Source organism: Mycoplana sp. BE70 (assembly GCF_031455855.1).
In the GTDB taxonomy this organism is placed as follows: Bacteria; Pseudomonadota; Alphaproteobacteria; order Rhizobiales; family Rhizobiaceae; genus Mycoplana.
The window spans coordinates 1-57,671 of sequence record NZ_JAVDTM010000007.1 but is presented as its reverse complement, the minus strand read 5'-3'; the positions used below and the strand labels follow the sequence as shown (position 1 = coordinate 57,671).

The following is a 57,671-nucleotide window of genomic DNA, read 5'->3' as shown; positions in this document are numbered from 1 at the left end:
GGCGGCCGATCGCTGCTACTTCTGCCATGACGCGCCATGCATGACGGCCTGTCCGACCACCATCGACATTCCGATGTTCATCCGCCAGATCTCGACCGGCAATCCGGTTGGGTCGGCCAAGACCATCTTCGACCAGAACATCCTCGGCGGCATGTGCGCCCGCGTCTGTCCCACCGAGACGCTGTGCGAGCAGGCCTGCGTCCGCAACACGGCGGAAGAGCGCCCCGTCGAGATCGGCCGGCTGCAGCGTTATGCCACCGACACGGCGATGGAGCGGAATATCCAGTTCTACGAGCGCGCCGCCCGCACGGGCCATCGCGTCGCCGTCATCGGCGCCGGCCCGGCCGGCCTTGCCTGCGCCCACCGGCTTGCCGTGAACGGCCATGACGTCGTCGTCTTCGACGCCCGGGTCAAACCCGGCGGTCTGAACGAATATGGCATCGCCACCTACAAGGCGACGGACGACATCGCCCAGCGCGAGGTGGACTACGTGCTCGCCATTGGCGGCATCGAGGTCCGCAACGGCCAGAGGCTCGGCCGCGACTTCACCCTTGGCGAACTGACCGACAATTTCGATGCCGTCTTCCTCGGCATGGGGCTTGCCGGCGTCAATGCGCTTCAGGTCGAGGGCGAGCAGCTTGCCGGCGTCGATGACGCCGTCGACTTCATTGCCGCCCTGCGCCAGGTCGAGGACAAGGCCGATATCGCGATCGGCCGCCGCGTCGTCGTGATCGGCGGCGGCATGACGGCGATCGACGCCGCCGTTCAGGCCAAACTGCTCGGCGCCGAGGAGGTGACGATCTGCTACCGCCGCGGCAAGGAGCATATGAACGCCTCGGAGTTCGAACAGGATCTTGCCACCTCGAAAGGCGTGATGATCCGTCACTGGCTGCAGCCGAAAAGGGTTGTCGGCAAGGACGGACACGTCATGGGAATCGAGGTCGAATACACCGAGATGCGGGACGGCAGGCTCACCGGCACCGGCGAGACCGGCATCCTGGCCGCCGACCAGATCTTCAAGGCAATCGGCCAGACGTTCGATCCGATTGGAGTCAGCAACCTGCAGCTAGAAGGCGGGCGCATCGCCGTCGATGCGGAAGGCCGCACCTCCGTGGCCCGCGTCTGGGCCGGCGGCGACTGCGTCAAGGCCGGCGAGGACCTGACCGTCACCTCGGTCGCGCAAGGGCGCGATGCCGCCGATTCGATCAACCGGACGCTTGCCGCTGGTGCACGTCCCTCCGTTGCCGTCGCCTGAAGGGAGAACGAACCATGGCTGATCTCCGCAATAATTTCGTCGGCATCAAGTCCCCGAACCCCTTCTGGCTGGCCTCCGCCCCGCCGACCGACAAGGCCTACAACGTCGAGCGCGCTTTCAAGGCGGGCTGGGGCGGTGTCGTCTGGAAGACGCTCGGCGAGGAAGGCCCGCCGGTCGTCAACGTCAACGGCCCGCGCTACGGCGCCATCTGGGGCGCCGATCGTCGGCTCCTCGGCCTCAACAACATCGAGCTCATCACCGACCGTCCCCTGCAGATCAACCTGCAGGAGATGAAGCAGGTGAAGATGAACTGGCCGGACCGGGCGCTAATCGCCTCGATCATGGTGCCGTGCGAGGAAAATGCCTGGAAATCCATTCTTCCGCTGGTGGAAGAAACAGGCGCCGACGGCATCGAACTCAACTTCGGCTGTCCGCACGGCATGTCCGAGCGCGGCATGGGTGCGGCCGTCGGCCAGGTGCCGGAATACATCGAGATGGTCGTGCGTTGGTGCAAGCAGTACACGCGCATGCCTGTCATCACCAAGCTGACTCCGAACATCACCGACATCCGCAAGCCGGCGCGCGCCGCCAAGGCCGGCGGCACCGACGCCGTGTCGCTGATCAACACGATCAACTCGATCACCTCGGTCAACCTCGACACCTTCTCGCCCGAGCCTTCGATCGACGGCAAGGGCAGCCATGGCGGCTATTGCGGCCCGGCGGTGAAGCCGATCGCGCTGAACATGGTGGCCGAGATCGCCCGCGATCCGGAAACCTACGGTCTGCCGATCTCCGGCATTGGCGGGGTGACGACATGGCGCGATGCGGCCGAGTTCCTGGCGCTCGGCGCTGGCAACGTGCAGGTCTGCACCGCTGCCATGACCTACGGCTTCAAGATCGTCGAGGAGATGATCACCGGGCTCTCCGACTGGATGGATTCCAAGGGTCACAAGACCCTGGACGACATCACCGGCCGTGCAGTGCCGAACGTCAGCGACTGGCAGTACCTCAACCTCAACTACGTCGCCAAGGCGCACATCGACCAGGACGCCTGCATCAAGTGCGGCCGCTGTCACATCGCCTGCGAGGACACCTCGCACCAGGCGATCACCTCCATGGTCGACGGTATCAGGCATTTCGAGGTGATGGAGGACGAGTGCGTCGGCTGCAATCTTTGCGTCAACGTCTGCCCGGTCGACAACTGCATCACCATGGTGCCGTTGGCGGCCGGCGTGCTTGACCAGCGCACCGGCAAGCCGGTCGATCCGAACTACGCCAACTGGACGACTCATCCAAACAATCCGATGGCCCGCCAGGCCGCGGAATAGCTCCTCCCTGCCGATGTCCCTGGCTCCACCTTCGAGGTGGGGCCTGGGGCGCCGGTGCCCGAACGTTCGCCTACCGCACTCGGCCCGCAAGCTTCCCGGCCGCCCTTACCATCGTGCAGCGGGCAAGATTTCAGCGAAATTTCAGATCCCCATCCGGATTTCCGCCACCGAAGAGGCCACACTCCCGTATCCGATGGAGGAAGTGGCCATGACGACGCACCGCCACGAACGCACCGCATATCAAGACCGCAGGGATGAACTGATCGACCTGATCGGTTCCGGCATCACCGCCTATCCCGGCAGCGAGATGGGCTATCTGCTCGACATGCTGTCCGACGAAACCGCAGAGGCTTCTGCGCCGATGCTCCCGCGCGCCTGGTCCTGGCGAGAAATGTTTACGTTCGGCGCCGTCCCGCGCTTGACTTGATGGCCGCCCGGGGCTCCGATGGAGGGGGTGTTCCGCGGGGACTCCATCGGTGGACGAGAGTGGCGATCAACGGCTGTTCCGCATCGGTGACTGCGTGCTGGATCTCGATTGCGGCACGCTGGTGCGCTCCGGCACGCCGGTTTCGGTCCGCGCCAAGACCTTTCTTCTGCTCTCCCATCTTGCGCGGCATCGCGGCAAGGTTCTTTCCAAGGATGCGCTGCTCGACGCCATCTGGCCGGACGTTTCGGTCACTGAGGATTCGCTGACGCAATGCATCCGCGACGCTCGGAAGGCGCTGGGCGGCGAGGCGCAGCAACTGCTTCGGACGGTCCCGCGGCGCGGCTATGTCTTGATGTCCCCCGAAACCACCGGCCACCCATCTCCCGCATCGCCTCAAGCAAACTTACATCACGCATCCCTGCATCTCTCGCAGGAACCGACGGTCGCCGTGCTTCCCTTTAAGAACACGGGTGACAATCCGGATGACGCGCTGTTCATCGATGGCATCGTCGAAGAGATCACAAACGGGCTGGCGCGCTTCAAGACCGTTGCGGTGATCGCCCGCAATTCCGCCTTCGCCTACCGCAGCGAGCCGGGCCCGGCGGGCGAAACGATCGGTAAGGCGCTGGGTGTCGATTTCGTGGTGGAGGGATCGGTGCGCAGACTTGGTTCGCGCCTGAGCATCGCGGCGTCCTTGAGCGTGGCGCGTGACGGCCACCGCCTCTGGGGTGAGACGTTTTCCGGCGACGGCAGCGACCTTTTCGCGTTGAACGAAATCATCGCCTACCGCATCATTTCGCGGCTGCTAGCGAACATCGAAGGCGCGGTCCTGCACCGCCCGGCTGCACCGACACCGGAAAACATCGACGCTTTCGAGCATCTGACGCGCGGCATCGCCCTGCTGCGCAGTTACGGCGAAGGCGTGAACGAACGCTCCCGCATCCATTTCCTTCGCGCCGTCGAGCTCGACGAGCGATACGGCCTCGCCCATGCCTATCTCGCGCTGACCGAACTCATCATCAACGGCTACGGCGGGTCGCCGCGCGACGTCATTGTCGCGTGCCGCGACCGGGTGCTGACGGCGCTTGCGCTGGCTCCGGAGGAAGCCCGATGCCATCGCATCATGGCGGTCGTCCTGCTCTGCCTTCGCGAGCACGCGGCGGCCGAGCAGCATCTGCGTCGCTCGCTGGACCTCAACCCTTACGACGCCGACACGCTGGCGCAGATGGGTTATTTGCTGACGATGCGCGGGCGTCCCAACGAGGCGCTGGAGTGGATGGATCGTGCCGTGCGCCTCAATCCTATCCATCCGCAGTGGTATCACTACGATCGGTCGATACTGCTCTACACGATCGGTGAATACCGGAAAGCGGCCGAGGAACTGGTCAGCATTCCCCAATGCGGTGTTCTGCACGAGATACGGCTTGCAGCCTGCTACGCGATGACGGAAATGCACGCAAAAGCCGCCGCGCAGATACGGCAGATTCTCCGAGCAAAGCCCGGCCTATCGATCGAGGAGACTATCAGGACGCGACTGGAGTTCGAGCGGGATGAGGACATCGAGCATATTCTGCGCGGCGTGCGGCTGGCGCTGGACTGCTTTTCTCGTGACGAGGGTTCCTAGACCGGACATTGCGGCAATCCTCAATTTGTAAGAACCGTAAGGGGGAGCACCTGCCTGCAGTGACACCCCCGTCCGTCATGGAGGGTTTGCGGATAATCGACCTCCCGGAACAAATACCCCCTGACGGTAGGGGTCACCCATGCTAAGCCGGCAAAGTTTCGCACAACCGGAAGCATCTTCGTGGATCGGACTACGCAGCACACCAGACGGGCCGCTTCAAACCCGCAGGTATCGCGCCGGGAGCGCTTCTTAGGCCACCTTGCCATGCTGCTCTTCTCCGTGCTCATCGCCGGCTCCTTCTCCTTCGGCAGGCTGGCGACACAGCACATGGATGCGGGTCCGCTGATGCTCTGGCGTTATCTCCTGACCATGCTGGTGATGGCCGTCCTTGCCTTCGGCATATTCCGCGCTCCGTTTGCTCTGCCAAGGGAAACCTGGCGCTTCCTGGTTCTTGGCGGACTGATCGCCTTCTACATGCTGACGATGTTCATCGCGCTGGAGTTTACGGATCCGATCTCGACCGGAGCCGTCTTCACGCTCATGCCGTTGCTGAGCGCCGGCTTCGCACTGCTCTTCCTCGGCCAACGCACCCGCTCGGGCGTCCTGATCGCCCTGGTGATTGCGGCCATTGGCGCGGTCTGGGTCATCTTCCGCGGCGAAATCGACGCGATGCTCTCCTTCGATGTCGGTCGCGGCGAAATCATCTTCTTCATCGGCGTCGCAGCACACGCCGCCTATGTGCCGCTGCTGCGCAAATACGGCCGGGGCGAGAACCCGTTCGCCTTCGGCTTCTGGGTCACGGTCGCTTCCACCCTGTGCCTGCTGCCCTTTGGCGCGCGGGAGCTCGCGGCAACCGATTTCGCCACGCTGCCTCTGGTCGTCTATGGCGCCGTTGCCTATCTCGCCGTCATGACCACGGCGGTGACATTCCTCCTTCTCCAATACGCCTCCATGCGGCTGCCAGCGCCGAAGGTGCTTGGGTACGGCTACCTGACGCCGAGCTTCATCATTGTCCTCGAAGGTCTTCTCGGTCACGGCTGGCCCCATGCGGCCGTGTTCGCCGGCGCCCTCGTCACCGCCTGCGGCCTTGTGGCCATGGCGCGCTTGCCGGACTGACGACACGCCCTGGCTGCGAAGGAACGTCGCACCCCATCGCCATTCAGAAATATTTCACAGCCATGGTGTCAAAGGGGTCCGATCGCTGCCTTAGCTGGCGCGGCGGGACGAAGTTGGGGGCATCATATGACTGACGACAGCTGGTCCATATCGGACCTGCCGCCGAGTTGGACGCGCGTTGCGCGTGATGCATTGTTCGTTGCCGGCGTCATCTTTTGCGCAGCACTGTTCGGCATCCTGACAAGGCCAGTCGGTTTTCTTGCAGCGTTCTGGCCCGCAAACGCCGTCTTGCTCGGCATCATGATCCGCAGTCCACGCCTGGCCTCCTTTTCCGGCTGGACCGGCGCCTTCGCCGGCTACGTCGCGGCCGATCTGGTGACTGGCGGATCATTCGGCCTGACCTTGTGGATGACCTGCGCCAATATGGCCGAAGCGGCCGTCGGCTATCTGTTGTTTCGGCGCATCTCCGTGGATCACCAGCGCCTGCGCTGGCCGCAATCGTTCATGCTCCTCTTCGCCGTCTGCTGCAGCGCCGCCGCCGCAGGCGCCTTCATCGGCGCCGGTGCGGCGAGCCTGGCATTCGGACGCGACTTTGCGATCGGCCTGGAGTACTGGTTCGGTACGGAGCTCGCCAATGCCATCGTCGTGCTGCCGGTTATCCTGACCGCGCCGCGGCCGCGCGACATCCCTTGGCCCAGGCGAATTTTCGCGACAGTCGAAGGGACGCGCGATGTGATGCCAGTCGCAGCCCTTGCCGTCTCCATCCTGCTTGGCAATGTGATCGAAGGTCCCGGCTCGTTCGCCTTTCCGGTCCCGGCGCTGCTGTGGTGTGCCGTCAGCTACTCGCTGTTCACCACCGCCGTTCTCACCCTTATTTTCAGCATGTGGGGCATGGTGATCGTCACCGGGTCTTTCGCGACGCTGCCGGCCCACATCGACCTGCTCACATGGGGCAAGTCGATCCGCCTGGCGCTTGCGCTGATCGCACTGGCACCCCTCACCGTCGCCAGTGTCACCACCACGCGCAACGAACTCCTCAAACGCCTGCAGGATTCGGTCGATCACGACGCGCTGACACGCGCCCTCACCCGCAGCACATTCATCGAGCGAAGCGAACGCCTGCTGGAGACGGATGCCGCCGGACTCGGCTATGCCGCGGTGCTGATGCTCGACGTGGATCGGTTCAAGTCCGTCAACGACCGCCACGGCCATGCTGGCGGTGACGCGGCGCTCGTCGCCTTCGCCGGTTCGGTGACCGAAGCGCTTCGCAAGGAGGACCTGTTCGGCCGGCTGGGAGGCGAGGAGTTCGCCGTCTTCTTCCCGGATACGATGCGCGAAGTGGCCGCCGCGATCGCCGAGAACATCCGCCGGACGGTCGAAGAACGGCTGGTCGATGTCGGCAACGGCAACTGCATTCCGATAACCGTCAGCGGCGGGCTGGCCTTTCAGACCGATACAGCCAGGCCCTCTCTGGATGCCCTTCTGGCTCAGGCCGACACCGCGCTCTATCGGGCAAAAGCCGACGGACGCAACCGCATCGTTGTTTTCACGACAGCATGTCTTGCGAAAGTAGGAACCGGCGAAGGAACAAGCACCTAAACAGTGAGAAGCGGCCGATCAGGAAGCCTGGTCCCGCACCTGCAAGCCGCCGATGAAGAGCTGCTCGAGAAAGCGAGCGGCATCCTCGAAACGGCCATCGCCCGCCTGATCCTGCCCCAATACCGCGCGCACCTGCACGTCGAAGTCGGCGTAGTGCTGGGTCGTCGACCAGATCGAAAAGATCAGGTGATAGGGATCGCATTTCGCGATCTTGCCGGCCTTGGCCCAGGCGAGGATCACTGCCGCCTTCTCGTCGACGAGAGCCTTGAGTGGTCCTTTCAGCTCGTCCTCGATGTTGGGCGCGCCCTGCAGGACCTCATTGGCGAAGAGCCTGCTTTCGCGTGGGAAATCCCGCGCCATCTCAAGCTTGCGGCGGATGTAGCTGCGGATTTCCGTTACCGGATTTCCCTCTGCGTCGAACTCGCGAAGAGGGTCCAGCCAAGTGTCCAGCACGCGCGTGATCAACGCGCGGTGCATCGCCTCCTTGGTGCGGAAATAATAGAGCAGGTTCGGCTTCGACATGCCGGCAACCTCGGCGATCTGGTCGACCGTAGCCCCCCGATAGCCATGCAGCGAAAATACTTCCAGCGCGGCCTCCAGGATTCGCTCTTCCTTTTCCTCCTGAATTCGCGTGCGCCGCTGTGTCTTCGCCGCTCTCGGTAGAACCATCTTGCCTCTCAGCTTTTGCCCGAACAGAAAAGTGCAGTCAAAATCACCAGTTTAGCCCATGCCATTTTTCTGGGCCAAGCCCGCGGCTTTTCGCTTTTTCGACTTGAGTGCCGCAATGGAAGCTGTAATGTTTACCAACCGGTCAAATTATCGGCGAGTTGCGCTTCAAACGCAACGGCTGTTCGGAGGCGCACAAAAACAAATCGCGCCCTATTGTCCGGCGGGAACACATAGGCGGTTGCGCAAGGAGCCGCTCGACAGAAATGGGAGCTAGTGACATGGCCGCACCCGGCGAGAACATGCGCGTCAATGCCGACCGCCTGTGGGATAGTCTCATGGAAATGGCGAAGATCGGCCCCGGCGTCGCCGGCGGCAACAACCGCCAGACCCTGACCGACGCGGATGCCGAAGGCCGCAGCCTTTTCAAACGCTGGTGCGAGGCCGCCGGAATGAGCATGGCCGTCGACAAGATGGGCACGATGTTCGCCACCCGCCCCGGCACCGATCCGGACGCACTGCCCGTCTACATCGGCTCGCACCTCGACACCCAGCCGACCGGCGGCAAGTTTGACGGCGTGCTCGGTGTGCTCTCCGGCCTCGAAGTCGTCCGCTCGATGAACGACCTTGGCATCCGCACGAAGCATCCGATCGTCGTCACCAACTGGACCAACGAGGAAGGCGCGCGGTTTGCCCCCGCCATGGTCGCTTCCGGCGTCTTTGCCGGTGCGCTGACGCTGGACTACGCCTATTCGCGGAAGGATCCGGACGGAAAAACCTTCGGCGACGAGCTCAAGCGCATCGGCTGGGTTGGGGATGAGGAAGTCGGCGCGCGCAAGATGCACGCCTATTTCGAATACCACATCGAACAGGGCCCGATCCTCGAGGCCGAGAACAAACAGATCGGCGTGGTCACGCACTGTCAGGGCTTGTGGTGGCTCGAGTTCACACTGGCCGGTCGTGAGGCGCATACCGGCTCGACGCCGATGAACATGCGCGTCAATGCCGGGCTTGCCATGTCCCGTATCATCGAGATGGTGCAGACTGTGGCGATGAAGAACCAGCCGGGCTGCGTTGGCGGCGTCGGCCAGGTCCTTTTCTCCCCCAACTCCCGCAACGTGCTTCCCGGCAAGGTCGTCTTCACCGTCGACATCCGCTCGCCCGACCAGGCGAAACTCGATGGCATGCGCGCGACGATCGAAGCGGAAGCGGCAAAGATCTGCGAGGCGCTCGGCGTCGGCTGTTCCGTCGAAGCGGTTGGCCATTTCGACCCGGTCACCTTCGACCCGACGCTGGTCTCAGCCGTGCGCAAGGCAGCCGAAGCCCTCGGCTACAGCCACATGAACGTCATTTCCGGCGCCGGCCACGACGCCTGCTGGGCGGCCAAGGTGGCGCCGGCCACGATGATCATGTGCCCCTGTGTCGGCGGCCTCTCGCACAACGAGGCCGAGGACATCTCCAGGGAATGGGCCAGTGCCGGCGCCGACGTGCTGTTCCACGCGGTGATCGAGACGGCGGGAATCGTCGAGTGAAACAAGGGGCGGTGCGAAAGCGCCGCCCTTTTTCGTCATGGCAGCTTGCCGTCCATACACAGTTGCGAAGGTAGAAAGACATGAGCACAGTCATCAAGGGCGGCACCGTCGTCACCGCCGATCTGACCTACAAGGCCGACGTCAAGATCGAGGGCGGCAAGATCGTCGCGATCGGCCCGAATCTTTCCGGCGACGAGGTTTTGGACGCGAGCGGCTGTTATGTCATGCCGGGTGGCATCGACCCGCACACCCATCTGGAAATGCCCTTCATGGGCACGTATTCCTCCGACGACTTCGAGAGCGGCACGCGCGCGGCGCTCGCCGGCGGCACGACGATGGTGGTCGACTTCGCGCTCCCCTCGCCCGGCCAGTCGATGCTCGAAGCGCTGCAGATGTGGGACAACAAGTCCACTCGGGCCAACTGCGACTACTCCTTCCACATGGCGATCACCTGGTGGAGCGAGCAGGTCTTCAACGAGATGGAGACCGTCGTCAAGGACAAGGGTATCAACACCTTCAAGCACTTCATGGCCTACAAGGGGGCCCTGATGGTGGATGACGACGAGATGTTTTCCTCCTTCCAGCGCTGCGCCGCACTCGGCGCCCTGCCGCTCGTCCATGCCGAAAACGGCGACGTGGTGGCGCAGATGCAGGCGAAGCTCCTCGCCGAAGGCAACAACGGCCCCGAGGCGCACGCCTATTCGCGCCCAGCCGAGGTCGAGGGCGAGGCCACCAACCGCGCCATCATGATCGCCGACATGGCCGGCTGCCCTGTCTATATCGTGCATACCTCCTGCGAGCAGTCGCACGAGGCGATCCGCCGTGCCCGCCAGAAGGGCATGCGCGTCTACGGCGAACCGCTCATCCAGCACCTGACCCTCGACGAGAGCGAATACTTCAACAAGGACTGGGACCATGCCGCTCGCCGCGTCATGTCACCGCCCTTCCGCAACAAGCAGCATCAGGATTCGCTGTGGGCGGGCCTGGCCTCGGGCTCGCTGCAGGTGGTCGCAACCGACCACTGCGCCTTCACCACGGCACAGAAACGCACCGGCGTCGGCGACTTCACCAAGATTCCGAACGGCACCGGCGGGCTCGAAGACCGGATGCCGATGCTGTGGACCCACGGCGTCAACACCGGCCGGATCACCATGAACGAATTCGTTGCCGTCACCTCGACGAACATCGCCAAGATCCTCAACATCTATCCCAAGAAGGGCGCGATCCTCGTCGGCGCCGACGCCGACATCGTCGTCTGGGATCCGAAGCGGTCGAAGACGATTGCCGCCAAGGGCCAGCAGTCGGCGATCGACTACAACGTCTTCGAGGGCAAGGAGGTGACGGGCCTGCCGCGCTTCACGCTGACCCGCGGTGTCGTCGCGATTGAGGAAGCAACGGTCAAGACGAAGGAGGGCCACGGGGAATTCGTCCGCCGCGATCCCTTCCCCGCCGTCTCGACAGCGCTGTCGACCTGGAAGGAAGTCACAGCACCTCGCAAGGTGCAGCGCAGCGGCATTCCGGCAAGCGGGGTCTGATGGCGCCTCGGACGGTTGCTTTGATCTTCATGGCCGGCTGTTGCATCTGGGGTCAGGCCCAGGCGCAACAGCGTTTCCCCGATGGCTCCTACGGCGACGCGGACGGCTGTCGTTACGCCCTGACCGGCGAAACGACAGGCTCCGACCTTTTCTTTCTGCTGGATAAGGAAGGCATCACCACCTCCGTTTCCTACTGCGCGTTCAAGGACGAAGCGAAGAAGATCGGCGACGCCTTTACGGCAACAGTGGCCTGCCACGCAGAAGGCGACGACGCGGCGGAAACTGAGTCGATTGCGATTGTTCCAGCTGTCGACGGATCGGTCACCATCACGTTCTCCGAAGGGACGGCCTGGGGACCGCTGGTGCAATGTCGATGACGCGTCCCGAATCGTTAGACCGGCACCAACCCGTCCAGTTCCGGCAGCAGCACGACGCTTTCCTGCTCGTGCGGATCGGTCCGGGCAATGACCGCCGAACAGGGGGCGTCGGAGAGGTTCGCCGGCAGGTGGGGCACGCCGGCGGGAATGTAGAACATCTCGCCGGCCCTGACGACGACGTGCTGTTCCAGCCGCTCTCCGTACCAGGTGTGCGCCTCGCCGGAGAGCACGTAGATCGCCGTCTCGTGGCTCGCATGCAGATGCGCCTTGGCGCGACTGCCCGGCGGAATTGTCAAAAGATGCATGCAGATGCCGGTCGAGCCGACTGTCTCGCTCGCAATCCCCTCGAAATACGAAAGCCCTTGCTTGCCATCATAGCTGCCGCCCGGGCGGATGACGCGGCAGGTCGCTGTTTCACCCCGTTCCATCGCCCTTCCTCCAACAATCGAGTGTGAAGTCCCGTGTCAGATTTAGCCATGAAGACAATGCCGATTGCAATGCGCCCGACAGGCATGCAGTCTGGTTCCGCCAGCGCCACCGAGGGTAATGGAATGAACAAGGCATCCGCATCCTCCGTCGTCTGCGCAACAAATCTCGGCCTGACCTTTGAGACCGCCGATGGCCCGGTGAATGCGCTTTCTGACGTAAATCTCACGGTCGAAAAAGGTGACTTCGTCTCCTTCATCGGCCCGTCCGGCTGCGGCAAGACCACATTTCTGCGCGTCATCGCCGACCTGGAAAAGCCGACGTCGGGCACGATCACTGTCAACGGCATGACGGCGGAAGAAGCGCGCCACAAGCGTGCCTATGGCTACGTCTTCCAGGCCGCGGCCCTCTATCCCTGGCGGACGATCGAAAAGAACATCGCCCTGCCTTTGGAAATCATGGGCTATTCCGCCGCCGAGCAGAAGGAGCGCATCGCCCGCACGCTCGATCTCGTCAATCTCGCCGGTTTCGGCCGGAAATATCCCTGGCAGCTTTCCGGCGGCATGCAGCAGCGCGCCTCGATCGCCCGCGCACTCGCCTTCGACGCCGACCTGCTGTTGATGGACGAACCGTTCGGCGCGCTCGACGAAATCGTCCGCGACCACCTGAACGAAGCCCTGCTGAAGCTTTGGGAACGCACCAACAAGACCATCTGTTTCGTCACCCACTCGATCCCGGAGGCGGTCTATCTCTCGACCAAGATCGTGGTGATGAGCCCGCGCCCCGGCCGCGTCACAGACATTATCGAATCCACGCTGCCGAAGGAGCGTCCCCTCGATATTCGTGAGACGCCGGAGTTCCTCGAGATCGCCCATCGCGTCCGCGAAGGGCTGCGCGCTGGGCACAGCTATGAGGATCACCGGTAAATGAATCCGCAGTTCATCCTCTGGCTGACCGGCTCCATGGCCGTGTTTCTTTCGGCGGCCACCGCCTCGCGCGCCTACGTGTCGAACAACAACCTGCTGATGCTCGTCTTCTCGCTTGGGCTTTACTGCGTCGGCAACCTGATGATGGTGCGACTGATGCGCGAAGGGGGGCTCGGGCTGGCCATCTCGGCGTCCGCGATCGCGCAACTGCTGCTGATCAATGTCATCGCCTTCGTCGTCTTCGGCGAGCGGCTGAGCAACACCCAGCTTGCCGGCGTTGGCCTCGGCGTGCTCGCCATGGGGCTGATGCTGATGCCTGCGGCAGAACGGAGCTGACGATGGAACAGCAAAGCTTCTTCAAGGACCGCCTCGTCCCAATCGGCACCGTTGTCGTCGCGATCATCGCGCTCTGGTACGTCGCCGCCGTCTTCCTCAACGCGCCATTCGAGCGCGACACGGCGGCGCGCAACGGGACGACGATCACGTTCTCGGAGCTTGTGCCGAAGACCATGGCGCAGGAGCGTCCGGTGCTGCCGGCACCGCATCAGGTCGTCGCTGAACTTTGGGACACCACCGTCGACAAGCCGATCACCTCGAAGCGCAGCCTCGTCTACCACGCCTGGATAACGCTGTCGGCGACGCTGCTGGGCTTTGCCATGGGCACGGTGCTCGGCATCCTGCTGGCGATCGGCATCGTCCACAATCGGGCCATGGATCGCTCGCTGATGCCCTGGGTCATTGCCAGCCAGACCATCCCGATCCTTGCCATCGCGCCGATGATCATCGTCGTGCTCAACGCGGTCGGCCTCTCCGGCCTGCTGCCGAAGGCGCTGATCTCCACCTATCTCAGCTTCTTCCCGGTCGTCGTCGGCATGGTGAAGGGGCTGCGCAGCCCCGAGCAGATCCAGCTCGATCTGATGCACACCTATAATGCCTCCTCGTCGCAGACGTTCTGGAAGCTGCGATGGCCGTCCTCCATGCCCTATCTCTTTACCTCGCTGAAGGTGGCGGTCGCGATCTCGCTCGTCGGTGCGATCGTCGGCGAACTGCCGACCGGGGCGGTCGCCGGTCTCGGCGCGCGGTTGCTGGCCGGCTCCTACTACGGGCAGACGGTGCAGATCTGGGCGGCCTTGTTCATGGCGGCAGCCGTTGCCGCCCTCCTCGTCGTCATTGTCGGCATTGCCCATTCGGCCGTTCTCAGACGCATGGGAGCCCGCGCATGAACTACGCCCCGCTCCTCTCCGCCGTCGCCTTCTGGCTCGCCGCCTGGGCCTTCAACGAATGGCTGGTGCGCCAGCATTTCCACAATCTTGCAGCGCAGCGGGCGGCGCGCCTGGCCGTTCCCCTCCTGTTTGGCATCGCGATTCTGGTGCTGTGGGAAGGCATCGTGCGGGGCTTTGGCATCCCGTCGGTGCTGCTGCCGGCGCCAAGCGCCATCTGGTCCCGGCTGATCAGCTCGCTGCCCACCCTCTGGGCCGACTTCCGGCAGACGTTCCTGAAATCGGTCATCACCGGCTATGCGCTCGGCTGCGGCCTCGGTTTCCTGGTCGCAATCCTCATTGACCGCTCGCCCTTCTTGCAGAAGGGCCTGCTGCCGCTCGGCAATTTCGTCTCGGCGCTGCCGGTGATCGGCGTCGCCCCGATCATGGTGATGTGGTTCGGCTTCGACTGGCAGTCAAAGGTGGCCGTCGTCGTCATCATGACGTTCTTCCCCATGCTGGTGAACACCGTCGCCGGTCTTGCCGCGGCCAGCCACATGGAACGCGACCTGATGCGGACCTATGCCGCCAGCTGGTGGCAGACCCTCGTCAAGTTACGGCTTCCCGCCGCCTGGCCTTTCATATTCAATGCACTCAAGATCAATTCCACGCTGGCGCTGATCGGTGCCATCGTCGCCGAGTTTTTCGGAACGCCCATTGTCGGCATGGGTTTCCGGATCTCCACGGAAGTGGGCCGCATGAATGTCGACATGGTCTGGGCCGAGATCGCGATCGCCGCGCTCGCCGGCTCGGTCTTCTACGGAGCGGTTGCGCTCGTCGAGCGCGCCGTTACCTTCTGGCATCCGTCTGTCCGCGGTGGGCAGGCGTAATAATAATGAGGGAACCGCTATGAAAAAAACGATTGCATCGCTGCTTATGGCAAGTGCCTTCTCGCTTGCCGCCTTCCAGGCCGAGGCTGCCGACAAGGTCACCTTGCAGCTGAAATGGGTTACCCAGGCGCAATTTGCCGGCTACTATGTGGCAAAGGACAAGGGCTTCTACGAGGAGGAAGGTCTTGACGTCGAAATCAAGCCGGGCGGCCCCGACATCGCCCCCGCGCAGGTGATCGCCGGTGGCGGCGCTGATGTCATTGTCGACTGGATGCCCTCTGCCCTTGCCACCCGCGAGAAGGGCGTTCCGCTCGTCAATATCGCCCAGCCGTTCAAGCAATCCGGCATGATGCTGACCTGTCTGAAGGAAACCGGGGTCAAAGGACCGGAAGACTTCAAGGGCAAAACGCTCGGCGTCTGGTTCTTCGGCAACGAGTATCCGTTCCTGTCCTGGATGAGCCACCTGAAGATTCCGACCGATGGCGGACCGGAAGGCGTCACCGTCCTCAAGCAGGGCTTCAACGTCGATCCCTTGATCCAGAAGCAGGCCGCCTGCATCTCGACCATGACCTACAACGAATACGGTCAGGTTCTCGACGCCGGCATCAAGCCGGAAGACCTCGTGACCTTCAAGTATGAAGACCAGGGCGTCGCCACACTGGAAGACGGCCTCTACGTGCTGGAAGACAAGCTCAAGGACCCGGCCTTCAAGGAAAAGATGGTCAAGTTCGTGCGTGCCTCCATGAAGGGCTGGAAATATGCCGAACAGAACCCGGACGAAGCCGCCGGCATCGTGCTGGAAAACGACTCGACCGGCGCGCAGACCGAGGCGCACCAGAAGTTCATGATGGGCGAGGTCGCCAAGCTCACCGCCGGCTCGAACGGCGCGCTCGACGAAACCGACTACAAGCGCACCGTCGCCTCGCTGCTGGCGGGCGGTTCCGATCCGGTCATCTCCAAGGAGCCGGAGGGCGCCTGGACGCACGAGATCAGCGACGAAGCCCTCAAGTAGAACTCGGACTTGATTGCAACGAAGGCGCGCGGTGGTTACCTCCTCCGCGCGCCTTCTTCATCGGCCGCAGATGCGCGCCATGCTAGCACGGCCTGTTATGTTGCACGGCGACAACGGTCGATGTAGAATATTGAGGCACCATGCTGTATGGCGCCTTGTAAGGCGGAAGCCATCCCATTACATACATCGCGCAGCTTGGGACCCGGCCACGCAAGGCCGCTGGACGTGCGCCTGAACGCAGCGTCCAGCCAATCTGGGAGAATGGCGCCCGGCCAAATCAAGAAGAAACTCCGGCGTGTCTTGCGAATTCACTTGCATCGAGAAGGTCGGCCCATGGCGCGTGGACTAAAGTACATTCTCTGCCTTTCCGTCGCTGTTTCGACTGCGGCCAGCGCAACGAGTTTGCGCGCGGCCGACGTTGCTGCCCAACCCGCAGGCGACCAGGTCCAAAACCTGCCGGCAATCGTCGTCACCGCTGCGGAAGAGCGCACCATCGTCGATCGGGTGATTGCCACCGGCACGATCCAGCCGGTCGAGGAAGTCTATGTAGCGCCGCTCGTCGACGGTCTCTCCATTCGTTCCCTCGGCGCCGAAGTCGCCGACCGCGTGCAGGAGGGCGATACGCTCGCAACGCTGAACGACGATGCACTGCTGTTGGCAAAGAGCCAGCAGGAGGCAATGCGCGCCAAGGCCGAGGCCGCTCTGGCGCAGATCGAAGCGCAATTGATCGAAGCGAAAGCAAACGCCGAGGAAGCCGACAAGGCACGCGAGCGCGCCGAAAAACTGGTCAAGTCGGGCGCGACCTCCCAGGCAGTTTTCGACCAGGCAACCGCCGCTGCCAAGGCTGCCGTTTCGCGCGTCACGTCTGCAGAGCAGGCCATTTCCGTCTCGAAGGCAGAGATCAAGGTCATGGACGCGCAGATCGCCGACATCGACCTGAAACTCGCCCGCACGGCCGTCAAGGCTCCGGTCGCCGGAATCGTGTCCTCGCGAACCGCCAAGATCGGCGCAATCGCGATGGGCGCCAGCCAGCCGCTGTTCTCAATCATTCGCAACGGCGAAATCGAGTTGAAAGCGGATGTATCCGAGACCTCGATCCTCAAGCTCGCCGTGGGCCAGCCGGCAACCGTGACGCTTGCCGGCGGCGCAACCAAGCTCTCCGGCAGCATCCGCCTGGTCGAACCGACGCTCAGCAACGATACCCGCCTCGGTCGCGTTTACATCAAGCTGGACGAGCCGGAAAAGGCGCGTGTCGGCATGTTTGCCAGCGCCGAGATCATCACGCAGGAAAAGAAGGGCGTCGTTCTCCCGCTTTCCGCCGTGACCACCTCGCGCGAAGGCACGGTTGCGCGTAAGGTTGAGGACGGTATCGTCAAACTGGTGAAGGTTGAAACCGGTATCCAGGACGGCCAGGTAATCGAAATCGCAAGCGGCCTTGCCGCCGGCGATGAAGTCGTTGCCAAGGCTGGCGCTTATGTCCGCGACGGCGACAGGGTCCGACCGGTGAAGGCCGCACCCGTTGCTGCGAACTAAGGCATGTGCCTTGAAAGCGAAAATCGCTTTCGGAACAGACATGCGAAAAATCCAGGCCCTAGAGCGCTGCAAGCAAACCTGAGATACCGCGGCTCGCTTTAGGACTGACAACCCGAATCCATGCAGGCGATCTCTGGGACGAGGACATTTGCAACATGAACTTTTCTGCTTGGTCCATTCGCAATCCGATCGCGCCGTTGCTTGCCTTTTTCCTGCTGATCGTCGTCGGGCTGCAATCGTTCTTTTCATTGCCGATCACCCGCTTTCCGAACATCGACGTTCCGGTCATAGCGATCACGGTGACCCAGAGCGGTGCGGCACCCGCCGAGCTCGAACTCCAGGTGACCAAGGAGATCGAGGACGCGGTCGCCGGCATCTCCGGCGTCGACGACATCCTGTCGACCGTCACCGACGGCAGCTCCGTGACGTCCGTTCTGTTCAAGATCGAGGTGCCGACAAACCAGGCGCTGCAGGACGTCAAGGACGCGATCGACCGCGTGCGCAACGATCTGCCGGCGTCGGTTGACGAACCGATTGTTACCAAGATCGATGTCGAGGGACAGGCAATCCAGACGTTTGCGGTTTCCTCGCCGAACATGACCCTCGAAGAGCTGTCCTGGTTCGTCGACGACACCGTCAAGCGCGCGTTGCAGGGCCAGCCGGGCGTCGGCAAGATCGACCGCTTCGGCGGCGCCGATCGGGAGGTGCTGGTCGACCTGAACTCCGACAGGCTTGAATCCTTCGGCATTTCCGCCGCCGATGTGAACAGGCAGTTGCGCAGCATGAACGCGGATGTCGGTTCCGGTCGCGGCCAGATCGCCGGTGCCGAACAGGCGATCCGCGTGCTCGGCGACGCGCGCTCGGTGGAAAAGCTGGCAGCGACGATGATCGCGCTCCCGAACGGGCGCTTCGTCCGCCTGTCCGAGCTTGGCCGGATCACCGACACCTACGAGGAGCCCCGCTCCTTCTCGCGCTTCAACGGTACGCCGGTCGTGACCTTCGCCGTCTTCCGGTCGAAGGGCGCCAGCGAGGTGACGGTTGCCGAATCCGTCGACAAGGCCCTTGCCAAGGTGCGCGAGAAGAACCCCGACGTCGCGATCAGCCTTGTCGACGACGCCGTCTACTTCACCTACGGCAACTACGAAGCAGCGCTCCACACACTGATGGAAGGCGCGATCCTGGCCGTCATCGTCGTGCTGCTCTTCCTGCGCAACTGGCGCGCGACGCTGATCTCGGCCGTGGCCCTGCCACTCTCCGCCATACCGACCTTCTACATCATGGAACTGCTGGGCTTCTCGCTCAACCTCGTCAGCTTCCTCGCCATGACGCTCGCTACCGGCATTCTCGTCGACGACGCGATCGTCGAAATCGAGAACATCGCCCGTCACATCAAGATGGGCAAAACACCCTATCGCGCCGCGATCGAGGCCGCCGACGAAATCGGCCTCGCGGTGATCGCCACCACGTTCACGATCATCGCGGTGTTCGTGCCGGTGTCCTTCATGCCGGGAATTCCGGGACAGTACTTCATCCAGTTCGGCCTCACCGTTGCCGTCGCCGTGTTCTTTTCTCTCATGGTGGCACGCCTGATCACACCTGTGATGGCGGCCTACCTGATGCGCTCCAGCGACGCCGACGGTCACGACGAGGAGACGGACAGCACCTTCATGCGCGGCTACACCTGGCTCGTGACGGTGACGACCAAGCACTGGTACAGCCGTTACGCCACGCTTCTTGGCGCCATTGCCTTCCTTATCGGCTCGGTGATGCTGCTTTTCACCGTTCCCGGCAGCTTCATGCCGCCGGAGGATGCCTCGCGCGTCGTTATGTCGGTCGAACTCCCCCCCGATGCCATGCTGGAAGACACCGACCGCGCGACGTCGGAAATCGTCGAGCGTCTGAAGGACATCGATGGCGTCAGCGACATCTTCGTGTTGGGGGGCTCCTCGCCGAAGGGCGATCTTGAACTGCGCCGCGCGTCGGTGACGGTCATGCTGGACAAGCGAGATCATTCGCTCCTCAACAAGATCGTCAACGACGTCCTCGGCGGCCTGCCGGTCATCGGCCAGCACCTCCCGAAGCTGCCGCCGGCCGGCCGTATCAAACCGCAATGGGATGTCGAAAAGGACATCTTCGCGGCAATCCGCGATATCCCGGATGTCCGCATCATAAAGCTCAACGACCGCGCCGAGCGCGACCTGACGTTCAACCTGCTTTCCAACAATGAAGCAGATCTGAACAACACGGTCGCCGTGCTCGAGGCCAAGCTGCGGGCCGACCCGCTGCTCTCGAACGTGAGCTCCGAAGGCTCGCTGCCCCGGCCCGAACTGCAGGTCCGGCCGCACGACGACAAGATGGCGCGCCTCGGCATCACCACCGCACAGATCGCCGAAGTGATCCGCGTCGCCACGATCGGCGACATCGATTCACAGCTCAGCAAGATGTCGCTCGACGGGCGCCTTATACCCATCCGGGTGCAAGTCGACCGCGAATTCCGCGGCAATCTCGGTGCAATCCGCAACCTGAAGATCAAGACGGCAAGCGGGCAGGTCGTGCCATTGTCGTCGGTGGCCGACATCGACTACTCGGAAGGCCCCAGTTCGATCAAGCGTTTCGACCGCAGCCGGGTCGTCGCTATCGGCTCCGATCTGAAGCCCGGTGTGGCATTGGATACGGCGACGGCCCGTTTCAAGGAAATCGCCAACAGCATCGACATGCCCGAGACCGTGCGTTTCCAGGAAAGCGGCGACGCCGAAATCCAGGCGGAAATGGTCCAGAGCTTCGGCAACGCCATGCTGCTTGGCCTCCTGCTGGTGCTGATGGTGCTGATCCTGCTGTTCAAGGATGTCATCCAGCCCTTCACCATCCTGTTCTCGCTGCCGCTCGCAATCGGCGGCGTGGCTGCGGGCCTGATCCTGACGCAGAACTCCCTTTCCATGCCCGTCCTCATCGGCATCCTGATGCTGATGGGCATCGTGACCAAGAACGCCATCCTGCTGGTCGATTTTGCGATCGAGATGATGCACCGCGGCATGGACCGCCTCGAGGCAATGGTCGAGGCGGGGCGCAAGCGTGCCCGACCGATCATCATGACGTCGATCGCCATGTCGGCCGGGATGCTGCCGTCGGCGCTCGGCGTCGGCGAAGGCGGGACGTTCCGCGCACCCATGGCGACCGCGGTGATCGGCGGCATCATCGTCTCGACCGTTCTGTCACTGGTGGTCGTGCCGTCCTTCTTCCTGATCATGGACGACCTCTCGCGGCTTCTGGCAAGGCTCTTCGGTCGCCTCGTCGGCAAGAAGGACGAAGAGCCCCAGCCGCTCGACAACGAGGCGCTGACGCAAACAGCGAACGAAACAGCAAGAACCGTCGAGGCCCTGGAGGATCGGGTGGCAGCACTGGAGAAGGAGCGCGCGGCCGGCAAAAAGCCCCTCAGCGTCGTGCACCGTTCCACGCTCGCAGCGGAATAAGGGTTTCAAAACTTGAGGTTAAACGAAAGCCGGGTGGCAAGTTCACCCGGCTTTTTCTCGTCTTCCGGCTTTATTAGAGCCTTGTGACTATTTGACCGAAATCAACGAAGGTCCTGAAAATGCGCTTTACCATCTCTTCTACATCGAGGGATGGGCACTGTTGTTCAAACAAAACCCTCCCTTGGAATGATACATGGGGAAGAGGCGGTGTAAAGCGATGAACAGGATGATAAGGCCAAGCGCCTGGGAGCGCGAGACACTGATGGGGCTGCCGCTGCTGTCCAGGCTGGAACTGGACACGCTGTCGGCCATGCTCGAGATTGCCACTGTACGAACGATTGGACCGCGACAGGTGCTGTTTCGCGAGGGGGACCTCGCCGACACGCTCTGCTGCGTGCTCAGCGGCTACGTGCGCAGCTTCCATCTTTCCTCATTGGGCCGCGAGGTGGACCTTCTGGTCCATGAACCAGGCGACCTGATTGGCGCGAGCGCCTGCCTGCATGGGCACGCCTATTGCGCCAGCGCTCAGGCCACCGACAGCGTCAAGATCGTCCAGTTCAGCCTGCAGCGGGTCCGGGAGCTCGCCGCCCGAAAGCCAGATCTTGCACTCGCGCTGGCTGCGGGGCTGTCCGGCCAGTTCGCAGGCAGTCTTTCCACCTTGGCGGACGACCGCCTCCACACCGCCCCGCAGAGGGTCGCACACTATCTGAAAAAGCAATGCCCGCAGGGCTCGCGCAATGTCAGCTTCCGCCTTCCCTATCAGAAGAACCTGTTAGCCGGTAAGCTGGGGCTTGCACCGGAAGCTCTGTCGCGCGCGTTCTCGCATCTGAAGCGGTACGGCGTCAGTGTGCGTGGCCGGTTGGTGCAGGTCAACGATCCCGAGGCGCTGCAGTCGGTGTGACCCGCCGCTGTGGAATGCGGCGGCAATGGCGGGGTCACACGGTGGCCGTGGCCTAACCACCGGCAGAATTGTTTCGTTGTATAGCGGTTATGTGCGGTTTACCCGGCGCCGCAAGGTGAAGTGTACCTAATTAACCGTGGCAATCTCACGGCTCGAAGCGCCAGCGCCTTCCGAGCATGCCCCCGAAGGTTCAGCAGTTCCACACCTTTGCATGCCCCTCGAAGGCAAGGACCGTATGTTCGCAGGCGCTATCTCTGCCATGGTCCGCCGCCCGCCGCGCGACCTCTAGCGCCAAGGAAGCCGGCATATTCGGCGCGACCTCCGCTATGGTAGCCGACAGTGCAACGGCCAGTTCCATTCCTCCTGTTGCGATGGTGCGTGCCGCCACCGAACGGCGAACCTCTTCCACAAGCAGAATACAGTCGTCATGACTCTGGGACCCCGCTATGACGAGGAATTCGCCGCCGGGGCATCGCCTGATTGCGTGCGGCGCGCAAAAGGTGCGAGAGAGTTCCTCCATAACCCGTCGCGTCGCACCGTTCGCGGCATCCGCGCCATAGCGGCTGGCGATGAACGCAAAATGCTGCACCTGAAAGAGCACCAGGAACCGGTAAGCTTCAGACCCGGCAGTTGCCTCCACAAACGCGTCGGGCCCCACTATACCGGCGGTCGAACTGACGGCACCACCCTGATCACGCGCGCCACGCGAGCGATAGACACTCCCGACGCCGAGGCCGACGAGCGTCGCGACCAAAGCGGCGACACTGGTCGCCATCAGCATCGACGGGGCAGGCCCCTGGGAAGCCAGGCTCGGCTCCGCCAGCGGCAGCAGATGGAACGGTACATGGAGCGCGCTAAAGATCAGGTGGATCGCTGTTGCGAGCACGGCCGTCACCAGGACCCCATAGGCCACAAGCGTCGCGAGGCCATCCCTCGCAAGGGTGAAGCGGTTCCCTCCCAGCGCTGTCTGTCGGCCAACGTCCCGAAACATTACATTCTCCGCATTTCGCCGGTGAACATAACTGGGTGAATTTCATATTCGCCTAATACGAAAGCTAAAAAGCGACGAAACCCGTGCGCTCGTCCCAAGATGGGACCGCCACCACGGCAGGCACGACAGCGAGGGCACTCAAGCGCAGCACGCAATCGCCACGCGCCGTGGAGAACAGAGGTGCCGCGGCAGCGGCGGTATCAGGCAACCCGGTCCGGCGGCTCGCGCCCCTCGAAGAAGGCAGTGACATTCTCCACCACCTTCATCCCCATGGCGCTGCGCGTTTCGGCCGTTGCGCTGCCGAGATGCGGCAGAAGCACGACATTTTCCATGGCACGCAGCGCGTCGGGCACCTGTGGCTCCGCAGCGTAGACGTCGAGACCGGCGCCCGCGATTTGCCCGTTGGAAAGCGCTGCGATCAGCGCCGGCTGGTCGACCACATCGCCGCGCGCCGTGTTGATCAGGAAGGCTGACGGTTTCATCGCCGAGATCCTCGCCGCATCGATCAGATTGCTGTTTTCCCCGCCGCCTGGACAATGCAGCGATACGAAGTCTGCTGCCGCCAGCACCTCCTCGATGGTGTCGAGCTGACGTGCGCCGTATCGCATCGCCTCCACCGGATCGACGCGGGAGCGATTGTAGAAGACGACGTCCATGTCGAACCCGAAGTGACAGCGCTTGGCCATGGCCTTGCCGATGCGGCCGAAGCCGATGATGCCAAGCGTTTTGCCGGTGACCTTCGTGCCGATCATATGCGTCGGACACCATCCGTTCCACGCCCCTGCCCGCACCTGCCGCTCGCCCTCGCCGGCACGACGGGCGACGGCAAGCAACAGCGTCATGGCGATATCGGCCGTGCAATCGGTCAGGACGCCCGGCGTGTTGGTGACGACGAGGCCGTTGAGGGAGGCAGCCGCCACATCGATGTGGTTATAGCCAACCCCATAATTACCAATGATCCTTGCGGTTAGCTTCAATTGCTCGAACACGGCTGCCGGCAGACGGTCGGAAACGGTCGGCAGCACCGCGTCGTAGCGCGCCAGCGCCTCGGCGAGCGCCGATTGGTTCATCGGCTGATCGTTGCGATTGAAGGTCGCCTCGAAGCGTTCGGCGAGAACCGCCTCGACCTCCTCCGGCCATCGCCGCGTCACCAGAATGCGTGCCTTGCTCATGTCGTCCTCTGTCTTGCTTTCGCATCACCAGACATGAAAAGAGCCCGGACGCAAGCGCCGGGCTCGAATTCAGTCCGGTCCGGGCGGTCTTTGACGCCGCCCGTTCCGCCAGAACGACTACTCGTTCTGGAAGTAGTTGTACTTGCCGTCCTCACCCTTCTTCCAGGTGTAAAGGACGTAGTCCGGACGGGTGATGTCGCCCTTCTCGTCGAAGCCGAGTTCGCCGATCGCGGTCGGGAACGGGCCCTTCGACTTGATGGCTTCGGCAACGGCCTGCGTGTCGGTGCCGCCGGCAGCCTTGGCGCCTTCAGCGATGACCTGAACGGCAGCATAGGCATAGAGCGTGTAAGCCTCTGGCTCGAAACCGGCAGCACGGAACTTCTCGACGAGTTCCTTGGCGGCCGGGTTCTTGCGCGGATCGGGCGCGAAGGTCATGAGCGTGCCGTTAACGGCGTCGCCGGCGATGGAGGCCAGTTCGTTCGAAACGATGCCGTCGCCCGAGATGAACTGGGCCTTCAGACCCTGGTCGGCGGACTGACGCTCGATGAGGCCGAACTCGGTGTGCAGGCCGCCCCAGTAGACGACCGACACGCCGGCTTCCTTCATCTTGGCGATGAGAGCCGAGAAGTCCTTGTCGCCCACATTGACGCCTTCATAGACCGCTTCGGTCACGCCGGCTTCGTTCATCGCCTTCTTGGTTTCGTCGGCAAGACCCTGGCCGTACGGCGTCTTGTCGTGCAGGACGGCAACCTTGGCGTCCTTGAAGTTGGCGGCGACGAATGCGCCGGCTACCGCGCCCTGTTGGTCGTCACGGCCGCAGGTACGGAAGGTGTTCCACAGGCCGCGCTCGGTGTAGGTCGGGTTGGTGGACGCCGGCGAGATCTGCAGTACGCCGTTTTCGGCGTAGATTTCCGAAGCCGGGATCGAAACACCCGAGTTGAAGTGACCGACGACGAACTTCACGCCATCAGCGACGAACTTGTTAGCGACCGAAACGCCCTGCTTCGGGTCGGAAACGTCGTCGCCCAGGACAACCTTGATCTGCTCGCCGTTGATGCCACCGGCCGCATTGATGTCGGCAGCAGCCTGCTCGGCACCCTTCTGAAGCTGTGCGCCGAAAGCAGCGTTCGGGCCGGTCAGCGGGCCGCCGACGCCGATCAGGATGTCGGCCCAGGCGTTGCCGCTGAAAGCGACCATTGCCGCCACAGCAACAGCCGACAAAAGAGACTTCTTCATCTTGTTACTCCCAAGTTTAAGGCAGGCATATTATTGACCGTTCGCAATACCCGCCATCATTGCGCCGGCGTCTTTATTCCACGTCCGGCGCCTACACGCCGTGCGTGGGGTTCCCTCTTATTTGGCGCGCCACGAAAATGGCGAGGCCTTCTCGTAGAGCCAGTAGTAGTTGTTTGTCATCTGCTTGGTGCGGTAGTACCGATACCCGGCCGTAGCAAACAACAAAAGCACGGTCGTGTCCACGAAATAGTACTGAAAAGTCAGCATGCTACCTCCGAACAACGCATGGTGGATGAAGCGGATCGCTATACCGAGCAGAAGTACGTAGAGCGCCAGCGTGCCGTAGTTGTGCCAGTTCTCCGCAACGCTCTTTCCTGTCCGCCAGGCCGTCCAACCGCCCATGATCACGGTGACGAAGAGAAACTGCATGAATGATGCCTCTTCGTAGAGAATTCCCTGCATGTCACATACTCCTCTTGCAACGCCGCGCGTCACTCCTGGTGCGCAAGGGTCGCTGCAACTCCTTGAATTGGCGCATGTTCCTCTGGGTCCGCCCGAGCTGGGAACATGCGCGGGCTCATCCTCAATGCCTTCCGCCTTCGAGATAGGCAGCGCGTACTTCCGGATTTGCCAGCAGTTCCTTGCCCGATCCGCTCATCGTCACCCTGCCGTTGACCATGACATAACCACGGTTCGACAGTTTCAGAGCGGCAAAGGCGTTCTGCTCGACCAGGAACACGGTCAGCCCCTGCTCCTTGTTGAGCACCTTGATGGCGTCAAAGATCTGCTTGACGATCAGCGGTGCGAGGCCGAGCGACGGCTCGTCGAGGAGAAGCAGCTTGGGGCGCGCCATCAGCGCGCGGCCGATGGAAAGCATCTGTTGCTCACCGCCCGACAACGTGCCGCCACGCTGGGCCTGGCGTTCCTTCAGGCGCGGGAAGAGCGTGAAGATCTTCTCGACGTCTTCGTTGAAAAACTTCAGATTGTCGAGGCTCGCACCCATCTGAAGATTCTCGTAGACCGTCATGCGCGGGAAAATCCGCCGGCCTTCCGGCGACTGTGCGATGCGCATGCGCGCGATCTCGTGCGTCGGCAGCCTGGTGATGTCCTGACCGTCGAAGGTCACGGTGCCGGTGCGTGCCTGCGGGCTGCCGCAAATAGTCATCATCAGCGTCGACTTGCCTGCGCCGTTTGCGCCGATCAGGCTGACGATCTCGCCGCGCTTGACCTCGACGTCGACCCCGGCGAGCGCCCGAATGTTACCGTAATAGGTTTCGACGCCCTGCACCTTGAGGAGGGTCTCGCTCATTATTGCAGCCCCCCCTGCTGGCTTTCGATTTCTTCGATCTGCTCGATCACCTCTTCGACCTCTTCGTCCTCGACGCCCAGATAGGCCGCGATGACCCTCGGATCATTCTTCACCTCGTCGGGCGTCCCGTCGGAAATCTTCTGGCCGTACTCGAGAACGATCACATGGTCGGAGATTTCCATGACGACCGACATGTCGTGCTCGATCAGCAGGATGGATGTCCCGGTCTCGTGGCGGATCGACCGCAGCAGTTCATTCAAGGCCAGCGACTCGCGCGGGTTGAGGCCCGCCGCCGGCTCGTCGAGGCAGAGGAACTCCGGCCCCGTGCACATGGCACGAGCGATCTCGAGACGGCGCTGGGCACCGTAGGGAAGATCCCCGGCCGGGTCGTCTGCGCGGTCGAGCAGATGGGCCTTCTCAAGCCAGTGCTTGGCGACCTCGATCGACTGTTCCTTGGCGCGCCTGTAGCCGCTGAAGCCCAGCAGGCCGAGAACGGTGTAGCCGGACGCCCGCATCAGCATGTTGTGCTGCGCGACCAACAGGTTCTCCAGCACCGTGAGGCCGGAAAACATCCGGATGTTCTGGAACGTGCGGGCAACCTTGGCATCGCGAGTGATCTCGAAATCCGGCATGCGCTCCAGGAGGAAGCGCTTGCCCGACTTCTGAGTCATCGAAATCATGCCCATCGTCGGCTTGTAGAAGCCGGTGATGCAGTTGAAGACGGTCGTCTTGCCGGCACCATTGGGACCGATGAGCGCCGTGATCTCGCCGCGCCGTGCCTCGAAGGACAGATCGTTGATCGCCATCAGGCCGCCGAAGCGCATCGACAGATGCTCGACTTTGAGGATTGGATCGTTGTTCATTGCGTTCGTCTCGAGGGCCATCAGCCGTGCCCTTCCTTGGTGAAGCTGCCGGACACGGCCTTGCGCTCGTGCAGGAAGGCTGTCGGTTCACGACTTCCGACGAAGCCACGCGGTTTCCACACCATGACCACGACCATGGCGATGCCGAAGATCAGCATGCGATACAGCTCCGGGGTGAAATCCGGGCCGAAGATCGCCTTCAGGAAGGTCATTTCACGCAGCAGTTCCGTGCCACCAACCATGACGGTGGCCGCAACCGCGATGCCCACGAGCGACCCCATGCCACCGAGAACGACGATGGCAAGAATGATCGCCGATTCGAGGAAGACGAAGGACTCCGGCGAGACGAAGCCCTGGCGCACCGCGAAGAAGGAGCCGGCGATGCCGCCGAACATCGCCCCCGTCGCAAACGCGGTGAGCTTGGTCGTGACCGTGTTGATGCCGAGCGAGCGGCAGGCGATCTCGTCCTCGCGCAACGCCTCCCACGCGCGGCCGATCGGCATGCGCCGCAGGCGGATGGTGACGAAAGCCGTCAGCAGCGCTAGTGCCAGAATCACGTAGAACAGGAAGATCTTGTAGTAGGCCGACGACATCGGCAGGCCGAAGGCCTTGGCGAAGTTGTTGGCCGCGCTCACATCGAAAGACCAGATACCGAAAATTGACGCCTTGGCAATGCCCGAGATACCGAACGTCCCCCTGGTGACCTCTGTCCAATTGATAAGGACCAGACGGATGATCTCACCGAAGGCGAGCGTCACGATGGCCAGGTAGTCCCCTCTCAGCCGCAGAACCGGGAAGCCCAGAATTACGCCCCAGCAGGCGGCGAGGATGCCGGCGAGCGGCAGCAGGAGCCAGAAGGAGAAGCCGAAATGCTGCGACAGCAGCGCATAGGAGTAGGCCCCGACGGCATAGAAGGCGACGTAGCCAAGATCGAGCAGGCCCGCGAGGCCGACCACGATGTTCAGGCCCCAGGCCAGCATCACGTAGATGAGGATCTGGATGCCGAAGTTGTCGACCCATTTTAGCGAGCCCTGCACACCAACCAGCGAAACGGCGACAGGCGGCATCAGGATGAGCGCGAGGATGGCGATCTTGCTGAAGTGGCGCGCCAGGAAGCCTTCGGGGACCGCCTTCCCGACAACGGCAGCCTTGGCAGTCTTGCGCGCGGCAAGCCATGGCTGGACGTAGGCGACCCCCAGGAAGCGGCCGACGGCGGCGACCGCGACGAAAATCGCAAGCAAGCCCCAGCGTTGGTTCAGGACAAGCTCGTTGCGGATGTTCTGGGTTGTCTGCAAGCCGACGAACAGGACGAAAAGGCCAAGAGCGATCAGACCGGCATAAAAGCCCTCGCGCAGAGCCTGCGCCGTCAGGTTCCCGCCGGCGCTCTCTTTGGAGTAGGAAATGGTTGCCATGGAATTATACCTTCTCGACTTCCGGTCGTCCGAGAATGCCGGACGGCTTGAAGATCAGGACGATGGCGAGGATCGAGAACGTCGCGACGTCCTTGTAGTCGATCGTGAAATAGGCCGACCAGAGCGACTCGATCAGTCCGATCAGCAATCCGCCGATCACTGCGCCGGGAAGCGAACCGATTCCGCCCAGAACCGCCGCGGTAAACGCCTTTACGCCTGGCACGAACCCGTCGGTGAAGACGATCACGCCATAGTACATCAGATACATCGTACCCGCGACCGCCGCGAGGGCAGCACCCATGACGAAAGTGATGGAGATCGTGCGGTCGACATCGATCCCGAGAAGCGCGGCCATCTTGCGGTCCTGCTCGGTGGCACGTTGCGCGCGGCCGAGCGCGGTCTTGTTGACGATATACCAAAAGATCGCCAGCAGGCTCACCGTCAGGACCATGATCAGGATCTGCTTCAGCGAAATCGCGATGCCGAAGACATTGTAGACCGACGACACCAGCGGCGGGATCGGCTTGTTGCGCGGCCCCTGGGTGACCTGGACGAAGTTCGACAGCGTAATGGACATGCCGATGGCAGTGATCAGCGGCGCAAGACGGAACGAACCGCGCAGCGGCCGGTAAGCCATCTTTTCAATAGTCCAGTTCCACAGCGAGGCGGTCAGCATCGCCGCCGCCATCATCACCAGCAGGAGAATGACGATCGGCAAACCGACGAAAATGCTGGTCAGCACCAGAAAGATGATCAAGGCGGCGAACCCGCCCAGCATGAAAATATCGCCATGGGCGAAGTTGATCATGCCGATGATGCCGTAAACCATGGTGTAGCCGATGGCTATCAACCCATAGATAGAGCCCAGAGTCAGCCCGTTGATGAGCTGCTGCACAAAATATTCCATTGTCGATCCCCTGGATGCGATCCTGACGGTCGCATCTCTTGTTATTTGAGCCCATTGGGCAGGCTCATGGATAGGCACGATTCCATACTGTTTTCCGATCAAAAGGGAAGCCTAAAACGGCACATCCTTAAACTTCTTCGCATTTTTGGTGGATTTGACGATTGAACCGACCAAAAGCTGAAAATTCAGCACCGCATAACGGCCGCAGCCCCTGAACACGGTGGAATCCACCGGTTACAACCGGTTCAACGAGGGGAGAACCATCGCAGCCCATGACGAGCGCATCAGCCTTGCCACAGCGATTTGCGAAGCGACAGACGTCGGGTCCGCCTTGATAATGAGAAGGGCGCGAGACGCATATAACAGGCGAGACGCATCGCGACCTGTCATAAAATGACCGGAATGACGCGCCAAAGTTGGTGCGGTCCGCTACCTTGTAACGCAACGGCAGTTCGAATAAACTGGCACACGATCAGGTAGTTAACAAATAATTGCCGCAGCAGCGAGAGTACCAACGTGACGAAAGAATCTGCGCCCGCAGCACCGGAGCCGGAAGCAGAGACCCGCGCTCAGCCGCCGGCCAGCAACCTTCTGGACATTGCGAAAGCCCGCATCACGCACCGTGCCGAACGACAGAAGCAGCGCCTGATGCGTGAAGCGTCCGCTTTTGCCGGCGCGAAGGTGAAGCGTGACGAGTTCGACGAAGGCGACGAACTGCCGCCGGCGAAGGCCAGGCAGGACAAGAAATTCTCGGCACAGTCAATCTTCGAGATGCCGAACCTCTCTTCGATGAAGAAGAAAAAGAGGAAGGTCAGTTGGACTGCCATCTCTTTCGTCCTTGCCGTTTTCGTGCCAACCATCCTGACTGGGCTGTATTTTGCTTTCATCGCCAGCCCGCAATATGAAGTCGAATCGCAGTTCGCGGTGCGGGGATCGAGCCAGAGTTCGCTTAGCGCGCTTGGGCTAAGTACCCTGATGGGCACATCCGCACAGGCCGGCGACTCCTATATCGTGGCCGACTACATCCACTCCAAGCAAGTCCTGCAGGATATGGTCGATCAAGTTGGGCTGGACGTTCGGGAGCTTTATGCGCGGGACGGCATCGATTTTGTCTATCAAATCGCCGGGACCGAACCTCTGGACGAGTTTGTCAGTTATTGGCAGGACATGGTGAATGTCAGCTTCAACTCGACGACCGGCAACGTCACCCTGCAGGTCTACGCATTTACCGCCGAAGATGCGAAAAAGATTACGGACGGCATACTGCTCGTCGCCGAGAACCTGGTGAACCGGCTCTCCGAAGAGTCGCGCAATCAGTACATCGAGGTGGTGAACAAGCAGGTCGAACGCGCAGAAAACAGACTGGCAAGCGTTCGCGAACAGATGTCGCAATTGCGGCAAACGGAGCAGGCCATCGACCCGACCGCGTTGGTTTCGATGGAGTCCTCGATTATCGGCTCGATCGAGGAGCAACTCGCGTCCGTCCGCACCCGTTACCGAGCCTTGCTGGATACCATCAGCAGGGATGCGCCGTCTGCCAAGGTCCTCGAGCGACAGATCGTTGCTCTGGAAGCACAACTGGCAGAACAAAAGGCGCGCGTCGGCACCGGCACGACGAAGAAGACCGGACGCAACCCTGAACCCGCGAACGGTACGGTCAGCGATGTCATCGACCGATTCTCTAAACTGACGATTGAGCAGGAATTTGCGGTGAAGGCCTATTCGACATCGTTGGCAGGCCTTGAAACTGCCCTCGTGGAGGCACAGAAACAGGAGCGCTTCTTCGCCACCTATGTGGCGCCGCGAGTCCCGGAAATCGCAATCTATCCGCAGCGCATACTCAATACGATGCTCGGCTTCATGCTGTTTTGCGCGGTCTGGCTGATCGGTTTCTTTGGTTACAAGTCGATCAAGGATCACGCGATTTGATCTGCATTGGCCGTGCCATTCGGACATAGGGTCAGCATATGTACTTGACCGACAAGAGCTTTGGCTACGCCCTGAAAGAAAATGGGCGAGTCATAGCGGCCCTCATCATCCGCAGCAGCGTGACGCGTTTCGGAGAGAGCCGCATCGGCTATCTATGGACGCTTGCGGAACCGGCGATCTATGTCGGGATGTTCCTTTCAATGCACGGCTTTGTCCGGTCGTCGTTGCCGTTCGGCGACAGCGCCATGCTGTTCTTTCTGACAGGTGTTATCGGGTTTCGCATGACAAACCTGATAGCCCGCAAATCAGCGAACGGGTTGTCGCACAACCAAGCCATGTTGACCTACCCCTTGGTCAAGCCGCTTGACACGATTGTAGCGGCCTTCATCCTTGAAGTGATCATCTGGATGATCGTCTGCACGCTTTTCATCTTCTTCATGTATGTCGGCCTTGATCGAAAGATCATCGTCTACCCGCTCCAATTTGGCGCCGCCATCCTGGCGATCGCCTTCTTTGCGTTCGCGCTGGCGGTCTTCAATGCGACCTTTGGAACTCTGGTGCCGCTCTGGAGCAAGATGCTCAGTTATGCCAATATACCTCTGATGCTGGCGTCCGGCGTCGTGTTCGTGCCTGCAACCCTTCCGCCATCGGTGCTGGCAATCATCTCGTGGAACCCGTTCCTGCATTGTGTCGAATGGTTCCGGTCGGCAACCTATCTCGATTACAACAGCGTTTTGGATAAGTCCTATCTGTTGTCGGCGTCGACGGTATTGCTGGTCATCGGTCTGACGCTGGAACGGGTATATCGCAACAAACTGCTAGAAAACGAATGATAGTTTTCGACAACGTAACCAAGATCTTCAGGAATCCGCGCGGCGGCCAGAAGGTGATTCTTGAGAACTTTTCGGCGGCATTTCGACCAGGGCTGAATATCGGCATCCTCGGACGCAACGGCGCCGGCAAATCAACACTGATGAACCTCATTTCCGGCATTGATACCCCGAACTCTGGCCGTATCTATCGCCAAGGCAAGATCTCTTGGCCGCTGGGTTTCAAGGGCGGCGTCCACAGCCGCCTGACGGGGGCCCAGAACACCCGTTTCATCGCCGACATCTATGGAAAGGATCGCCACGAGGTTCTGGAATTCGTCAAGGACTTCTCTGAACTCGGAACCTATCTCGACATGCCGGTAAGAACCTATTCCGCCGGCATGCGGGCACGTCTTGCCTTCGGGATCTGCATGGCGATCGATTTCGAATACTATCTCATCGACGAAGTCATCGCTGTTGGCGACACGAACTTCAAGAAGAAGAGCAAGCGCGTGTTCGACGAGCGCCGCGAAAACGCAACGCTTCTTCTCGTCTCTCACTCGTCCTCCCTATTGCGTGCCTTCTGCCACGTGGGCGGGGTCATGAAGGACGGCAGGATCACTTTCTACGACGATATCGAAGAAGCGATCGACGTTCACGAAGCCAATCTCGCGAACGGAAAATAGCAGTCGAGCGGGGATATTCTCTTCACCGCCGAAAGCGGGACCCAAAGCACGGAAAGGCGTAAGCTTCTCCGAGGCGGATGGTGCCGTCTCTTGCATTGTCGGGTGAAACCAGCAGTTTACGAAATGCGTCGTTCACCTGTCGTAACGGCGCGGCATTCCGATTAAGCGCCATCTGCGCGCTTCCACCTCATTGTCTGTTCGGGGATTTTCCCCGCCTCGTGCGCGAGCTCTATCCTGAATCGAGGCATCGTTGCCGATGACGACGGCGACGGCCACCCGTTCAGGAGATGATGATGCAGGAACATACGTCACGACTTGGCCTCCCCTACATTCTGCCCTCGCAAGCGCAGAAACATGTCCCGCACAACGAGGCCCTCGATGCATTGGACACAATGGTCCAACTTGTGCTGGAGAGCATTGGAAACACTCCTCCGGCGTCGCCCTCGGAAGGCGCCTGCTTCGGGGTCGACGCCTCACCATCAGGCGCATGGCATGCAGCGGCGGGCGCGGTCGCGCAATGGCGTGACGGCGGCTGGCACCTCGTGCGACCGAAGGAGGGGTGGCTCGCCTGGTGTACCGCAGAGCAACGTCTGCACGTGCATGACGGCAACCGCTGGCAGAGGTTTGCGCAGTTTCCGTCCCTGGGCATCAATGCGACGCCCGACGGCACCAACCGGCTGGCTGTTGCCGCCGATGCCAGTCTTCTATCACATGACGCCGCCGACCACCGACTGAAAATCAACAAGGCCACGCCGTCGGACACGGCCAGCCTGATCTTTCAGTCGAACTGGACAGGGCATGCCGAATTGGGACTCACTGGCAACAACGATTTTGCCATCAAGGTGGCGAACGCGGAGGGAGATTGGCAAACCGCGCTGCGCATCGACGCTACCGGCCATGTCGCCACGCCTCTACGGCCGGCAGTGCGGGCCTGGCTGGCAGGTGGTGTCCAGATGTCCATGCCGGGGTTGGTCGGCTTCACCAACACAGCGTTTGCAAGCGGGGGCTTTCGGATCGGCGACGCAGTGCCATCCGGCATTGGCAACAAGCTTATCGCGCCGATCACCGCTTACTACCTTATCAGTCTCTCCATGGTCCCCACCTCGTCCTCCTCCGCTCAGATTGACGTCATGGTCAATAGTACAACAAGCGTCCTCAACTCCCTTGCCGTTTCTGGTGGCCCGGTCGGGCGAAAAATCTGCTTCACCGGCATAGCTCCAATCGCCAAGGACGCGTGGGTTGCGCTCAAACACCAAGGAACCGGGGGCCTCGACTTCGACTTCGACAAGACGGAATTGTCTATTATTGCGCTAACCTGACGTAGCGAATGCCAGCTTCAGAGACCCGACCGCTCTGAATGCGATCGGGTCGAGGCTCACCCCTGCGCGGCGCTCGAAATGGTGTCTCGGAAGTTGCCGCTCAATACCTGGGCACCGGAGGCGCCCTGTTCAGATCCGCCGCCCGCAGCAGCATCGGCAATCTTGTCCCTTAATGCCCTAATCGCGATTTCCACCCCATCATAGGCATAGAAATCGCCGGGCCGGAGGGATTGCTCGTGCAGCCACGACAGGTAGCGGCTGCGGACCTCGGCGGGAGCCACCTTGTTCCATGTCCAGAACCTGTCGAGGTCAATTCCTCTGTTCACGCAGAAGGCAAGATCCGGATGCCGGTAGATCGCCTGCCCCATGATGGCGAGCGGAATTCCATGCAGGAGGGCGAAGAATCCGGAGGTGCTGTTGATGGTGATCATGCCCGCCGCATGGCGCGTCAACAGTCCCAGGGAGCCGCCGTCGATGATGTGGACCCTGTCCGCCACATCGTTGAGGAGACTGACCTGCTCGATGAACTGCCGATCCCTGCTATGGCCGCGCTCCAAGGGGTGGATCTTAAACACCAACTGATGGGTTGCGGGAGCGTTGCGCGCAAATGAGACGATCGACTTCAGGATCAATTTCTGGCTATTCCAGGTGCCAGCCGCACGCCCCAACTGGCTGTCGTCGTGAACCTGAAGCGGAATGAGGTAATATTTTTTATCGAAGTGCTCCAGAAGTTTCTCGATGCAGCGATAGTTGCCATTGAGATTGCGAAACTTCCGGTAGTAGTTCTTGATCCAGTAGAAAGCCTCGGATGCGAGCATGCGTTTCCGCTTGTGGAAAAGCTTGCGCTCGGCGGCGGTTGAAAAGAGGTTCCGGAGCGAGAAATAGAGGAACGCGTAGGACGCCATGGCGCCGAACGAAGAGGGATAGGAGACCCCTTTCGGGCGATCCGACGACGAATACTCCGGAGGCGGCAATTTCCCAGCAATCGGCGAACACCAGTTGTTGCCGCCGAATTCAATGGTGATGTTGCCGGGGCGCAGATACCCCTCCTCGAGACAGATCACCGGAACACGCAACTTCTCGCAGCGGGCGATCGCGACCCGGTGGATTTCTCTCTCGCAACCGAACAGGACGACGGAGTCGAAGCCATGGGCGCTGATCATTTCCGACAACCAGGCGTCCCACGCGTCGGCGGTCCCGGAAAAGTTCAGCGTCTTTTCCCGCAGCGCAAACAACCTGTCGCCGATATTGAAACAGACACGCCAGACATCAAAGCCGCTTTCATTCAGCAGGGTTTGCGCCTTGCGAAAAAACGGCCCGACCGGTCCCTGCAAGAGCAGGACGCGCGGGACACTCTTGGCGGGAAACGGGCTGGATGACCGGCGGCGGAGATTGAGGTATACGAGCGGCGCCGTCCTGCGGCCCGCCGGTTGATCCTCGCGCGCACCGCCATTACTCGACCGATTCGTAGAATCGCTTTTACTCGGCATAACGTTCCAGCTTTGCTAGGGGTGCGCTTAGGCTGCACGGTCTTTGCACAAAAAATAAACCGCATCAACCGGATTTCATTCAATTAATCTTACCCAATGTCATTTTCCAATCTTGTGCTTACGGCAATCCGGCTAAAGCAAGGATGTCCACCAGCACTGGCCAAACCGCCGGCTCAACCGAGCCGGCGATCGCGCATTGCTACGGCAATCCGGTTTACCGCACGCGCAAAATGTGTAGCGAAGCGATCGGCGACAGAGCGCGTTGCGCTGCTTCCGTCGGCGATTTCCCGGACCAGATCTTCCGGACGGCACGGCATTCTGCTCAAGGGGTGAACGTAAAGCGGGTACTGGATCAGGGTGGCGGCGACCAGCATCTGCAGATCGATCCGTCGTGTCCGGCGTTCAATCGGACAGCGGTCGTCCGTCAATCCCCAACCTGCGTAGAACGGGATTCCGTGAACACCCACTTTCTTTCCGCGCAACAGCGCCTCGAACCCAGCAAGGGAAGTCATCGTTTCCACTCGATCACACCAACGAACCCAGTGCATGATATCGCCGTCGCGCTCGATCCGGTCGGCCGTATCGGGTACAGCCCCGCCAGGACGCATGCCCGACACCACGTCCGGATGCTCCTTGTAAACGATATAGGCGTCAGGATACAGGTGCCGCACCGCAGCCACCAGGGCCGCATTCGACCTGATCGTGGGTGAGCCAAAGCGGATCGATGCGTCCTTCTCCACCTGTCCCGGCACCAGGATTTTCAACCGGTTGCCCGGAACTACCGGCAGCGCAGCGGCGGTTCCGACGTTGTATTTGGATATGCCGCGTTCGATCAGCAACTGGCGTAGCGCTTCGGCGCGTTGCAACAGCGCACTGTCGAATTGGGTTTCGGCGATGATCTGCTCCAGGCCACTCGGCATGCGCGCGTCGTAGTAGATGGTGTTTCCGTCAATCGCGACGGAAGACGGCATAACAAGCGCAGCGCCTAGCCCTTTCGAGCGAATGAAACCATCCTCGATACGGAAGGTCTCGACCCCGGAGGGCAGCGGATTGTCCGATCCCCAGACTGCGACTGCGCCGTCGATTTCCGAGGCCCGACGTACGGCACGCTCCAGATTGCGGGCGTGGAGCGGCGGTCCACACATCCCCTTCAGGAAAGGTGTCATTGCCTTGCGCTTCCATGGCGACATGCCCGCCGTGACGACTTTCTTCGGCAACCTGTGCCGCTGGTCGCGAACCACGATCGCCTGCTCGATCGCACGCTCGATGTCGCACTCGGTACGGTCATGGAGATCGAGGTAGCGCGAATACCGAATGTAGGCCGCATCGAATATCTGCTCGAGGCTCGCCGGCGAACGAGCCGTCGGCGCCTCGGTATGATCAATCGAGATACCTCGGCCGGAATAGAAGTTGACACCAAAGCAGTGAACGTCCTTGCCCGCCATCAGCGCCTCGAAACCGAGTTGGCTCGAGACGGTATAGACGGTGTCCGCATCCTCCAGAAGTGGCCATGGGTTCATCGGAGGAGGCACGACGATGTCGATACCGAGGCGGTGCGCGGCCTGCCGAAGCAAGCTCCGATCACCCGCTGCCGGATGTGTGCGCACCACCAGCGTTTTACCGGGGTGATGCTCGGCTGCGTGCTGCAACATCGTGGTGAAGGTGCCATCATCGGCCAACGCGCCGGCAATGGACGCATCACCTGCGACCTGGTCGACGAGCAGCACATAGGGCCGTCCATAGGGAATCCCCGCATCGTGCAGCCCGACGATCGCGCCGTTGTTGTATTTCGACAACCTGGCCCGGCGTATCGTCGCAATGAGGCTGCGCGCTCGCTCCAGGTCTTTGCCGTCCGTCACCGGGCTCTCGAGCAGGGTCTGCAACCGGCTTGGTCCGGTGGCGTCGAAATACATGCCTTCGTCGTCGATGACATAAGCGTGCGAAGGCTCGCTCGGCCCTGGCGCGAACCCCCTTATGAAACCATCTTCGAGCAGGATTGCCGGCTTGGCGGTACGGGCAGAGAGCGCACTCGCCCGCCGGCCCGATGGCCGCCATCCCCAGCCGACGAAAGCGTCAACGCGTGCTGAACTGCCAAGCGGCCAGAGCTCCACCTGGGCATCGAGCAACCGCGAAATGTCGGCCCGAATCCGCCACAAGCCGAGAGAGGTGACGGCATACGTTTTGCGTTTCGCCTCGGCCACGATGATCAAGATCCCATCTCCGGCAGGCAAGCCCGCCGGCATCGCATTGAGTTTGCCGGCACGGCCTCACATGCGTTGCACGAGTGCACAGACGCGGGCGCCTCCCTGCAAGCAATGCCTGAGATTATAGCGCGTTCGGCCAGATCAGAAAGTCTGAACGGTCCGGCTCGCGGTACTGACCGGCGCCAGCGTGCCCGTGATCATCCCGACGAACCGGCTGAAATCCGTTGCCGGATGCCGCGACAGGTAGACGACGTCGCGGTTGCGGATCGGGAACGACTGGGCGACGATAAAGCTCTGTGTCTGCGCCAGATCCAGTCGGTAAATGACCGGGTAACGTCCCTGGCCATCCGAAGTCATGCCCTTCGCCAGCAGGTCGCGGAAGCGGTCGTCGCCGACGACGTGGCGATAGACGCTTTCGTTCTCGTAACGGAAAATGAAATAGCCCTTCGGATCGGCGGTCGACAGGTTGCCGCCGCCGGCAAGCGCAGCCGCCTCGATCAGGCTCAGGCTGGCTGCACCGAATGGTACCTTGCCCTTCTTTTCCGTCTGGCCAAGCGCGGAGAAGGTCTGCGGATCATATGTTACATAAACGTGGTCGGCGGGCTTGACGATGATGTCTTCCTTGGGGTTGTCGACAATCGTCTGCAGGAGCACCGTGCCCGTGCGCCCACCGCGCTTGAGCGTGACATAGGTGTCGTAAGGCGGCTTCGATGCCCCGCCAGCACGCGCCAGCACTTCGCTCAGATGCTCGGCGCTAAGTCCGAGCGGAATCATCGCGGCCTGATGGACATCGCCCTGGACGGAGACATTGCGCGACTCGTTTCCGGCCATCGACACCAGCACATCCGGCTCCACCGCCTTGGCCTTCAGCGCGTCTACGATCGTCGAACGCGCCGTCTCCAGCGTCATCCCGGCGAAACGCACCGAGCCGACATACGGAATCTGGCCACGGCCATCAGGCTGCACCACGACGGGGATTGTCGTCGACTTGCTATCCGTCGTCGAAAACAGGCCATCCGGGCCGGCCTCGAAGATCGTTACCTGAAGCTTGTCGCCGACACCGATCACCGGTACGCCGCCGGCCCCACCGAAGCCGAAGGTGCGCGCAAGGCTGGGGGTTCCGAGCGTGGTCACGCCGTTGGCGACCCGCTGGTCGATGTCGACCACGTCGAAAATCATCTTGGTTTCTGGGATCTTGTAGGAACTGCCTCCCGCCGCGCCGGCTTCGAGCACTTCGCGGGTCAGCGGACCATCACTGGGGACCATACAACCGGAAAGCGTCAACAGCGCCACGCCGGATGCGAGGCGCGCCAAAGACCGTGCAAACCTCGCCCCCGAGTTGCCGATGCCCTTATTCTTGCTCATCACACTGCGATTCCCTTTCGCCGCACCCTTTTGAGGCAAGGCGCCGAAAACGGACAAGTGTCCGCCCCATCAAATTTGTCGATGGAAAAGTCAATGTCCCACCACGATCTGTCCCAGAGACCGAGCCGCGAACGGGCCTCCGTGTCACCTTGGTGCAAATCCCTTGCATATTCGTTACGCCAAGAAAAGTCGATTTCGCGGCATCACGCTAAAACGGCGCTTTTCCACGAGAATTTCCCTTCCTGTGCGATAAAAAGGGCGCATCCGGCAGCACAGGATTCAGGTTCACGCCGTGCTCACGACACCGTTTTGCTGCGGAATCAGGAGCCTCCGACAACCAGGTACGCCTCCACATCCAAGGCCTGCGCCATCCGTCAACTTCGGACACGGCTGCCGGTCGGATCATATAGCGGTACCAAGTGCGGCGTGCACGGCACGCGCTGGCCCGCAACATCCAGTTCGTAAGTGCCGGAAAGCACATAATCCAAGTCGACCCCGTCCCGGTGGCGCACATAGCCCAATCCGATGGCCCGTCCGATCATGTGGCCGAAACCGCCGCTCGTGAGCCAGCCCGCCTTCTCGTTGTTGCGGTAGATTGTCTCGCGGCCGAGCAGAGCCGTATCCGGTTCGTCCGGTACGAAGCAGACGAGCTTCTTGCGCACGCCTTCAGAGAGCTGGCGCTCGATCGCCGCCCGGCCGAGAAAATCGATCGCTCCGCCGGTTTTCACCGCCCAGCCGAGGCCCGCCTCGACCGGCGTATGATCCGGGCCGATATCCGATCCCCAGGCGCGATAGCCCTTTTCAAGCCGGCAGGTTTCCAGCGCCCGATAGCCGGCATTCGTCAGCCCCTCTCCCCTGCCCGCTTCCATCAGCGCGTCGTAGACAGCCGCCGCGTCTTCGACGGAAAGATGCAGTTCCCAGCCGAGTTCGCCGACATAGGTGATGCGCATCGCCCGCACGGCACGGCCGGCGACGGCGATGGTCCGGACGGTGCCGAAGGGAAAGCCGTTGTTCGACACGTCGTCCTCAGTGAGCCTCGTCAGGATCGAGCGCGAGTTCGGACCCATCAGGACCAGGACAGACCACTCCTCCGTTACATCTTGCAATGTCGCGTCAAGCCCGGCCGGGATGTTCCGCCCGATCCAATCGAAATCATGGGTGGCGAAGCCGGTCCCGGTGACGATGTAATATTCGTCCTCGGCGATACGCGCGGCAGTCAGGTCGCATTCGATTCCGCCCTGTTCGTTGAGCATCTGCGTGTAGATGACGGAGCCCGGTCGACGCGCGACATTGTTGGCGGCGATCCACGAGAGGGCGCGTTCGGCATCCCTGCCCTTCAGCGAAAACTTGGCAAAGGAGGTCTGGTCGAAGATGACCGCCGCCTCGCGCACGGCGCGGTGTTCGCGCGCGACGGCGGAAAACCAGTTGGGCCGGCCGTAGGTGTAGACGTCCTGAGGCTTCTCGCCCGCGGCCAGGTCGGCGAACCAGTTCGGCCGTTCCCAGCCGAGCTTTTCGCCAAAGCAGGCCCCTTGCGCCTTTAACCGCGCATAGAGCGGCGACGTTCGGAACGGGCGCGCACTGGCGTGCTCCTCGGATGGCCAGGCCATCGTGTAGTGCTTGCCATATGCCTCGACGGTGCGCCGCCGGATCCAGTCGGAATCGAAATGCGGCCGGCCGAAGCGACGGATATCGACCGGCCACAGGTCAAAGGGGGGCTCCCCCTTTGCGACCCATTCGGCCAGCGCCATGCCCGCGCCGCCGCCTGAGGCGATGCCGAAAGCGTTGAAGCCCGCGCCGATGAAGAAATTCCGCAGGCCCGGCGCTTCACCGAGAATGAAATTGCCGTCCGGCGTAAAACTCTCCGGTCCGTTCAGGAGTTGCTTCACGCCTGCCGTTTCAAGGGCCGGAACCCTGCCAAGGGCAAACTCCATGATCTGCTCGAAGCGCTCAAGATCGGGATTGAGCAGACTGTAATGAAAACCTTCGGGAATTCCGTTCACCGCCCATGGCGCGGGATTCGGTTCGTAGCCCCCCATCACCACTCCGCCGACCTCCTCCTTGTAATAGGTCAGCCGGTCCGGGTCCCGCAGCGTCGGCAGAGTGGACGGCACGCCGAAGGGCTCGGTGATGAGATACTGATGTTCCATCGGCACGAGCGGCACATTGACGCCGAAGCGGGAGGCGAGTTCCCGCGTCCATTGCCCGGCGCAGACGACGACGCGCTCGCATTCGATCCGGCCACGCGGCGTGACGACGGCACGAATGCGGCCGTTGTCGATCTCCACATCGGTAACCTCGGTGTCCTCGAAAATGGCCGCACCCGCCATCGTCGCACCGCGCGCCAGCGCGAGCGTGATATCGGATGGATTGGCCTGGCCGTCCGTCGGCAGGAACGCCGCTCCGACGAGGTCATCGATCGCCATCAGCGGCCAGAGCTCCTGCGCTTCTCTTGGCGTTAGCAACTCCATCTCCAGGCCGAAGGAGCGTGCGGTGGTCGCCTGGCGTTTGACCTCGGTCCAGCGCTCCTCGTTACAGGCGAGCCGAAGCCCGCCGTTCATCTTCCAGCCCGTTCCCAGGCCGGTTTCAACCTCGAGTCTCTTGTACAGGTCGACGGAGTAGCCGAGGAGCTGGGTGATGTTGGCGCTGGTGCGCAACTGGCCGACGAGACCGGCCGCGTGGAAGGTCGTTCCCGAGGTCAGCTTCTTGCGCTCCAGCAGAACGGTATCGGTCCAGCCGAGCTTCGCCAGATGATAGGCCGTCGAACAGCCGATGATCCCACCGCCGATGACGACCGCTCTTGCGCTCGCTGGAAGTTCTTTCATACCTCCCGCTCCTATGCTTCTGACTGCTGGAATTGGTCATAAGCCCGTTCGAAGCGGGCGAGATTGTCCGCCGTGTAGGCGGCATAGTCGAAATCGATGGTCGAATGGAGCTCCGAAACCATACTCCAAAGGGTCTCGCGCAGGAGCGAGGCACACTTCATCGCCTGATACCGCCGCCAGAGGTCACCACGCGCGGGGCGCTCGAAGTAGCGTTCCAACAGCCATACTTCCTGGGCCTCGCTGAGTTCGTTATTCGACGCGAGGCCGCCGAGATCGAAGAGCGGCGTGTTGTAGCCGGCATAGTCCCAATCGATCAGCCACAGGCGCTCGCCGTCATCCAGGAAATTGCCCGCGAGAAGATCGTTGTGGCCGAAGACGATGTCGTAGGGACCGGCGGCCGCCTCCAGTGCCCTTGAGATCCGAAGCAGATCCTTCAGCCGGGGAACATGCGGGCTGCCGGCATCGCTCAGTGTTGCGGCATAATCCTCGATCACGTGGAACGCCCAGAAGATCATCGCCGCCCCGCGATAGTGACGCCCCGTCTCCTGGTGGCAGACCTGGATCAGTGGCACGATCCGTTCCAGGTAGGCGGATGATCGGATGTCCTCCGGGGTCAGCGTCCGGCCGCAAATATGGTCGAGCACGAGGACACCGGGCTGGTGGTGGATGACGGCTGGAGAGATGCCGGCCGCGTGGGCCGCCCGGCTTGCGGCGAGCTCGTTCTGTCGGCTGATCTGGTGAATGGGTATGTCGTCGCCCAGCCGGACGACATAGCTACGCTCCCCGTCGACAACCCGATAGTTTCGATTGGTTATTCCCCCCTTCAGAACGGACACCTCCGGCGTGCCATTCCACAGGGGCAACGAACGGATCGTCTCCAGCGCCGCCAAGTCCATGTCCGTCCGTTCCCCGGCGCGCTCAGTGACACGCTCGTTTGGAAGCGACGTTCCCGCACCCGCCAAACCCTGTCAAGAAAATTCCACAAAAACGAACATAGGCATGGGTTTTTGTTGTAACATTGCGTGCTGCTTTGCTTTGCAGCCGGTTTGAACATGACAGTCATCTGCGAATGCAGACAGGAAACGGAATGGACACCCCAACAAATTCACCCGCCCTATCCAACCACCGCGAGCGGGAGATCCTGGAGGAACTGCGACTTGCGGGCGGCTCCAGCCGTATTCAGTTCCTCGCCGAGCGCCTCCGGGTCTCCGAGGAAACCATCCGCCGCAACATCCGCACGCTGGAAGCCAATGGCCTCGTCACCAAGGTCCACGGCGGCGTCCACATCACCGACAGCGTGGGCGAACAGCCGCTCCATTTTCGCATGAACGTCAACCCGGAGCCGAAGCGCCTGATCGCTGCCAAGGTCGCCACGATCGTTAAGAATGGCGACAGCCTGTTTCTCGATATCGGCTCCACGACCGCCTTCATCGCCGTCGCCCTGCAAAAACACCGTGACCTTTTCATCGTCACCAACTCGCTCTCGGTCGCCCATGCGCTCGCCACGCGCAACGACAACCGCGTCTATTTCGCCGGCGGCGAACTACGCTCACACGATGCCGGCTCATTCGGCATCGAGGCGCTGCGCTACATCGAGCGCTTCAACCTGCAACATGCGATCCTGTCGGTGACTGCCATCAACGCCCGCTCAGGCTTCATGCTGCAGGACGTACAGGAAGCCGACATCTCCCGCGTCGCCGCCCGCCAGGCGCAAAACCGCATTATCGTGGCCGACGCCGAAAAGTTCGGCCGGACGGCACCGATCACGATCGCTCCGCCCGACACCTACGACATGCTCGTGACCGACGCTGAGCCACCGGCGGACATTCGCCAGATGCTGGACCAGAACAACGTCAAGGTCGTGCTGGCAAACGACAGCTAGAATCCAGCCATCGAGCATCAGAGAACAAAAATGCCGCCGTAAGGGCCTCGAGCCTGACGTGGCTCGCTGGCGCTGGACGGCGGCATTTCCGGAGCGTTCTTCGTGGACGCTTCTCTTGGTGAAGCCCCCTCTGGACCTCACAAGCCTTGAAGCAGAAACCGTGCCAGACGCATTTTGGCTCATTTTCGAACGGCTATCGGGCATGGAGTTGATGGAGGCGGACAACCGCGCCCAATTCAGGAGCAATCCGCCCCGCGCCTCGTTGGGCAGAGCCCAAAAAGTGCGCATATCCGGAACAGGTCGCGCAGCGCTTGCCGAAACGGAAACGGCCCGCCGAAGCGGGCCGCAATTGCTCTATCGGTGACGGATCGGTGCCTGCGCGCGGCTTAGAACTCTTCCCAGGTCTGTTCGGCCACCGCCGCACCACCGCCGAACGCCCTGGCGACGCGATTGCCGAGCGCCCGCGCCGCGGACATGACCGGACGATGCTCCGACGTTGCGGAAGCCGGTGCCGGGCGCTGCGCCGCAGCCGTATCCGAGAGCCGGAACTGCGCCAGCAACGCATTGAGCGAAGAGACCTCGGAGGCGAGTGTGTGGCTCGCCGCCGTCTGCTCCTCGACCATGGCCGCGTTCTTTTGCGTGCCCTGGTCGATGTTGTGCACGGCGGAACTGATCTCGTTCAGCCCGGTCGACTGTTCGCGTGCCGATCGCACGATCGCGGCGACGTGTTGATCGATCTCCTGTACCTGCCCGACAATCTCTTCCAGTGCCGTGCCCGTTTCGTTGACGAGCGTCACGCCCGTGTGCACCTGCTCTCCCGATTTGGTAATGAGGGCCTTGATCTCCTTGGCTGCATTCGCGGAACGCTGCGCCAGCTCGCGCACCTCCTGGGCGACGACGGCAAAACCCTTGCCCGCATCGCCGGCCCGCGCTGCCTCGACGCCGGCGTTGAGCGCCAGAAGGTTCGTCTGAAACGCAATCTCGTCGATCACGCCGATGATGTTGGAGATTTCGCGCGAGGAGGTCTCGATGCCGCTCATCGCGACAACGGCCTTCTTGACGATTTCTCCCGACCGCTCGGCACCGCCTCGCGTGCGATCCACCAACTGGCCGGCATCCTCGGCGCGCCTGGTCGCGTCCTTGAGCGAGGTCGTAATTTCCTCCAGCGCGGCTGCGGTTTCCTCCACCGATGCCGCCTGTTGCTCGGTGCGCGTCGCCAGTGCGTCGGATGCGGTGCGGATCTCCTCCGTGCCCGCATGGATCATCTGCGCATTGGCGCCAACCGACTGCAGCGCCTGCTGCAGTTTTTCGACCGACGCATTGAAGTCGTGGCGGATCTGATCCAGCGAACCGCTGAAAGCGGCATCGATGCGATGGGTCATGTCGCCATCGGCCAGCTTCTGCAAGCCGTTCGCCAGCGCGGTAACGGCGAGTTGCGTCTGGCGCTCCCGCTCTGCGGCCTCTTCCGCCCGCTGGCGACGTTCCTGATCGGAAAGCGCACGGTTTTCCTCGGCCTCGGCCTCCAGCCGCAACTTGGCGACCGTCGCATCGTACAGCACCTGAAGCGACCGGGCCATCTCGCCGATCTCGTCCTTGCGGCTCGATTCTGAAAGGTCGATATCCGAACCGCCGCGGGCGATCTCACCCGTCGCGCTGATCACTTTCTCCAGACGCTTGCGGAAGCGCGCCGAGAGCATCCAGCCAATCGCGATCAGCAGGCCGGCAGCAACGGAAATGATGACGATGGAGGTAATAGCCAAACTGGTCAGATGCGCAAACAGCGTCGCTTGCGGAACGGAAACCACCGTGTACCAGGTCGTTCCCTCCAGCAGGTTGACCGGCACGGCCACCGCCATGTTGTCCTGCCCCTTGCCGTCCGACAGATCGAAGGCCTTGCCGGGGTTCGCCATCAGCGCGTCCCATGCGGAAACATCGAGGCCCGAATCCTTCAACGCCTTGCCCAGCAGGCTCGTGTCCGGATGGCTGACGATTGCGCCGTTCTGGCTAAACAGGGCAACATAGCCGTCGCCGAGCGGCTTGAGCTTGGCCATATCGCCGGCCAACGCATTGAGCGCCAGATCGACGCCGGCAACACCGGCGAACTTGCCATCGAGCGTGAGCGGCACCATGAAGGATGCCATCAACACGTCCTTGCCATTGATCGTATAGGTATAGGGCTCTGTCAGGAGCTCTTTGCCCGTCCGCTTGGGAACTTGATAGTAATCGCCGGCGCCTTCCTTGTCGTAGTCGACGAGCGCCTCGTGCACGATCCCGTCACCCGTACGCGGGAAATAGGGTATGTAGCGACCCGTCGCATCGTGGCCGGGTTTGTTGGCGTATTCGGCATCCTTGCCGTCAAAGGCATTGGGCTCCCAGCCGGTGCTGAGACCGAGCGCGAAAGGATTGTCGACCATCAGATTGTGCAGGAGCGCGTCCGTACCTTCGCGCGAAGGCAGCCCGGCTTGCTTCATCGCATAGAGCGACGAGCGCAGGTTCTGGCTCAACGCCTTCGCGGTGGCAAAATAGGTTTCGACGTTCGCGGCGCTTGTCTGCGCGGCATTGGTCATTTCGGCGATCGAACGGGCGCGCACTTCCTCGAACGACAGATAGAAAAGCGTACCGGCAGTGGCCACGGTCGTGGCGACGCCTGCTGCCACGATGGCAAACATATTGCGCGCAGTCGCAGTCTTCAGAAACATCAATTCGACTCCAGACCCCTGCCAACGGGTGGCGGCGTGGGGAACTTGCACTGAGGTGGGGGAACATGCCGAGGCGGAGGAAGGGCGCGAAGTCATTTCGCATCACAACCTTAGTGGGCAATTCCTTGCAGAAAGAATAATGCGGCGACGCCCTAATGCGACTAAAGTCGAGTGGAACCCTGATCGTTCAAGAAAGAAGAACTGACCGTTCGTCGCCCGCCATCTTCAAGTGAACGGCCGTTGGCGCGATATTCCGGTCGAGAGGTCCTTCGCACTGAGGAAGGGAGTTTTAGATGACCATGCAACTGACCGGCATTCACCACCTGACCGCCATCACCGCCAATGCGCCTGAAAATCTGCGCTTCTACACACAGACGCTCGGCCTGCGGCTGGTCAAGAAGACCGTCAACCAGGACGACACCAGCGCCTATCACCTTTTTTATGCTGACGGATTGGCATCCCCCGGCACCGATCTGACCTTCTTCGACTGGCCGGTCGGCCGCGAGCGCCGTGGCACCCACAGCGTTTCCCGCACAGGGCTGCGCGTGGGAAGCCTAGAAACGCTGAAATGGTGGAAGGACCGCTTTGCCGAACTGAAGGTCAAGGCCGGCGAAATCCGTGCCGTCGGCGGCCGACAGGCGCTCGACTTCGAAGATGACGAAGGCCAGCGCTTCCGCCTCACCGTCGATGACAGCGGCGCCCCGTCGCACCCATGGGAGAAAAGCCCGGTTCCGCCCGAGCATCAGATCAAGGGCCTCGGCCCGATCACGATGAGCGTGCCGGACATCACCAACACCGAGACTATCCTCGTGCATGTGATGAACATGACCGAGACCTCGCAATACCCGTCTCCGGACGGCAAGGGCGAGGTGCATGTCTTCTCCATGGGCGACGGCGGGCCGGCGGCAGAGCTGCACGTCGCGGTCGAGCCGGACCTCCCGGCCGCCCATCAGGGCGCCGGTGCCGTCCACCATGTGGCCTTCCGGGTCCCGGACATCGAAGCTCTGCACGCCTGGACGGAACGGATCCGCGGTTTCCGTGTGCCCTCGAGTGGTGAGGTCGAGCGCTACTATTTCCGTTCGCTCTACTTCCGCGAGCCGAACGGTGTTCTGTTCGAGCTCGCCACCGACGGCCCGGGATTTGCGGTCGACGAACCGCTCGACAAGCTCGGCGAAAGCCTGTCGCTGCCGCCGTTCCTGGAACCGCGCCGCGAGCAGATCGAAGCCCGGCTGAAGCCGCTGGTCACCGAGTAGCGCGTATCTCGACATCCTGACCATGGCCAAACGCGCAGGGATAGACCGACAGGAACATTGCTATCCTGGAAAGGTTTTCGTTTGATACGCGAAATGAGATTCGGCCGGGCTGCGACTAGTCGAGGGCAGCCCGACCGACGATTGGAGAAATGACGATGACCAAACTGGTCGCGATTTCCGGAAGCCTACGCAAGGCCTCGTTCAACACGGCACTGATGCGCGCGGCGATCGCCATGGCGCCGGATGGCGTGCAGATCGTCGAAGGGACGATCCGCGGCATCCCGCTCTACGACGGCGACGAAGAAGCGGCGAGCGGCGTGCCGGAAGCAGCAGCACAACTCAAGGACCTCGTGGCTGCAGCCGACGGTGTGATGCTGTTCACGCCCGAATACAACAACTCCATCCCGGGCGTTTTCAAGAACGCGCTCGACTGGATGACTCGGCCGGCGTCCGACATTCCGCGGGTCTTTTCCGCCAAGCCTTTTGCCATCACCGGCGCCTCGCCCGGCAATTTCGGCACGCTGCTGTCGCAGGAGGCCTGGCTGCCGGTCATGCGCACGCTCGGTACCCGCCCGTGGTTCGGAAGCAAGCTGATGGTCTCGAAGGCCGGCTCGGTCTTCGACGCGGACGGAAAGCTGGTGGACGAGGCGATCGAAAAGCGTCTGCGCACTTTTGTCGAAGGGTTCGTTGCTTTCGTGCAGGAAACGAAAGGGTGAGATCAGCCCGTAGGTCTTGGCCCGCGAAGTATACGAGACCCCATGTGCCTTGAATTGAAATTCACGAGCCGGCGAAACCCGGCCGGGACCCTTCCCCCCCATAACGGGGAGAAGGTCCTGCAGCAGGGCCGGGCAAACACCCCTACCCTGGCACCCTCTGCATAAACTGTCGGACCAGTTCCATATCGGCCGCGCCGATGTCATGTCCGGCAGGCAAGACGCGGTTCTCAACGCTGGCGCCGGCGCGCACCAGGAAAGCCTCGATGTCCGCCGCGTAGGGACCGTAAGGATCCGACTGGCCGGTCACCATCAACACGTTCGTGCCTGACAGGTCCGCCATGGGAACGTCCTCGAGCACATTCATCGCCCTGAGCAGCACCGCGTTGCGGACAATGCGCGGATGCAGAAGCATCAGGGCACCCAGCATGTTCGCACCGTTGGAATAGCCGAGGAACACCATCTTTTCGGGGTCCAGCCCATAGGCGGCGTTCGCCTCGCCGATGAAGGCCGCAAGGGCGGTCGCCTCGCTCGCGATCTCTTTTTGATCGAAGGTCACGGCGGTGATGCGCCGGAAGAAGCGTGGGTAGCCCTCATCCATGCTACGGCCCCTGAGGCTGACCAAAGTGGCGTTCGGCGCAACGCGGGCACCAAACGGCAAAAGGCTCGTCTCGTTGCCACCGGTGCCATGCAACAACACGAGCGCCGTACCGTCGGAGTTCTCCGGCCGGTGGACACGATGGACGAAAGGCAGATCGCGCTCGGTCATTCTTTCTTCTCCTGGAAGGGAAAACTGCGGCAACCGGGCCCGGATATCGTCCGGATCGGCCAGGAAATGCCGGGGCACGAACAGCTTGCTGCCCAACGCCTCCGGCGTTTCGTCGACAAGCATGCCCGGCGCGTCGGTGGCATATTCGAGCAGTATCCCGCCCGGCTCGCGCACGTAGAGCGAATAGAAATAGGTGCGGTCGTGCATATTCGTGGCGCCCGCCTGCTCAGCGCGAAGCGAAGCCTCGACCCGCTCGACGGCAGCCCGGTCGGGCGCACGCAGCGCGATATGATCGATCGTGCCCGTTCCCGGCGCCGACGTCCAGAAACCGCCGGCATCACGGATATCGAGCACGTCGGCTGCCTCGCTTGCAAGCCGGCGTATCCCGCCCGCTTCGGCCACCGGACGGAAACCGAAATGGCGCACAACAAAATCGGCCGTCGCCTGCGGCTGATCGGAAAAGATCGTTGCGCCGCGGATCCGCTGGACGGCATCGGCAGCGAGAATACCCTTTGCCGTCCAAGGCGACGTCCCCGCGACACCGGCCTCGCCGACAAGCTTGACGATGATCCCGTCCGGATCCTTCAAGCGCAGCACCGGTTCGCCGAATTCCTGGGTCGGACCCGTGATCTGGACGTTGAAGGTCAGGGCGCGCGTCAGCCAGAAACCGATTGCCTCGGGCCGGATCGACAGGGCGATTTCCGCAGGCTGGCCGATCCCCAAGCGCCCGGGCGAGCCGTCTTCCCAGGCCAGAAAGGTGATCAGCGTACCCGGCGCTCCGGTGCCGTCGCCATAGAAAAGGTGAAGCTGGTCGGAATCCTCGAACCCCGCCGTCCGCTTGACGAGCCGCAGGCCCAGGAAGCCGACATAGAAATCGACGTTAGCCTGGATCTTCCGGGTAATCGCCGTAATGTGATGAATGCCGCTGGTCATGATCGTTCTCCGTTGAACGACACCCAATCAGAAGCCTTGCCTGCAGGCCAGATCACCAGCAGTGAATTCATTGTCTACCGTTCGCGCATGTTTTTGAAGGTGATCAGTTCTGATCAAGAAACGCCTTGAAGGCTTGACCGTAATCGGGATGCCACCGCGACAGCGGCGGGCGATTCCCGATGATGTCGCCGGCGGCCCACTGGATGCGCTTTTCGTCTGTCGCCCGGTCAACCTCGTTGTCGGGACAGAGGATATAGAAGTCACCGCGAGCGACACTGGTCATCATGAAGTCGACCGTCTGTGCCGGCGTCCACGCGCCGGCCGGCTTGTCCGTTCGGTCTTTGGCCGTCAAAGGCGTGAAGACAAAGCCGGGAATGAAAAGATGCGCGCTAACCCGGCAGCCCTCGCGATTGCGCAGGTCATGCTGCAGCGCCTCGGTGAAGACCTTCACGCCTGCCTTTGCGACATTGTAGGCCGGATCTCCTGGCGGTGTCGTGATCCCCTGTTTCGAGCCGGTGTTGATGATCAGCGCCGGCTCGCCATGGGCAATCATTCCCGGCGCAAAGGCCTGGCTGCCGTTGATGACGCCCCAGAGGTTGACCGACAGCACCCTCTCCCAGTTCTGCCTCGGCCCGGTGATCCCGCTTCCAGGTTGGATGCCCGCGTTGTTCATGAGGACATGCACGCGACCGAACCGGGCAAGCACGGCGTCGCGCAGCGCTTCGACCGAGTTCAAGTCGCCAACGTCGGTCACGACCGCCAGCACCTCGGCCGCCCCAGCGGCCGCAACGGCGGCAGCCGCCGCGTCGAGGCGATCACCGTCGACATCGGCAAGCACGACGCGCATGCCGAGGCCGGCGAAATGCTGTGCGGCAGCAAGTCCGATCCCGGAGGCGGCTCCAGTCACGATGGCAACGTTCAAAGGTGAGAAGGCAGCATGTGTCATGACGGGGATCCATTCGGTACGTTAACGGCGGTCGGCAACTGGCGGCCCATGTCCGAATGGATAGCGGCGGGCGCCGGCAGTGTCCACGCCGGTGCCCGCCGAAAAAGTGCCCTAGGCTGCGGTCACGTCGCGCACCGTCGCGCGCGGTCCGGCGGCCGATGGATCGCCCATGAGCTTGCGGATCGCCACGCGAACTTCGTCCGCGGAATTGAACCGCTGCGAGTCAAGGTCCCACACGTGATACTTCACGGCAACGAACCTCAACCTATCCTGGTCCGGAACTACAACGCCGACGGCCTCGCCGCCGATCTCAATAACTTGCTTTTCCATAGTAACTCCTGCCATGCGGAAGCACAGCGAATGCCAAACTTGCGTTTCAATCGAAGTGGAGAAAGTTACATTCGGCAGAAAGCCGGAAGCATAATCTCTTGTTTCGTTCCGCGACAGGAGAACACATCACCAGCGGAGGCGATGTTGGCATTGTGATGCATGTCACACTCCCTTGGTTAGGCCACACGCCAAGATGGCTGTGGAGTCGACCCTTTCGAGTTTCTGCGAGGGCCCTTGCGCATGGTCGATGAGATAAGTCGAGATGGGCATCTTGTCAACTCGAAGCGAATTTTTTTGGGAAATTTTTGCGCTCGAGCAGCCCACCCATCGCTGAAAGAGAAAATAGTTCGCACATGCAGCAAATCTGGGAAATGGACTTGCCCATGATGAAAAATGGGCATGCGCTCCAACTTTAGGCGCATTCGCCTTTCTGTCGCCTCGAAATTTTCCCGCAAAAGGCGTATTCGAGGCGATCCCCGCCCCCGTCTCAAGACGTATCCGCACGAACTACCGGGACCAAAAGGCCACACGCAGCGTGAATCGGCACGATTCAAGCGCCATTCGTAAACAAAAACCGATTGGCAATGTTTTCACTGTAGCTATGGTGATCGGGATGATTCTGGGCATAGTCCGCTTTGCCCTTGCGATGTTGTTTGTGCGTTAACCATAAGAGGGGAAAATGCGCGGACTGCTTTCTGGACTCAAGAAAATTGAGCCGCCGTTTTCAGGGGCTCGGGGAAGACCATGAAGATTGCAAAATCCCTTTTGCCCCTGACGATGCTGCTCTTGTCAGGATGCGTCGTCGGGCCTGATTACAAGACTCCTGGGGCTGCCTTGCCGGCAAAGTTCACCGAATCGGCTGGCAAGTCTGCGGGCGACACGACACTCGATCCCTGGTGGGAGAATTTCCGCGACAAGCGCCTGACTGCCTATGTGGCGCAGGGCATGAACGAGAACCTTGACGTTCTCACGGCACTGGAGCGCATTACCGAAGCCCAGGCGAACGTCGTCCTCGCCGGTGCCGGTGCCTGGCCGCAGATCAGCGCCAATGGGGCGGCGACCGCCGAGGGTCAGGACGGCTCGCTGTTGCGACGCGGCGGCACGGGCGGCGTAGGTGGCGTAAGTCACACGCAGTCGAAGAACCTCAATGCCGGCCTCGGCGCTTCCTGGCTTCTGGACCTGTTTGGCCAGTACGCACGCGCCCGTGAATCGGCCAATGCTTCGCTCGACGCCGCCTATGACGACGTCAACGTGGCGCGGCTGGCATACCTGTCTAACCTAGCGACCACCTACATCAGTGCACGCTTCTTCCAGGAAGCGCTGGCGTTGAACCGCCTGAACCTGGAGTCGCGGCGCGAAACGCTGAAACTGACGGAGGATATCCGCGCAGCCGGTGCTGCCTCGAGCCTCGACGTCGTGCAGGCGGAAGGCCTGGTCAACCAGACGCTGGCCGAGCTCCCACCGCTCGAAATCGGCTTCTACCAGGCGGCAAACAGCATGGCCACCTTGCTTGGCGTCCCGGCCGGCACGATTACGCCGGACCTGCTCAAGGGCGGCGGACAACCGATGCCGCGCTATGCGGCCAAGGCCGGCATCCCGGCCGATCTGATCCGCAACCGCCCCGACATCCGTCGCGCCGAACGGTCCCTCGCTGCCGCAACCGCGCAGATCGGCGTCGCCGAATCGCAACTCTACCCGGCCCTCACCCTCGACGGGACGATCGGCGCCGCTCGCGTCTTCAGCGCAACCACCGGCAACCTCACCAACTGGTCCTTCGGTCCGACGCTGGTGCTGCCGATCTTCAACGGTGGCGCCTTGAGGGCACAGGTCGATATCGCCGATTCCCAGGCCAAGCAGCAGTATTTTGCCTGGAAGCAGACGGTTCTGAATGGCGTGGAGGAAGTCGAAAGCGCGCAGGCCGCCCTCATTCGCGACTACCAGACCGTGGCTGCATTGCGCAGACTGGTCGCCTCCAACGAAGAGGCATTGTCGCTTGCGCGCGAAAGCTACAAGGGCGGCGCAAGCACGATCCTCGACGTCCTCGACGCCGAGCGCAACGTCGCAAACAGCCGGCTGACGCTGGCGGCCTCGATCCGTACGCTCGCTTCGGACTATGTCGCGCTCAATGCGGCGATCGGCGGCGGTTCCTCGATCGAAACGCCGGTCCCGACGCCGTCCCCCACCCGCGTCGCCTCGGCGGAAGCCACCAAGTAGACGACTGCGCAGAACTGACAAACGCATTCATCCCCCTGAGAGCCAGGCGCCCTCAGGGGGATTTTCTTTCCGGATGAAGATAGGCATCGGACAGGATGGAGCTGGCGACTGGGGGGCGCGGCCGCACGGCTTCCTGCGATCGGCTCAGCTTCCGAAGACTGCCTCTGGCATCGGGGGTCATTTTGCCAAGCCCCGGCAACGCCTCCATCGCGCCTGCCCCATCCCGCGTCATTGACACCACCCAGAACTCGTGGAAGGTGGCGCAGAAGGTATCGTCAGTCGACCGCCCCGTTGCGGCGGCCACCGTGGGAGGATTTGTTCCATGAAACTCGTTCGCTTTGGAAAGCCGGGGGCGGAGAAGCCCGGCCTGGTCGATGCCGACGGACAAATCCGTGATTTGTCCGCCGTGGTCGCCGACATAGCCGGCGAGGTCCTCGGCCGCGAAAACCTGAAGCGGCTGAAAGCGATTGATCCCGCCAGCCTTCCGCTTGCGCCGGCCGGGGAGCGGCTTGGCGCCTGCGTCGGTCGTGTCGGCAACTTCATCGCCGTCGGCCTGAACTATGCCGACCACGCTGCCGAGAGCGGCCTGGCCGTGCCGCCCGAACCGGTCCTGTTCAACAAGGCTCCATCCTGCGTCGTCGGCCCGGACGACACCATCCTCATTCCGCGCGGTTCGGAAAAGACCGACTGGGAAGTGGAACTCGCCGTCGTCATCGGCGAACGCGCATCCTACGTTTCCGAGGCGGACGCGCTCGACTATGTCGCCGGCTATTGCATCTGCAACGACATTTCCGAGCGCGCCTACCAGATCGAGCGCAGCGGCCAATGGATGAAGGGCAAGGGCTGCCCGACCTTCGGCCCCATCGGTCCCTGGCTCGTCACCACCGACGAGGTGGACCCCGGCAATCTCGCCATGACACTCAGCGTCAACGGCGAGCTGATGCAGAACGGCTCGTCCGCCACGATGGTCTACAAGCTGCCATTCCTGGTGCACTACATCTCGCAATTCATGATCCTGGAGCCCGGCGACGTCATCACCACCGGCACGCCGCCCGGCGTCGGCATGGGCATGAAGCCGCCGCGCTATCTCAAGGCCGGCGATCGCATGGAGGTTTCCATTGCCGGCCTCGGAATCCAACGGCAGGCTGTCGCGCAGGGCTGAAGAGCGAACAAGGTTTGCCTTTGCCAAAGGAGCCGCATGAAACCACGCGGCTCTTTCGAAAACATTGCCATGCCAAGCGCCATTGCGCCGACCGTTCAGTTACCCGCCGGCTGCGGCAGCACATACGCCCATCAGATTTCACCTGGCGTAAGCAACGGAACCGCCTCCAAACATGCTAGAAGAGATCCAAACCGACCCGACGCGCACCGGGCGACGCGCAGGAAAGAAAACGATTGTATAAGGAGCCATCCTCATGAAGCGACACAACCTCCTGGCAACCGCCACACTCGCGGCGCTCATCGGTATCGCCGCTCTGCCTGCTGCAGCGCAGGAGCGGGTCGTCAATGTGTACAACTGGTCCGACTACATCGACAACACGATCCTGTCGGACTTCACGAAGGAAACCGGGATCAAGGTCGTCTACGACACGTTCGATTCCAACGAAACTGCGGAAGCGAAGCTGCTTGCCGGCGGAACCGGCTACGATGTCGTCGTCCCGACCGCGGACTTTCTGCAGCGGCAGATCCAGGCGGGCGTGTTCCAGAAACTGGACAAGTCCAAGCTGCCGAACCTCGTCAACATGTGGGATGAGATTTCGGCGCGCGTCGCCTTCGCCGATCCCGGCAACGAGTATGCCATTAACTACATGTGGGGCACGAACGGGATCGGCTACAACGTCAAGAAGGCCGGGGAGATCCTCGGCCCCGATGCGGCGCCGGGATGGGACGCCATCTTCAATCCGGAGATTGCCGCCAAGTTCAAGGATTGCGGCATCTACTTCCTCGATTCCCCGACCGAGATGATGCCTTTGGCGCTCCACTATCTCAAGCTTGATCCCAACTCGCACGACCCGGCCGACCTTGAGAAGGCCGGCGAACTGCTGCAGTCGGTTCGTCCATATGTGCGGAAGTTCCATTCCTCCGAGTACATCAACGCGCTCGCGAACGGCGACATCTGCCTGGCGGTTGGCTGGTCGGGCGACGTTCTGCAGGCGCGCGATCGCGCTTCCGAAGCCGGTGCCGGCGTCGAAGTCGGCTACTCGGTTCCCGCCGATGGGACGATGATGTGGTTCGACATGATGGCGATCCCGGCCGACGCCCCGCACGTGGAAGAAGCGCACGCCTTCCTCAATTACCTGATGAGGCCGGAGGTGATCGCCAAGGCCACGGACTATGTCTTCTACGCCAATGGCAACAAGGCCTCGCAGCAGTTCATCAGCAAGGAAATCCTGGAGGATCCGGCGGTCTACCTGTCCGAGGACACAATGAAGAAGCTCTTCACCCACGGTCCGTACGACGCGAAGACCCAGCGGGTCGTCACCCGTATCTGGACCAAGGTCGTCACCGGCCAGTGATCTTGGCGCTCAGAGGCACGTCCAACTCGCGGTTCAGGGCAGCCTCTAGAGCATGTCTCCCAAAGGTGAGAACCGATTTCGGGAGACATGCGTAAGAACAAGGTCCTAAAGCGTGGTCTGTGAATCTGAAGATCACGACGCGCTTTAGGTCTGTTCTGGAACGGACGGCTCGAGCGTCCTTGCCGTGGAGCGTCATGCTTAGAGGTCCGCCGCAAGGTTATTCCACGAGTTTCCGTATCACGTCGACCAACTCGTCGGGGTCAAAGGGCTTGGAGAGGACGAGCGCGTTTCCAGGGATCTCATTGATGGCCTGCGCGCCGTAACCGCTCAGGACAAGGAAGGGAATGGCCCTACTGGCCGCCGCTTCAGCGATAGGTCTTGCGCTGGTCCCGTTGAGGTTCATGTCCAGCACGATTGCGTCCACGTGCTCGTGCTGGAGAGATTTCAGTGCCCTTTCCACACTGATGCTGGGTCCGACCACTTTGGCCCCAGCATCGACCAGGGCATCCTCGATCGACATTGCGATCAGCGCCTCGTCTTCGACCACGAGAATGCGTCGTCCTGCCAAGAGCGCAGTCACTTCTGGATTCCCCTGTCCCTGGGCGTGCTGCGCTGCGGATCGCCTCCGACGAAGTCCATCCTGATCGTACAGATGACACCGGTCGGCTCGAACCTGAGATCCGCCGGATAGCCCAGTTCATAGGCCAATGCCCGGTTCAGAACGCGAATTCCGAAGCCTTGGCGATAAGGGGCGACCGCCGGAGGGCCGCCACGTTCTTCCCATCGAACCGTGCAGACGCCGTTGCACGCCCAGGAAAGCATGATCCTGCCTTCTGGTCGCGATAGCGCTCCATATTTGATCGCATTGGTCAGCAGTTCATTGAATGCCATGGCGAGCGCCAGGGCTTGCTTCGGGCTTATGCGAATTGGCGGCCCCTCCAGGACCGCTCGGCCGTCTTCGATCCATGCTTTCAGGACCGCACGGGCAATATCGCCCAGTTGCACGGCCTGCCAAGCCTCGCGGGTTAGCAGATCGTGTGCTTCGGCGAGGGCGAGCAGCCTGGTGGTGAATGCCGTTGCGAATGT

48 protein-coding genes (1 of these 48 running past the window's edge) are annotated in these 57,671 nt (G+C 61.9%); 27 read left to right on the top strand and 21 right to left on the bottom strand.

Annotated elements, in window-relative coordinates; all coding sequences use genetic code 11:
- The 6 genes from J2Y48_RS14165 to J2Y48_RS14140 form a co-directional block, all read left to right on the top strand.
- Positions 1-1,255: the 3' portion of an NAD(P)-dependent oxidoreductase gene (locus J2Y48_RS14165; protein WP_310419047.1), read on the top strand. It extends 107 nt beyond the left edge of the window; only the last 1,255 of its 1,362 coding nucleotides appear in the window; its start codon lies off the left edge, out of view; it ends in the stop codon at positions 1,253-1,255.
- A gap of 14 nt (positions 1,256-1,269) precedes the next feature.
- A complete protein-coding gene (gene preA, locus J2Y48_RS14160; RefSeq protein ID WP_310419044.1) occupies positions 1,270-2,583 on the top strand; it encodes an NAD-dependent dihydropyrimidine dehydrogenase subunit PreA in 1,314 nt (437 codons plus the stop codon).
- Between the two features lie 208 nt (positions 2,584-2,791).
- A complete protein-coding gene (locus J2Y48_RS14155; RefSeq protein ID WP_310419041.1) occupies positions 2,792-3,010 on the top strand; it encodes a hypothetical protein in 219 nt (72 codons plus the stop codon).
- A gap of 49 nt (positions 3,011-3,059) precedes the next feature.
- Positions 3,060-4,634 carry a winged helix-turn-helix domain-containing protein gene (locus J2Y48_RS14150; RefSeq protein ID WP_310419038.1) on the top strand — a complete coding sequence of 525 codons (1,575 nt, stop codon included), beginning with the start codon at positions 3,060-3,062 and terminating at the stop codon, positions 4,632-4,634.
- 180 nt (positions 4,635-4,814) lie between these two features.
- The gene (locus J2Y48_RS14145) at positions 4,815-5,750 is read left to right on the top strand and encodes a DMT family transporter (RefSeq protein WP_310419036.1); all 936 of its coding nucleotides are present in this window, start codon (positions 4,815-4,817) and stop codon (positions 5,748-5,750) included.
- 126 nt (positions 5,751-5,876) lie between these two features.
- Entirely contained in the window at positions 5,877-7,349 is a 1,473-nt protein-coding gene (locus J2Y48_RS14140; protein WP_310419034.1) for a diguanylate cyclase, read from the top strand.
- An 18-nt stretch (positions 7,350-7,367) separates the two neighbouring features.
- Here the strand turns inward: J2Y48_RS14140 and J2Y48_RS14135 are convergent, their stop codons facing one another.
- Complete coding sequence (locus tag J2Y48_RS14135) at positions 7,368-8,018, bottom strand: TetR family transcriptional regulator C-terminal domain-containing protein (RefSeq protein ID WP_310419029.1); 651 nt, start codon at positions 8,016-8,018, stop codon at positions 7,368-7,370.
- 278 nt (positions 8,019-8,296) lie between these two features.
- Between J2Y48_RS14135 and J2Y48_RS14130 the strand changes: the two genes are divergently transcribed.
- The 3 genes from J2Y48_RS14130 (at position 8,297) to J2Y48_RS14120 (ending at position 11,459) form a co-directional block, all read left to right on the top strand.
- Positions 8,297-9,547 carry a Zn-dependent hydrolase gene (locus J2Y48_RS14130; protein ID WP_310419027.1) on the top strand — a complete coding sequence of 417 codons (1,251 nt, stop codon included), beginning with the start codon at positions 8,297-8,299 and terminating at the stop codon, positions 9,545-9,547.
- An 80-nt stretch (positions 9,548-9,627) separates the two neighbouring features.
- A complete protein-coding gene (gene hydA, locus J2Y48_RS14125; protein WP_310419024.1) occupies positions 9,628-11,082 on the top strand; it encodes a dihydropyrimidinase in 1,455 nt (484 codons plus the stop codon).
- Positions 11,083-11,111: 29 nt separating this feature from the next.
- Positions 11,112-11,459 (top strand): hypothetical protein, encoded by a 348-nt coding sequence (locus J2Y48_RS14120; RefSeq protein WP_405030235.1) that lies wholly within the window; start codon positions 11,112-11,114, stop codon positions 11,457-11,459.
- 14 nt (positions 11,460-11,473) lie between these two features.
- Here J2Y48_RS14120 and J2Y48_RS14115 read toward each other — a convergent pair whose 3' ends face one another.
- Positions 11,474-11,887, bottom strand: a complete 414-nt coding sequence (locus tag J2Y48_RS14115) for a cupin domain-containing protein (RefSeq protein WP_310419018.1) — start codon at positions 11,885-11,887, stop codon at positions 11,474-11,476.
- A 123-nt stretch (positions 11,888-12,010) separates the two neighbouring features.
- Here J2Y48_RS14115 and J2Y48_RS14110 point away from each other — a divergent pair, with 123 nt between their 5' ends.
- From J2Y48_RS14110 to J2Y48_RS14075, 8 genes are all read left to right on the top strand, one after another.
- The gene (locus tag J2Y48_RS14110; RefSeq protein WP_310419015.1) at positions 12,011-12,811 is read left to right on the top strand and encodes an ABC transporter ATP-binding protein; all 801 of its coding nucleotides are present in this window, start codon (positions 12,011-12,013) and stop codon (positions 12,809-12,811) included.
- Complete coding sequence (locus tag J2Y48_RS14105; RefSeq protein ID WP_310419013.1) at positions 12,812-13,147, top strand: hypothetical protein; 336 nt, start codon at positions 12,812-12,814, stop codon at positions 13,145-13,147.
- 2 nt (positions 13,148-13,149) lie between these two features.
- Positions 13,150-14,034 carry an ABC transporter permease gene (locus J2Y48_RS14100; protein ID WP_310419010.1) on the top strand — a complete coding sequence of 295 codons (885 nt, stop codon included), beginning with the start codon at positions 13,150-13,152 and terminating at the stop codon, positions 14,032-14,034.
- The gene (locus J2Y48_RS14095; RefSeq protein ID WP_310419008.1) at positions 14,031-14,900 is read left to right on the top strand and encodes an ABC transporter permease; all 870 of its coding nucleotides are present in this window, start codon (positions 14,031-14,033) and stop codon (positions 14,898-14,900) included. Before J2Y48_RS14100 ends, J2Y48_RS14095 begins: the two co-directional genes overlap by 4 nt.
- Before the next feature lie 19 nt (positions 14,901-14,919).
- Entirely contained in the window at positions 14,920-15,912 is a 993-nt protein-coding gene (locus tag J2Y48_RS14090; protein WP_310419005.1) for an ABC transporter substrate-binding protein, read from the top strand.
- 333 nt (positions 15,913-16,245) lie between these two features.
- Positions 16,246-17,445: an efflux RND transporter periplasmic adaptor subunit gene (locus J2Y48_RS14085; protein ID WP_310419000.1), complete on the top strand. Its 1,200-nt coding sequence runs from the start codon at positions 16,246-16,248 to the stop codon at positions 17,443-17,445.
- A gap of 155 nt (positions 17,446-17,600) precedes the next feature.
- A complete protein-coding gene (locus J2Y48_RS14080; protein ID WP_310418998.1) occupies positions 17,601-20,915 on the top strand; it encodes an efflux RND transporter permease subunit in 3,315 nt (1,104 codons plus the stop codon).
- 217 nt (positions 20,916-21,132) lie between these two features.
- Positions 21,133-21,816, top strand: a complete 684-nt coding sequence (locus J2Y48_RS14075; RefSeq protein ID WP_310418995.1) for a cyclic nucleotide-binding domain-containing protein — start codon at positions 21,133-21,135, stop codon at positions 21,814-21,816.
- 190 nt (positions 21,817-22,006) lie between these two features.
- Here the strand turns inward: J2Y48_RS14075 and J2Y48_RS14070 are convergent, their stop codons facing one another.
- From J2Y48_RS14070 to J2Y48_RS14035, 8 genes are all read right to left on the bottom strand, one after another.
- Positions 22,007-22,807, bottom strand: a complete 801-nt coding sequence (locus tag J2Y48_RS14070) for a hypothetical protein (RefSeq protein WP_310418992.1) — start codon at positions 22,805-22,807, stop codon at positions 22,007-22,009.
- A gap of 200 nt (positions 22,808-23,007) precedes the next feature.
- A complete protein-coding gene (locus J2Y48_RS14065; protein ID WP_310418990.1) occupies positions 23,008-23,979 on the bottom strand; it encodes a D-glycerate dehydrogenase in 972 nt (323 codons plus the stop codon).
- A gap of 117 nt (positions 23,980-24,096) precedes the next feature.
- Positions 24,097-25,215 (bottom strand): branched-chain amino acid ABC transporter substrate-binding protein, encoded by a 1,119-nt coding sequence (locus J2Y48_RS14060; RefSeq protein WP_310418987.1) that lies wholly within the window; start codon positions 25,213-25,215, stop codon positions 24,097-24,099.
- Between the two features lie 117 nt (positions 25,216-25,332).
- Positions 25,333-25,677: a DUF6867 family protein gene (locus J2Y48_RS14055; RefSeq protein ID WP_310418984.1), complete on the bottom strand. Its 345-nt coding sequence runs from the start codon at positions 25,675-25,677 to the stop codon at positions 25,333-25,335.
- Positions 25,678-25,798: 121 nt separating this feature from the next.
- Complete coding sequence (locus tag J2Y48_RS14050; protein ID WP_310418981.1) at positions 25,799-26,524, bottom strand: ABC transporter ATP-binding protein; 726 nt, start codon at positions 26,522-26,524, stop codon at positions 25,799-25,801.
- Complete coding sequence (locus tag J2Y48_RS14045; RefSeq protein ID WP_310418977.1) at positions 26,524-27,408, bottom strand: ABC transporter ATP-binding protein; 885 nt, start codon at positions 27,406-27,408, stop codon at positions 26,524-26,526. The genes J2Y48_RS14050 and J2Y48_RS14045 overlap by 1 nt, the downstream gene beginning before the upstream one ends.
- Positions 27,408-28,799: a high-affinity branched-chain amino acid ABC transporter permease LivM gene (gene livM, locus J2Y48_RS14040; protein WP_310418974.1), complete on the bottom strand. Its 1,392-nt coding sequence runs from the start codon at positions 28,797-28,799 to the stop codon at positions 27,408-27,410. The genes J2Y48_RS14045 and livM overlap by 1 nt, the downstream gene beginning before the upstream one ends.
- A gap of 4 nt (positions 28,800-28,803) precedes the next feature.
- Positions 28,804-29,706 (bottom strand): ABC transporter permease subunit, encoded by a 903-nt coding sequence (locus tag J2Y48_RS14035; RefSeq protein ID WP_310418971.1) that lies wholly within the window; start codon positions 29,704-29,706, stop codon positions 28,804-28,806.
- A 516-nt stretch (positions 29,707-30,222) separates the two neighbouring features.
- Between J2Y48_RS14035 and J2Y48_RS14030 the strand changes: the two genes are divergently transcribed.
- The 4 genes from J2Y48_RS14030 (at position 30,223) to J2Y48_RS14015 (ending at position 34,449) form a co-directional block, all read left to right on the top strand.
- Positions 30,223-31,635, top strand: coding sequence for a hypothetical protein (locus tag J2Y48_RS14030; protein ID WP_310418969.1), 1,413 nt, complete (start codon positions 30,223-30,225; stop codon positions 31,633-31,635).
- A gap of 44 nt (positions 31,636-31,679) precedes the next feature.
- Positions 31,680-32,468 (top strand): ABC transporter permease, encoded by a 789-nt coding sequence (locus J2Y48_RS14025; RefSeq protein ID WP_310418966.1) that lies wholly within the window; start codon positions 31,680-31,682, stop codon positions 32,466-32,468.
- Positions 32,465-33,130, top strand: coding sequence for an ABC transporter ATP-binding protein (locus J2Y48_RS14020; protein WP_310418963.1), 666 nt, complete (start codon positions 32,465-32,467; stop codon positions 33,128-33,130). The genes J2Y48_RS14025 and J2Y48_RS14020 overlap by 4 nt, the downstream gene beginning before the upstream one ends.
- 293 nt (positions 33,131-33,423) lie before the next feature.
- Positions 33,424-34,449, top strand: coding sequence for a DUF2793 domain-containing protein (locus tag J2Y48_RS14015; protein ID WP_310418960.1), 1,026 nt, complete (start codon positions 33,424-33,426; stop codon positions 34,447-34,449).
- 56 nt (positions 34,450-34,505) lie between these two features.
- Here J2Y48_RS14015 and J2Y48_RS14010 read toward each other — a convergent pair whose 3' ends face one another.
- The 5 genes from J2Y48_RS14010 to J2Y48_RS13990 form a co-directional block, all read right to left on the bottom strand.
- Entirely contained in the window at positions 34,506-35,783 is a 1,278-nt protein-coding gene (locus J2Y48_RS14010) for a hypothetical protein (RefSeq protein ID WP_310418956.1), read from the bottom strand.
- Between the two features lie 329 nt (positions 35,784-36,112).
- The gene (locus J2Y48_RS14005; RefSeq protein ID WP_310418953.1) at positions 36,113-38,182 is read right to left on the bottom strand and encodes a capsular polysaccharide biosynthesis protein; all 2,070 of its coding nucleotides are present in this window, start codon (positions 38,180-38,182) and stop codon (positions 36,113-36,115) included.
- 102 nt (positions 38,183-38,284) lie between these two features.
- Positions 38,285-39,508 carry a polysaccharide biosynthesis/export family protein gene (locus J2Y48_RS14000; protein ID WP_310418950.1) on the bottom strand — a complete coding sequence of 408 codons (1,224 nt, stop codon included), beginning with the start codon at positions 39,506-39,508 and terminating at the stop codon, positions 38,285-38,287.
- 374 nt (positions 39,509-39,882) lie between these two features.
- Complete coding sequence (locus J2Y48_RS13995; protein WP_310418947.1) at positions 39,883-42,330, bottom strand: FAD-dependent oxidoreductase; 2,448 nt, start codon at positions 42,328-42,330, stop codon at positions 39,883-39,885.
- Between the two features lie 11 nt (positions 42,331-42,341).
- A complete protein-coding gene (locus J2Y48_RS13990; protein WP_310419808.1) occupies positions 42,342-43,220 on the bottom strand; it encodes a choline kinase family protein in 879 nt (292 codons plus the stop codon).
- A 197-nt stretch (positions 43,221-43,417) separates the two neighbouring features.
- Between J2Y48_RS13990 and J2Y48_RS13985 the strand changes: the two genes are divergently transcribed.
- A complete protein-coding gene (locus J2Y48_RS13985) occupies positions 43,418-44,212 on the top strand; it encodes a DeoR/GlpR family DNA-binding transcription regulator (RefSeq protein WP_310418944.1) in 795 nt (264 codons plus the stop codon).
- 386 nt (positions 44,213-44,598) lie between these two features.
- On the opposite strand, the gene J2Y48_RS13980 is transcribed toward J2Y48_RS13985, so the two are convergent.
- Complete coding sequence (locus J2Y48_RS13980; protein WP_310418940.1) at positions 44,599-46,911, bottom strand: methyl-accepting chemotaxis protein; 2,313 nt, start codon at positions 46,909-46,911, stop codon at positions 44,599-44,601.
- Between the two features lie 293 nt (positions 46,912-47,204).
- Here J2Y48_RS13980 and J2Y48_RS13975 point away from each other — a divergent pair, with 293 nt between their 5' ends.
- Entirely contained in the window at positions 47,205-48,164 is a 960-nt protein-coding gene (locus J2Y48_RS13975; RefSeq protein WP_310418938.1) for a ring-cleaving dioxygenase, read from the top strand.
- A 155-nt stretch (positions 48,165-48,319) separates the two neighbouring features.
- Positions 48,320-48,880: an NADPH-dependent FMN reductase gene (locus J2Y48_RS13970; protein WP_310418936.1), complete on the top strand. Its 561-nt coding sequence runs from the start codon at positions 48,320-48,322 to the stop codon at positions 48,878-48,880.
- A 142-nt stretch (positions 48,881-49,022) separates the two neighbouring features.
- Here J2Y48_RS13970 and J2Y48_RS13965 read toward each other — a convergent pair whose 3' ends face one another.
- The 3 genes from J2Y48_RS13965 to J2Y48_RS13955 all read right to left on the bottom strand — a co-directional run bounded on the left by J2Y48_RS13965 (position 49,023) and on the right by J2Y48_RS13955 (position 51,855).
- Complete coding sequence (locus J2Y48_RS13965; RefSeq protein WP_310418933.1) at positions 49,023-50,579, bottom strand: VOC family protein; 1,557 nt, start codon at positions 50,577-50,579, stop codon at positions 49,023-49,025.
- A 103-nt stretch (positions 50,580-50,682) separates the two neighbouring features.
- Positions 50,683-51,525, bottom strand: coding sequence for an SDR family NAD(P)-dependent oxidoreductase (locus J2Y48_RS13960; protein ID WP_310418931.1), 843 nt, complete (start codon positions 51,523-51,525; stop codon positions 50,683-50,685).
- A 111-nt stretch (positions 51,526-51,636) separates the two neighbouring features.
- Positions 51,637-51,855: a hypothetical protein gene (locus J2Y48_RS13955; RefSeq protein ID WP_310418928.1), complete on the bottom strand. Its 219-nt coding sequence runs from the start codon at positions 51,853-51,855 to the stop codon at positions 51,637-51,639.
- Between the two features lie 744 nt (positions 51,856-52,599).
- On the opposite strand from J2Y48_RS13955, the gene J2Y48_RS13950 reads away from it, so the two are divergent.
- The 3 genes from J2Y48_RS13950 to J2Y48_RS13940 all read left to right on the top strand — a co-directional run bounded on the left by J2Y48_RS13950 (position 52,600) and on the right by J2Y48_RS13940 (position 56,585).
- Positions 52,600-54,069, top strand: coding sequence for an efflux transporter outer membrane subunit (locus J2Y48_RS13950; protein WP_310418925.1), 1,470 nt, complete (start codon positions 52,600-52,602; stop codon positions 54,067-54,069).
- 322 nt (positions 54,070-54,391) lie between these two features.
- Positions 54,392-55,231 carry a fumarylacetoacetate hydrolase family protein gene (locus J2Y48_RS13945; RefSeq protein ID WP_310418922.1) on the top strand — a complete coding sequence of 280 codons (840 nt, stop codon included), beginning with the start codon at positions 54,392-54,394 and terminating at the stop codon, positions 55,229-55,231.
- Positions 55,232-55,484: 253 nt separating this feature from the next.
- Positions 55,485-56,585 (top strand): polyamine ABC transporter substrate-binding protein, encoded by a 1,101-nt coding sequence (locus J2Y48_RS13940; protein WP_310418918.1) that lies wholly within the window; start codon positions 55,485-55,487, stop codon positions 56,583-56,585.
- Between the two features lie 217 nt (positions 56,586-56,802).
- Here J2Y48_RS13940 and J2Y48_RS13935 read toward each other — a convergent pair whose 3' ends face one another.
- Positions 56,803-57,165, bottom strand: a complete 363-nt coding sequence (locus tag J2Y48_RS13935) for a response regulator (RefSeq protein WP_310418915.1) — start codon at positions 57,163-57,165, stop codon at positions 56,803-56,805.
- Positions 57,162-57,671: sensor histidine kinase (locus tag J2Y48_RS13930; RefSeq protein WP_310418912.1), on the bottom strand; the 510-nt coding region annotated here is incomplete at its 5' end. The genes J2Y48_RS13935 and J2Y48_RS13930, both read right to left, overlap by 4 nt.

Excerpts from the sequence above, each read along its gene's own strand:
- J2Y48_RS13975 (WP_310418938.1), top strand. The coding sequence starts at position 47,205 with ATGACCATGCAACTGACCGGCATTCACCACCTGACCGCCATCACCGCC.
- J2Y48_RS13985 (WP_310418944.1), top strand. The coding sequence starts at position 43,418 with ATGGACACCCCAACAAATTCACCCGCCCTATCCAACCACCGCGAGCGG.
- J2Y48_RS14005 (WP_310418953.1), bottom strand. The coding sequence starts at position 38,182 with ATGCCGGCGGGCTTGCCTGCCGGAGATGGGATCTTGATCATCGTGGCC.
- J2Y48_RS14050 (WP_310418981.1), bottom strand. The coding sequence starts at position 26,524 with ATGAGCGAGACCCTCCTCAAGGTGCAGGGCGTCGAAACCTATTACGGT.
- J2Y48_RS13970 (WP_310418936.1), top strand. The coding sequence starts at position 48,320 with ATGACCAAACTGGTCGCGATTTCCGGAAGCCTACGCAAGGCCTCGTTC.
- J2Y48_RS14020 (WP_310418963.1), top strand. The coding sequence starts at position 32,465 with ATGATAGTTTTCGACAACGTAACCAAGATCTTCAGGAATCCGCGCGGC.
- J2Y48_RS14015 (WP_310418960.1), top strand. The coding sequence starts at position 33,424 with ATGCAGGAACATACGTCACGACTTGGCCTCCCCTACATTCTGCCCTCG.
- J2Y48_RS13965 (WP_310418933.1), bottom strand. The coding sequence starts at position 50,579 with ATGACCAGCGGCATTCATCACATTACGGCGATTACCCGGAAGATCCAG.
- J2Y48_RS14130 (WP_310419027.1), top strand. The coding sequence starts at position 8,297 with ATGGCCGCACCCGGCGAGAACATGCGCGTCAATGCCGACCGCCTGTGG.
- J2Y48_RS14035 (WP_310418971.1), bottom strand. The coding sequence starts at position 29,706 with ATGGAATATTTTGTGCAGCAGCTCATCAACGGGCTGACTCTGGGCTCT.
- J2Y48_RS14080 (WP_310418998.1), top strand. The coding sequence starts at position 17,601 with ATGAACTTTTCTGCTTGGTCCATTCGCAATCCGATCGCGCCGTTGCTT.
- livM (WP_310418974.1), bottom strand. The coding sequence starts at position 28,799 with ATGGCAACCATTTCCTACTCCAAAGAGAGCGCCGGCGGGAACCTGACG.
- J2Y48_RS14075 (WP_310418995.1), top strand. The coding sequence starts at position 21,133 with ATGAACAGGATGATAAGGCCAAGCGCCTGGGAGCGCGAGACACTGATG.
- J2Y48_RS13980 (WP_310418940.1), bottom strand. The coding sequence starts at position 46,911 with ATGTTTCTGAAGACTGCGACTGCGCGCAATATGTTTGCCATCGTGGCA.
- J2Y48_RS14045 (WP_310418977.1), bottom strand. The coding sequence starts at position 27,408 with ATGGCCCTCGAGACGAACGCAATGAACAACGATCCAATCCTCAAAGTC.
- J2Y48_RS14065 (WP_310418990.1), bottom strand. The coding sequence starts at position 23,979 with ATGAGCAAGGCACGCATTCTGGTGACGCGGCGATGGCCGGAGGAGGTC.
- J2Y48_RS14095 (WP_310419008.1), top strand. The coding sequence starts at position 14,031 with ATGAACTACGCCCCGCTCCTCTCCGCCGTCGCCTTCTGGCTCGCCGCC.
- J2Y48_RS14140 (WP_310419034.1), top strand. The coding sequence starts at position 5,877 with ATGACTGACGACAGCTGGTCCATATCGGACCTGCCGCCGAGTTGGACG.
- J2Y48_RS13960 (WP_310418931.1), bottom strand. The coding sequence starts at position 51,525 with ATGACACATGCTGCCTTCTCACCTTTGAACGTTGCCATCGTGACTGGA.
- J2Y48_RS14120 (WP_405030235.1), top strand. The coding sequence starts at position 11,112 with ATGGCCGGCTGTTGCATCTGGGGTCAGGCCCAGGCGCAACAGCGTTTC.
- J2Y48_RS14100 (WP_310419010.1), top strand. The coding sequence starts at position 13,150 with ATGGAACAGCAAAGCTTCTTCAAGGACCGCCTCGTCCCAATCGGCACC.
- J2Y48_RS14085 (WP_310419000.1), top strand. The coding sequence starts at position 16,246 with ATGGCGCGTGGACTAAAGTACATTCTCTGCCTTTCCGTCGCTGTTTCG.
- J2Y48_RS13995 (WP_310418947.1), bottom strand. The coding sequence starts at position 42,330 with ATGAAAGAACTTCCAGCGAGCGCAAGAGCGGTCGTCATCGGCGGTGGG.
- J2Y48_RS14155 (WP_310419041.1), top strand. The coding sequence starts at position 2,792 with ATGACGACGCACCGCCACGAACGCACCGCATATCAAGACCGCAGGGAT.
- J2Y48_RS13945 (WP_310418922.1), top strand. The coding sequence starts at position 54,392 with ATGAAACTCGTTCGCTTTGGAAAGCCGGGGGCGGAGAAGCCCGGCCTG.
- J2Y48_RS13955 (WP_310418928.1), bottom strand. The coding sequence starts at position 51,855 with ATGGAAAAGCAAGTTATTGAGATCGGCGGCGAGGCCGTCGGCGTTGTA.
- preA (WP_310419044.1), top strand. The coding sequence starts at position 1,270 with ATGGCTGATCTCCGCAATAATTTCGTCGGCATCAAGTCCCCGAACCCC.
- J2Y48_RS13950 (WP_310418925.1), top strand. The coding sequence starts at position 52,600 with ATGAAGATTGCAAAATCCCTTTTGCCCCTGACGATGCTGCTCTTGTCA.
- J2Y48_RS14110 (WP_310419015.1), top strand. The coding sequence starts at position 12,011 with ATGAACAAGGCATCCGCATCCTCCGTCGTCTGCGCAACAAATCTCGGC.
- J2Y48_RS14000 (WP_310418950.1), bottom strand. The coding sequence starts at position 39,508 with ATGAGCAAGAATAAGGGCATCGGCAACTCGGGGGCGAGGTTTGCACGG.
- J2Y48_RS14105 (WP_310419013.1), top strand. The coding sequence starts at position 12,812 with ATGAATCCGCAGTTCATCCTCTGGCTGACCGGCTCCATGGCCGTGTTT.
- J2Y48_RS14090 (WP_310419005.1), top strand. The coding sequence starts at position 14,920 with ATGAAAAAAACGATTGCATCGCTGCTTATGGCAAGTGCCTTCTCGCTT.
- J2Y48_RS14115 (WP_310419018.1), bottom strand. The coding sequence starts at position 11,887 with ATGGAACGGGGTGAAACAGCGACCTGCCGCGTCATCCGCCCGGGCGGC.
- J2Y48_RS14060 (WP_310418987.1), bottom strand. The coding sequence starts at position 25,215 with ATGAAGAAGTCTCTTTTGTCGGCTGTTGCTGTGGCGGCAATGGTCGCT.
- hydA (WP_310419024.1), top strand. The coding sequence starts at position 9,628 with ATGAGCACAGTCATCAAGGGCGGCACCGTCGTCACCGCCGATCTGACC.
- J2Y48_RS14135 (WP_310419029.1), bottom strand. The coding sequence starts at position 8,018 with ATGGTTCTACCGAGAGCGGCGAAGACACAGCGGCGCACGCGAATTCAG.
- J2Y48_RS14070 (WP_310418992.1), bottom strand. The coding sequence starts at position 22,807 with ATGTTTCGGGACGTTGGCCGACAGACAGCGCTGGGAGGGAACCGCTTC.
- J2Y48_RS13940 (WP_310418918.1), top strand. The coding sequence starts at position 55,485 with ATGAAGCGACACAACCTCCTGGCAACCGCCACACTCGCGGCGCTCATC.
- J2Y48_RS14055 (WP_310418984.1), bottom strand. The coding sequence starts at position 25,677 with ATGCAGGGAATTCTCTACGAAGAGGCATCATTCATGCAGTTTCTCTTC.